Source organism: Mycobacterium sp. SMC-18 (assembly GCF_045310895.1).
Classification (GTDB): Bacteria; Actinomycetota; Actinomycetes; order Mycobacteriales; family Mycobacteriaceae; genus Mycobacterium.
The window spans coordinates 1-57,444 of record NZ_JBJIAL010000009.1 but is presented as its reverse complement, the minus strand read 5'-3'; the positions used below and the strand labels follow the sequence as shown (position 1 = coordinate 57,444).

General features: G+C 68.8%; 53 protein-coding genes (1 of these 53 only partly in view). 41 read left to right on the top strand and 12 right to left on the bottom strand.

The annotated features are described in order from the left end of the window. The 4 genes from ACJH6J_RS10380 to ACJH6J_RS10365 all read left to right on the top strand — a co-directional run. Positions 1-900 carry the final stretch of a diguanylate cyclase gene (locus ACJH6J_RS10380; protein ID WP_406775196.1) on the top strand. 1,584 nt of this gene lie to the left of the window's left edge, so the window shows 900 of its 2,484 coding nt (coding positions 1,585-2,484); its start codon lies off the left edge, out of view; it ends in the stop codon at positions 898-900. A 3-nt stretch (positions 901-903) separates the two neighbouring features. After that, positions 904-4,467 (top strand): cobaltochelatase subunit CobN, encoded by a 3,564-nt coding sequence (gene cobN / locus ACJH6J_RS10375; protein WP_406801773.1) that lies wholly within the window; start codon positions 904-906, stop codon positions 4,465-4,467. Between the two features lie 52 nt (positions 4,468-4,519). Further along, the gene (locus ACJH6J_RS10370; protein WP_406775198.1) at positions 4,520-5,437 is read left to right on the top strand and encodes a serine/threonine-protein kinase; all 918 of its coding nucleotides are present in this window, start codon (positions 4,520-4,522) and stop codon (positions 5,435-5,437) included. 177 nt (positions 5,438-5,614) lie between these two features. Further along, a complete protein-coding gene (locus ACJH6J_RS10365; protein WP_406775199.1) occupies positions 5,615-7,105 on the top strand; it encodes an amino acid permease in 1,491 nt (496 codons plus the stop codon). Between the two features lie 61 nt (positions 7,106-7,166). Here ACJH6J_RS10365 and ACJH6J_RS10360 read toward each other — a convergent pair whose 3' ends face one another. Further along, positions 7,167-7,337 carry a hypothetical protein gene (locus tag ACJH6J_RS10360; RefSeq protein ID WP_318986288.1) on the bottom strand — a complete coding sequence of 57 codons (171 nt, stop codon included), beginning with the start codon at positions 7,335-7,337 and terminating at the stop codon, positions 7,167-7,169. Between the two features lie 453 nt (positions 7,338-7,790). Between ACJH6J_RS10360 and ACJH6J_RS10355 the strand changes: the two genes are divergently transcribed. From ACJH6J_RS10355 to ACJH6J_RS10325, 7 genes are read left to right on the top strand one after another with little or no spacing between them, the layout of a single operon-like run. Then, positions 7,791-8,171: a PPOX class F420-dependent oxidoreductase gene (locus ACJH6J_RS10355; RefSeq protein ID WP_406775200.1), complete on the top strand. Its 381-nt coding sequence runs from the start codon at positions 7,791-7,793 to the stop codon at positions 8,169-8,171. Next, positions 8,171-9,061: a formyltetrahydrofolate deformylase gene (gene purU / locus ACJH6J_RS10350; protein WP_318986290.1), complete on the top strand. Its 891-nt coding sequence runs from the start codon at positions 8,171-8,173 to the stop codon at positions 9,059-9,061. The genes ACJH6J_RS10355 and purU overlap by 1 nt, the downstream gene beginning before the upstream one ends. A 4-nt stretch (positions 9,062-9,065) precedes the next feature. Beyond that, positions 9,066-9,458 (top strand): PPOX class F420-dependent oxidoreductase, encoded by a 393-nt coding sequence (locus tag ACJH6J_RS10345; RefSeq protein ID WP_064859104.1) that lies wholly within the window; start codon positions 9,066-9,068, stop codon positions 9,456-9,458. Positions 9,459-9,492: 34 nt separating this feature from the next. Further along, positions 9,493-9,981 carry an FxsA family protein gene (locus ACJH6J_RS10340; protein WP_318986291.1) on the top strand — a complete coding sequence of 163 codons (489 nt, stop codon included), beginning with the start codon at positions 9,493-9,495 and terminating at the stop codon, positions 9,979-9,981. Positions 9,982-10,002: 21 nt separating this feature from the next. Then, positions 10,003-11,619, top strand: a complete 1,617-nt coding sequence (locus tag ACJH6J_RS10335; RefSeq protein ID WP_406801772.1) for an amidohydrolase — start codon at positions 10,003-10,005, stop codon at positions 11,617-11,619. After that, a complete protein-coding gene (gene lnt, locus ACJH6J_RS10330; RefSeq protein WP_406801771.1) occupies positions 11,612-13,411 on the top strand; it encodes an apolipoprotein N-acyltransferase in 1,800 nt (599 codons plus the stop codon). Before ACJH6J_RS10335 ends, lnt begins: the two co-directional genes overlap by 8 nt. Continuing rightward, a complete protein-coding gene (locus tag ACJH6J_RS10325) occupies positions 13,411-14,172 on the top strand; it encodes a polyprenol monophosphomannose synthase (protein ID WP_020103190.1) in 762 nt (253 codons plus the stop codon). Before lnt ends, ACJH6J_RS10325 begins: the two co-directional genes overlap by 1 nt. Before the next feature lie 74 nt (positions 14,173-14,246). On the opposite strand, the gene rbpA is transcribed toward ACJH6J_RS10325, so the two are convergent. Then, complete coding sequence (gene rbpA / locus ACJH6J_RS10320) at positions 14,247-14,582, bottom strand: RNA polymerase-binding protein RbpA (RefSeq protein ID WP_155898818.1); 336 nt, start codon at positions 14,580-14,582, stop codon at positions 14,247-14,249. A gap of 128 nt (positions 14,583-14,710) precedes the next feature. On the opposite strand from rbpA, the gene ACJH6J_RS10315 reads away from it, so the two are divergent. The 4 genes from ACJH6J_RS10315 to ACJH6J_RS10300 all read left to right on the top strand — a co-directional run bounded on the left by ACJH6J_RS10315 (position 14,711) and on the right by ACJH6J_RS10300 (position 18,292). Continuing rightward, complete coding sequence (locus tag ACJH6J_RS10315; RefSeq protein ID WP_029119937.1) at positions 14,711-15,037, top strand: hypothetical protein; 327 nt, start codon at positions 14,711-14,713, stop codon at positions 15,035-15,037. Between the two features lie 32 nt (positions 15,038-15,069). After that, positions 15,070-15,708, top strand: a complete 639-nt coding sequence (locus tag ACJH6J_RS10310; protein WP_318986294.1) for a DNA-directed RNA polymerase subunit beta — start codon at positions 15,070-15,072, stop codon at positions 15,706-15,708. 275 nt (positions 15,709-15,983) lie between these two features. Further along, the gene (locus ACJH6J_RS10305; protein WP_406801770.1) at positions 15,984-17,444 is read left to right on the top strand and encodes an ATP-binding protein; all 1,461 of its coding nucleotides are present in this window, start codon (positions 15,984-15,986) and stop codon (positions 17,442-17,444) included. After that, entirely contained in the window at positions 17,441-18,292 is an 852-nt protein-coding gene (locus tag ACJH6J_RS10300; RefSeq protein ID WP_318986296.1) for a patatin-like phospholipase family protein, read from the top strand. The genes ACJH6J_RS10305 and ACJH6J_RS10300 overlap by 4 nt, the downstream gene beginning before the upstream one ends. Before the next feature lie 18 nt (positions 18,293-18,310). Here the strand turns inward: ACJH6J_RS10300 and ACJH6J_RS10295 are convergent, their stop codons facing one another. Further along, on the bottom strand, positions 18,311-19,054 hold the full coding sequence (locus tag ACJH6J_RS10295; protein ID WP_244872863.1) for a hypothetical protein: 744 nt from the start codon (positions 19,052-19,054) through the stop codon (positions 18,311-18,313). 36 nt (positions 19,055-19,090) lie between these two features. On the opposite strand from ACJH6J_RS10295, the gene ilvA reads away from it, so the two are divergent. Further along, entirely contained in the window at positions 19,091-20,374 is a 1,284-nt protein-coding gene (ilvA, locus tag ACJH6J_RS10290) for a threonine ammonia-lyase IlvA (RefSeq protein WP_212813916.1), read from the top strand. On the opposite strand, the gene treZ is transcribed toward ilvA, so the two are convergent. Genes treZ through ACJH6J_RS10270 form a run of 4 tightly spaced genes read right to left on the bottom strand, consistent with a single transcriptional unit; the run spans position 20,371 to position 28,641 of the window. Further along, the gene (gene treZ / locus ACJH6J_RS10285; RefSeq protein WP_212813918.1) at positions 20,371-22,089 is read right to left on the bottom strand and encodes a malto-oligosyltrehalose trehalohydrolase; all 1,719 of its coding nucleotides are present in this window, start codon (positions 22,087-22,089) and stop codon (positions 20,371-20,373) included. The genes ilvA and treZ overlap by 4 nt on opposite strands. Then, positions 22,082-24,355 (bottom strand): malto-oligosyltrehalose synthase, encoded by a 2,274-nt coding sequence (treY, locus tag ACJH6J_RS10280; protein WP_212813920.1) that lies wholly within the window; start codon positions 24,353-24,355, stop codon positions 22,082-22,084. The genes treZ and treY overlap by 8 nt, the downstream gene beginning before the upstream one ends. Continuing rightward, on the bottom strand, positions 24,355-26,478 hold the full coding sequence (gene glgX, locus ACJH6J_RS10275; RefSeq protein WP_212813922.1) for a glycogen debranching protein GlgX: 2,124 nt from the start codon (positions 26,476-26,478) through the stop codon (positions 24,355-24,357). Before glgX ends, treY begins: the two co-directional genes overlap by 1 nt. A 9-nt stretch (positions 26,479-26,487) precedes the next feature. Beyond that, complete coding sequence (locus ACJH6J_RS10270; RefSeq protein WP_212813924.1) at positions 26,488-28,641, bottom strand: acyltransferase family protein; 2,154 nt, start codon at positions 28,639-28,641, stop codon at positions 26,488-26,490. A 112-nt stretch (positions 28,642-28,753) separates the two neighbouring features. Between ACJH6J_RS10270 and ACJH6J_RS10265 the strand changes: the two genes are divergently transcribed. Genes ACJH6J_RS10265 through ACJH6J_RS10250 form a run of 4 tightly spaced genes read left to right on the top strand, consistent with a single transcriptional unit; the run spans position 28,754 to position 32,427 of the window. Continuing rightward, positions 28,754-30,046, top strand: coding sequence for an adenosylmethionine--8-amino-7-oxononanoate transaminase (locus ACJH6J_RS10265; RefSeq protein WP_212813926.1), 1,293 nt, complete (start codon positions 28,754-28,756; stop codon positions 30,044-30,046). Positions 30,047-30,084: 38 nt separating this feature from the next. Then, on the top strand, positions 30,085-31,227 hold the full coding sequence (locus ACJH6J_RS10260) for an 8-amino-7-oxononanoate synthase (RefSeq protein ID WP_212813928.1): 1,143 nt from the start codon (positions 30,085-30,087) through the stop codon (positions 31,225-31,227). Beyond that, positions 31,224-31,916, top strand: coding sequence for a dethiobiotin synthase (gene bioD / locus ACJH6J_RS10255; protein WP_212813930.1), 693 nt, complete (start codon positions 31,224-31,226; stop codon positions 31,914-31,916). The genes ACJH6J_RS10260 and bioD overlap by 4 nt, the downstream gene beginning before the upstream one ends. A 1-nt stretch (position 31,917) precedes the next feature. Further along, positions 31,918-32,427, top strand: coding sequence for a 2'-5' RNA ligase family protein (locus ACJH6J_RS10250; RefSeq protein WP_318986299.1), 510 nt, complete (start codon positions 31,918-31,920; stop codon positions 32,425-32,427). A 201-nt stretch (positions 32,428-32,628) separates the two neighbouring features. Here the strand turns inward: ACJH6J_RS10250 and ACJH6J_RS10245 are convergent, their stop codons facing one another. Beyond that, complete coding sequence (locus ACJH6J_RS10245; RefSeq protein ID WP_212813934.1) at positions 32,629-33,216, bottom strand: TetR family transcriptional regulator; 588 nt, start codon at positions 33,214-33,216, stop codon at positions 32,629-32,631. Between the two features lie 61 nt (positions 33,217-33,277). On the opposite strand from ACJH6J_RS10245, the gene bioB reads away from it, so the two are divergent. The 3 genes from bioB to ACJH6J_RS10230 are packed head-to-tail and all read left to right on the top strand — an operon-like array spanning position 33,278 to position 35,204. Beyond that, entirely contained in the window at positions 33,278-34,285 is a 1,008-nt protein-coding gene (gene bioB, locus ACJH6J_RS10240; RefSeq protein WP_020103207.1) for a biotin synthase BioB, read from the top strand. A gap of 11 nt (positions 34,286-34,296) precedes the next feature. Next, complete coding sequence (locus tag ACJH6J_RS10235) at positions 34,297-34,536, top strand: hypothetical protein (RefSeq protein WP_212813937.1); 240 nt, start codon at positions 34,297-34,299, stop codon at positions 34,534-34,536. Continuing rightward, entirely contained in the window at positions 34,533-35,204 is a 672-nt protein-coding gene (locus ACJH6J_RS10230) for a DUF2567 domain-containing protein (protein WP_212813938.1), read from the top strand. Before ACJH6J_RS10235 ends, ACJH6J_RS10230 begins: the two co-directional genes overlap by 4 nt. Here the strand turns inward: ACJH6J_RS10230 and ACJH6J_RS10225 are convergent. Beyond that, positions 35,161-36,489, bottom strand: coding sequence for a lipase family protein (locus tag ACJH6J_RS10225; protein WP_212813940.1), 1,329 nt, complete (start codon positions 36,487-36,489; stop codon positions 35,161-35,163). The genes ACJH6J_RS10230 and ACJH6J_RS10225 overlap by 44 nt on opposite strands. 91 nt (positions 36,490-36,580) lie before the next feature. Beyond that, positions 36,581-37,273, bottom strand: coding sequence for an NrtR DNA-binding winged helix domain-containing protein (locus ACJH6J_RS10220; protein ID WP_305798837.1), 693 nt, complete (start codon positions 37,271-37,273; stop codon positions 36,581-36,583). Positions 37,274-37,637: 364 nt separating this feature from the next. Between ACJH6J_RS10220 and ACJH6J_RS10215 the strand changes: the two genes are divergently transcribed. The 5 genes from ACJH6J_RS10215 (at position 37,638) to ACJH6J_RS10195 (ending at position 42,527) form a co-directional block, all read left to right on the top strand. Continuing rightward, entirely contained in the window at positions 37,638-38,321 is a 684-nt protein-coding gene (locus ACJH6J_RS10215) for a hypothetical protein (protein ID WP_244872864.1), read from the top strand. Between the two features lie 167 nt (positions 38,322-38,488). Next, positions 38,489-39,502, top strand: a complete 1,014-nt coding sequence (gene nadA, locus ACJH6J_RS10210; protein WP_212813944.1) for a quinolinate synthase NadA — start codon at positions 38,489-38,491, stop codon at positions 39,500-39,502. A gap of 1 nt (position 39,503) precedes the next feature. Next, positions 39,504-41,099, top strand: a complete 1,596-nt coding sequence (locus ACJH6J_RS10205; RefSeq protein WP_212813946.1) for an L-aspartate oxidase — start codon at positions 39,504-39,506, stop codon at positions 41,097-41,099. After that, the gene (gene nadC / locus ACJH6J_RS10200) at positions 41,099-41,956 is read left to right on the top strand and encodes a carboxylating nicotinate-nucleotide diphosphorylase (protein ID WP_406803934.1); all 858 of its coding nucleotides are present in this window, start codon (positions 41,099-41,101) and stop codon (positions 41,954-41,956) included. The genes ACJH6J_RS10205 and nadC overlap by 1 nt, the downstream gene beginning before the upstream one ends. 22 nt (positions 41,957-41,978) lie before the next feature. Beyond that, positions 41,979-42,527: a hypothetical protein gene (locus ACJH6J_RS10195; RefSeq protein WP_212813950.1), complete on the top strand. Its 549-nt coding sequence runs from the start codon at positions 41,979-41,981 to the stop codon at positions 42,525-42,527. A gap of 50 nt (positions 42,528-42,577) precedes the next feature. Here ACJH6J_RS10195 and ACJH6J_RS10190 read toward each other — a convergent pair whose 3' ends face one another. Continuing rightward, a complete protein-coding gene (locus ACJH6J_RS10190; RefSeq protein ID WP_212813952.1) occupies positions 42,578-42,994 on the bottom strand; it encodes a nitroreductase family deazaflavin-dependent oxidoreductase in 417 nt (138 codons plus the stop codon). Between the two features lie 56 nt (positions 42,995-43,050). Here ACJH6J_RS10190 and hisD point away from each other — a divergent pair, with 56 nt between their 5' ends. The 8 genes from hisD to hisI are packed head-to-tail and all read left to right on the top strand — an operon-like array spanning position 43,051 to position 49,364. Beyond that, on the top strand, positions 43,051-44,370 hold the full coding sequence (gene hisD, locus ACJH6J_RS10185; protein WP_406775221.1) for a histidinol dehydrogenase: 1,320 nt from the start codon (positions 43,051-43,053) through the stop codon (positions 44,368-44,370). Beyond that, the gene (locus ACJH6J_RS10180) at positions 44,370-45,491 is read left to right on the top strand and encodes a histidinol-phosphate transaminase (RefSeq protein WP_212813956.1); all 1,122 of its coding nucleotides are present in this window, start codon (positions 44,370-44,372) and stop codon (positions 45,489-45,491) included. The genes hisD and ACJH6J_RS10180 overlap by 1 nt, the downstream gene beginning before the upstream one ends. After that, positions 45,488-46,096, top strand: coding sequence for an imidazoleglycerol-phosphate dehydratase HisB (gene hisB / locus ACJH6J_RS10175; RefSeq protein WP_020103224.1), 609 nt, complete (start codon positions 45,488-45,490; stop codon positions 46,094-46,096). The genes ACJH6J_RS10180 and hisB overlap by 4 nt, the downstream gene beginning before the upstream one ends. Beyond that, on the top strand, positions 46,093-46,710 hold the full coding sequence (gene hisH, locus ACJH6J_RS10170) for an imidazole glycerol phosphate synthase subunit HisH (RefSeq protein ID WP_212813958.1): 618 nt from the start codon (positions 46,093-46,095) through the stop codon (positions 46,708-46,710). The genes hisB and hisH overlap by 4 nt, the downstream gene beginning before the upstream one ends. Next, positions 46,707-47,438, top strand: a complete 732-nt coding sequence (priA, locus tag ACJH6J_RS10165; RefSeq protein ID WP_212813960.1) for a bifunctional 1-(5-phosphoribosyl)-5-((5-phosphoribosylamino)methylideneamino)imidazole-4-carboxamide isomerase/phosphoribosylanthranilate isomerase PriA — start codon at positions 46,707-46,709, stop codon at positions 47,436-47,438. The genes hisH and priA overlap by 4 nt, the downstream gene beginning before the upstream one ends. Further along, positions 47,438-48,250, top strand: coding sequence for an inositol monophosphatase family protein (locus ACJH6J_RS10160; protein WP_212814754.1), 813 nt, complete (start codon positions 47,438-47,440; stop codon positions 48,248-48,250). The genes priA and ACJH6J_RS10160 overlap by 1 nt, the downstream gene beginning before the upstream one ends. Continuing rightward, positions 48,220-49,020, top strand: coding sequence for an imidazole glycerol phosphate synthase subunit HisF (gene hisF, locus ACJH6J_RS10155; protein ID WP_406775222.1), 801 nt, complete (start codon positions 48,220-48,222; stop codon positions 49,018-49,020). Before ACJH6J_RS10160 ends, hisF begins: the two co-directional genes overlap by 31 nt. Further along, entirely contained in the window at positions 49,017-49,364 is a 348-nt protein-coding gene (gene hisI, locus ACJH6J_RS10150) for a phosphoribosyl-AMP cyclohydrolase (protein ID WP_064981726.1), read from the top strand. The genes hisF and hisI overlap by 4 nt, the downstream gene beginning before the upstream one ends. Here hisI and ACJH6J_RS10145 read toward each other — a convergent pair. Beyond that, positions 49,361-50,011: a TetR/AcrR family transcriptional regulator gene (locus tag ACJH6J_RS10145; protein ID WP_212813964.1), complete on the bottom strand. Its 651-nt coding sequence runs from the start codon at positions 50,009-50,011 to the stop codon at positions 49,361-49,363. The two genes, hisI and ACJH6J_RS10145, sit on opposite strands and share 4 nt — an antisense overlap. 162 nt (positions 50,012-50,173) lie before the next feature. Between ACJH6J_RS10145 and ACJH6J_RS10140 the strand changes: the two genes are divergently transcribed. The 5 genes from ACJH6J_RS10140 to atzF are packed head-to-tail and all read left to right on the top strand — an operon-like array spanning position 50,174 to position 56,967. Continuing rightward, entirely contained in the window at positions 50,174-51,682 is a 1,509-nt protein-coding gene (locus ACJH6J_RS10140; protein ID WP_212813966.1) for an amino acid permease, read from the top strand. A gap of 34 nt (positions 51,683-51,716) precedes the next feature. Next, positions 51,717-52,580, top strand: a complete 864-nt coding sequence (locus tag ACJH6J_RS10135; RefSeq protein ID WP_212813968.1) for an urea amidolyase associated protein UAAP1 — start codon at positions 51,717-51,719, stop codon at positions 52,578-52,580. Further along, positions 52,577-53,224 (top strand): urea amidolyase associated protein UAAP2, encoded by a 648-nt coding sequence (locus ACJH6J_RS10130; RefSeq protein ID WP_029119966.1) that lies wholly within the window; start codon positions 52,577-52,579, stop codon positions 53,222-53,224. Before ACJH6J_RS10135 ends, ACJH6J_RS10130 begins: the two co-directional genes overlap by 4 nt. 45 nt (positions 53,225-53,269) lie before the next feature. Then, a complete protein-coding gene (locus tag ACJH6J_RS10125) occupies positions 53,270-55,291 on the top strand; it encodes a 5-oxoprolinase/urea amidolyase family protein (RefSeq protein WP_212813970.1) in 2,022 nt (673 codons plus the stop codon). Next, positions 55,288-56,967 (top strand): allophanate hydrolase, encoded by a 1,680-nt coding sequence (atzF, locus tag ACJH6J_RS10120; protein ID WP_406775216.1) that lies wholly within the window; start codon positions 55,288-55,290, stop codon positions 56,965-56,967. Before ACJH6J_RS10125 ends, atzF begins: the two co-directional genes overlap by 4 nt. Positions 56,968-57,444 lie beyond the last annotated feature (477 nt).

Sequence of the window (57,444 nt, the reverse complement as noted above, 5' to 3'; positions counted from 1 at the left end):
TTCTCCGCTCCCACGTACATCGCGGCCGTCGGCGTCATCACCAGTGCCCAGATGTACGAGCGGGTGGTCCAGCTGCCGCAGGGCTACGACGTCGTCCCGTACCTGATGCCCACGGCGGTGCTGCTGAGCCTGTGCGTGGTGAAGATCCGGTTCCGGCTGCTGGCCCCTTCGGTGCTGGCGATCCTGCTGTTCGTGTCGGCGCTGGAGCTGTGGGTGTTCCCGTGGACCAGCAACAGGTTGCTCACCGTGGGCACGTCGATCTTCATGGTCGCCGTGACCATGCGGTTCTCCTACAAGCTCGAGCGATCGGTGCGGCTGGCGTGGCTCGATGAGCGCAAGCTCGACGAACTCACCAGAACCGACCCGCTGACCGGATTGGCGAACCGGCGGTCCTTCGACGAGGCGCTTGACGGACTCGACGCGGCCGTGGAGACCCGGTACGCGGCGGTGATGGTGCTCGACGTCGACGACTTCAAGGGCTTCAACGACCGGTACGGCCACCCGGCGGGCGACGATGCGTTGCGGGCAATCGGCACGTACCTGCGGCTCGCGACCGCAGGTGAGGACGTCGTCGTGGCTCGCGTCGGCGGCGAGGAGTTCGCGGCGCTGTGGCGCGGTCCCGACAACAGCGACGGCGCCGGCAGGCGGCGCGCCGAAGAACTGCGCAGCGGCATCGCCGGGCTGGGCCCGGTAGCGGGTACGCCCACGACGCTGACCGCCTCGGCCGGATTCGCCGGGATGTCCCGGTCGGATTGGGCCGCGGCGGGCGGTTTCGCCCGCGAACTGCTGGCCCGCGCGGACCGGGCCGTCTACGACGCCAAAGCCGGGGGCCGAAACCAGCTGGTCGCGGCGCCGTCCGACACCGCGGAGCAGCCGGCATCGCCGGTGGGGTACGAATAGTCGGTGCCGACCGTACTGCTGCTCTCGACGTCCGACACCGATCTGATCACGGCCCGCGCCAGCGGCGCCGAGTACCGGTGGGCCAACCCGTCCCGGTTGATCGACGGGGAACTGGCGGACCTCCTCGCGGGTTCGGATCTGGCGATCGTCCGGGTGCTGGGCGGCTATCGGACCTGGCAGGACGACATCGATGCCGTCGTCGCCAGCGGTATCCCGACCGTGGTGCTGTCGGGGGAGCAGACGCCCGACGCCGACCTGATGAGCCACTCGACTGTCCCGGCCGGTGTCGCGCTGCAGGCGCACATCTACCTGGCGCACGGCGGCGTCAGCAACCTGGTGAATCTCCATTCGTTCCTGTCGGACACGGCGCTGATGACCGGGTTCGGCTTCGGTGAGCCCGAATCCACGCCGAGCTGGGGGCTGCTGGACCGCCAGACGGATGCGGCGGGACCGACCATTGCGGTGCTCTACTACCGCGCCCAGCAGCTGGCCGGCAACACTGCCTACATCGACGCGCTGTGCGGCGCCATCGAGCAGGCCGGCGGCCGTCCGCTGCCGATCTTCTGCGCTTCGCTGCGCACCGCCGAGCCCGAGCTCATCGAGCTGCTGGGCACCGCCGACGCGCTCATCACGACGGTGCTGGCGGCCGGCGGCGCGACGCCGGCCCTCGCGAGCGCCGGCGGCGATGACGACAACTGGAACGTCGCGCACCTGGCGGCGCTCGACATCCCGATCCTGCAGGGTCTGTGCCTGACCAGCTCGCGTGCCCAGTGGGACGAGAACGACGACGGCCTGACGCCGCTCGACGTGGCGTCACAGGTGGCGGTGCCGGAGTTCGACGGCCGGATCATCACCGTGCCGTTCTCGTTCAAGGAGATCGACAGCGAAGGCCTGATCTCGTATGTCGCTGACCCCGAGCGCTGCGAGCGCGTCGCGCGGCTGGCCGTCCGGCATGCCCGGCTGAAGCACATCGCCCCGGCCGACAAGCGCGTCGCGCTGGTGTTCTCGGCGTACCCGACCAAGCACGCCCGCATCGGCAACGCCGTCGGCCTCGACACGCCGGCCAGCGCCGTCGCGCTGCTGCGGGCCATGCGCGACGCCGGCTACCGCATCGGTGACATCCCCGGCGTCGACGCCGAAGATGGTGACGCCCTCATCCACGCGATGATCGAGCGCGGCGGCCAGGACCCCGACTGGCTCAGCACCGAAGCGCTCGAAGCCAACCCGGTGCGCGTCTCTGCCAAGGACTACCGGGCCTGGTTCGCCACGCTGCCCGCCGAACTCACCGATGCCGTCACCGAACACTGGGGCGAGGCGCCGGGCGACCTGTTCGTCGACCGCTCACAGGACCCCGACGGTGAGATCGTCATCGCCGCAATGGTTTCCGACAACATCGTGCTCATCGTCCAGCCGCCCCGCGGCTTCGGTGAGAACCCCGTCGCGATCTACCACGACCCCGACCTGCCGCCGAGCCACCACTACCTGGCCGCCTACCACTGGATCAACAAGCACTTCGGTGCCGACGTGATGATCCACCTGGGCAAGCACGGCAACCTGGAATGGCTGCCCGGCAAGACCCTCGGCATGTCCGCCGCATGTGGCACCGACGCCGCGCTCGGCGACCTGCCGCTGGTCTATCCCTTCCTGGTCAACGATCCGGGTGAGGGCACGCAGGCCAAGCGCCGCGCGCATGCCGTCCTGGTCGACCATCTGATCCCGCCGATGGCCCGCGCCGAGACCTACGGCGATATCGCCCGCCTGGAACAACTGCTCGACGAGCACTCGACCATCTCGGCGCTCGATCCCGGCAAGCTGCCGGCCATCCGTCAGCAGATCTGGACCCTGATGCGCGCCGCCAAGATGGACCACGACCTCGGGCTCGAGGACCGGCCGGACGAGGACGTGTTCGACGACATGCTGCTGCACGTCGACGGCTGGCTGTGCGAGATCAAGGACGTCCAGATCCGCGACGGCCTGCACATCCTGGGCCAGGCGCCCGACGGCGAGGCCGAACTGGACCTGGTGCTGGCCATCCTGCGGGCCCGCCAGCTGTTCGGCGGCGAGCAGTCCGTGCCGGGGCTGCGTGAAGCCCTGGGGCTCGCTGAAGACGGCTCTGCCGAGCGGGATGCCGTCGACGCCGCCGAAGGCCGGGCCCGCGAACTGGTTGCGGCACTGCAGAAGTCGGGCTGGGACGCTGCCACCGTCGACGGCATCACCGACAACGCCGAGGTCGCCAAGGTGCTGCGGTTCGCCGCCACCGAGGTGGTGCCGCGGCTGCGCGCGACCAGCCGCGAGATCGACCAGATCCTGCACGCCCTCGGCGGCGGCTTCATCGCGGCCGGGCCGTCAGGATCGCCGCTGCGCGGCCTGGTGAACGTGCTGCCCACGGGACGCAACTTCTACTCGGTCGACCCCAAGGCCGTCCCGTCGAAGCTGGCGTGGGAAACCGGTGTGGCGATGGCGGATTCGCTGCTGGAGCGGTACCGCACCGACCACGGGCGCTGGCCCGAGTCCGTCGGGCTCTCGGTGTGGGGCACCTCGGCCATGCGCACCGCGGGTGACGACATCGCCGAAGTGCTTGCGCTGCTGGGTGTTCGGCCCATCTGGGACGACGCGTCACGGCGCGTGGTCGGACTGGAGCCGATCGCGTTGGCCGAACTGGGCCGCCCGCGCATCGACGTCACGGTCCGCATCTCCGGCTTCTTCCGGGATGCCTTCCCGCACGTGGTGACCATGCTCGACGACGCCGTCCAGCTGGTCGCCGGGCTCGACGAGCCGGCCGAGGACAACTACGTCCGCGCCCACTCGCAGGTCGACATCGCCGACCACGGCGACCAGAGGCGCGCCACCACAAGGATTTTCGGTTCGAAGCCGGGCACCTACGGTGCCGGCCTGCTGCAGCTCATCGACAGCCGCAACTGGCGCGACGACGCCGATCTGGCCCAGGTGTACACCGCGTGGGGTGGCTTCGCGTACGGTCGCGGCCTCGACGGCGCCCCGGCCACCGACGACATGAACCGGGCCTACCGGCGAATCTCGGTGGCGGCCAAGAACACCGACACCCGCGAGCACGACATCGCCGACTCCGACGACTACTTCCAGTACCACGGCGGCATGGTCGCGACCGTCCGCGCGCTGACCGGCAAGGACCCCGCCGCCTACATCGGCGACAACACCCGGCCCGACGCCGTCCGCACCCGCACGCTCTCGGAAGAGACCACGCGCGTGTTCCGGGCCCGCGTCGTCAACCCGCGCTGGATGACGGCCATGCGCCGGCACGGCTACAAGGGCGCCTTCGAGATGGCGGCCACCGTCGACTACCTCTTCGGGTACGACGCCACCGCGGGCGTCATGGCCGACTGGATGTACGAGCAGCTGACGCAGAGCTACGTGCTGGACCCCGAGAACCGCAAGTTCATGAGCGAGTCCAATCCGTGGGCGCTGCACGGCATGGCTGAGCGGCTCCTGGAGGCGGCGGGCCGCGGCATGTGGGCCGAGCCGGAGTCCGAGACCCTCGACGGGCTCAAGCAGGTACTGCTGGAGACCGAGGGGGAGTTGGAGGGCTAGCTGGGAGCTCCTTGGCCGGGAGAAATCCGGCGCTCGCAGTTATCCTGGCCCGGTGTTCGAGATCGGTGCGGTGGTCGCCGGTTACGTCATCGAAAGCCGCGTCGGCACCGGCAGCAGCGCTGACGTGTATCGGGCTCGCCGGCCCGCCGAGTCGGTTCCGGTGGCGCTGAAGATATTTCACAACCGGGATGCCGATGACCGGGTGGCCTGGCGGCTCGAGCGGGAGTTCAGCATCGCCTCCCGGCTGCGGCACCCGCATATCGTGGCGATGTACGAGCACGGAGAGCTGCGGGCCGGCGGCGGTGGGGCAGACGAAGATGGTGCGCAACCCTCCCGGCTGTGGCTGTCCATGCAGTACGTCGATGGCCCCGAGTCGACGGTGTTGATTCCCGGACCGGACGAGGAGCCGGATGTGGATGCGGTCGTTCGGGTATCGGCGCAGATCGGCTCGGCCCTGGACTATGCGCATCAAATGGACGTGATACATCGGGATGTCAAGCCCGCCAACATATTACTGAGCTCCGATCGGCGCTCGGCGTTCCTGACCGACTTCGGCATCGCACAGTTGTTGGACGAGGCAAAACCGCTGGCCCGCAATGGCCGGGTCCGTGGGTCGATTGCCTACGCGGCGCCGGAACTCCTCACCGCTCAACAGTTGTTGCCGCAAACGGATGTATATGCGTTGGCGTGCACCATGTTCGAGTGGTTGACCGGTCTGCCGCCGTATCCACGCCCCACCACGTTCGCCATCACGTACGCCCACCTGCACGACGAGGTGCCGACGCTCACCTCACGCCGCTCCTGGTTGCCCACCGCGTTGAATTCGGTGTTCGCAAAAGCACTCGCGAAAGATCCGTCTGCGCGCTATGGCTCGTGCGCCGAGTTTGTCGCCATCGTCGCGAAGATAATGCGAGACGTTGCGCCGCCGCGGCCCCGCCGCCGACGGTGGCCGGCACGGTCGCGTCGCTGAAATTCATGGTTCACACAGTGTTTACCGTCTGAGCCGACGCGTGCGGAGCATCCGACTTAGGGTTTTTGTGTGGGGCTGAGCGCAGGAGTCTGAGGGCGGTATCGGGCCGACCTCTCGTGCGGACGACATCGATGTAACCCCGCGCAACTGGGTCCATCCGACGCCGACGGGAACCGAATGACCACTGAATCAACGAGTTACGACAATTCGGCGCTGGCGCACGAAGAAGAGGGATATCACAAGGCCCTCAAGCCGCGTCAGATCCAGATGATCGCCATCGGTGGCGCCATCGGCACTGGTTTGTTCATGGGCGCGGGCAGCCGACTGCACTCGGCCGGCCCGGGCCTGTTCCTGGTGTATGCCTTCTGTGGCGTCTTCGTCTTCTTCATCCTGCGGGCCCTCGGTGAACTTGTGCTGCACCGGCCCTCCTCCGGCTCATTCGTGTCATACGCGCGCGAATTCTTCGGTGAGAAAACAGCTTTCGTCACCGGATGGCTCTACTTCTTCAACTGGGCGGCCACCGCGATCGTCGATGTCACCGCGGTTGCGCTGTACATGCACTACTGGGGCATGTTCAAGGCGATACCGCAATGGTTGATCGCACTCATCGCGCTGGGGATCGTGGTGACCCTCAACATGATCTCGGTGAAGCTGTTCGGTGAAATGGAATTCTGGGCCTCGATCATCAAGGTCGCCGCGCTGGTCACGTTCCTGGTGGTCGGTGTCGTATTCCTCGGCGGCCGCTTCGAAATAGCGGGCCAGACAACCGGATTCGGTGTGATCGCCGACAACGGCGGACTCTTCCCGACCGGCCTGTTCTCGTTGGTGATCGTCACCTCCGGCGTCATCTTCGCTTACGCCGCAGTCGAACTCGTCGGCATCGCCGCAGGGGAGACCGCAGAGCCCGCCAAGGTGATGCCGCGGGCGATCAACTCCGTGGTCGCGCGTATCGGAATCTTCTATGTCGGTTCGTTGGTGGTGCTGGCGCTGCTGCTGCCCTACACGGCCTACCACAAGGGCGAAAGTCCCTTCGTGACATTCTTTTCCAAGATCGGCGTTCCCGCCGCCGGTGGCATCATGAACATGGTGGTGCTCACCGCCGCGATGTCCAGCCTCAACGCCGGCTTGTACTCGACCGGCCGCGTGCTGCGCTCGATGGCGATGAACGGCAGCGGCCCCGGGTTCACCGCGAAGATGAACCGCAACGGCGTGCCGTTCGGCGGGATCGCGCTGACCGCCGCGCTCACGCTGCTGGGCGTCATCCTCAACCTGTTCGTACCCGAGGATGCGTTCAACATCGCCCTCGACCTGTCGGCGCTGGGCATCATCTTCACGTGGGGCATGATCGTCGCCTGCCAGATTCAGCTGTACCGCTGGGCAGCCAAGGGCATCCTGCAGCGACCCAGCTTCCGGTTGCCCGGTACGCCGTACACCAGCTACGCGACGCTGCTGTTCCTCGTCGCCGTCACCGCGCTGATGTGCTACGAGAACTACTGGAATCTGATCGCCATCATCTTGCTGTTCCCGTTGCTGATCGGTGGCTGGTATGCGGTGCGGGGCAAGGTCCTGGCGATCGCGGCGCAGCGTGTCGGATACACCGGTGACTACCCGGTGATTCCACAGCCGCCGATCCCGACCGCGCCGCACCTGCCGCACGACGAGACGTAGCGCTTGCGCGGGTTGTGTGTCAGCGGTCACGTATTCCTCGGTGTGGGGGAAGGCCGGGTGATCACGCAGTCCGCGGCCAGAACTCCTCGAGTCGACGTTCGATGACTGTCCCGGTCGCAAATGCTGCAGCCATGGCGAGGTTCTCGTCGGCGATCTCTTCAGCCCAGTGGGGCGGCCATCCGCCGTCCGTGAGGCTGGTCCGCATTGCGAGGACCAGTTCTTCTCGGGTCATGTCCGCATCCACGACCTGAGCAGTGGTGGTGGCGCGATGTGATGCAAGACCGGCAAAACCCCGGCCGCATCCGCATCCGCCTTCAGGGTCGAGACGGTCACGGTCGCATGGGTCCTGAACCCACACGAGTTCCCCTGGGACGCAGTAGTTGTAATCGTTTCCGCGAACACCTTGAGTAAGGGCTGTCGCTACGAGGATTTTCATTCGGCCGGCCTCCTGATCGGTTTGTACCGGACGCTACGACTGGCCACCGACAAGAGCGGCGATCGACATTGACGCAGTGATCGAACGCAACTGGGTGGCGGAAAATCGGCCGTGGAATCGCCGTGTGGTTGCATTCGGGACTGGCCTAACCCGTGGCCGCGTGTGACAGCTGTGGCCCGCCACGCGTTTCGCAGCCGGCGAGACCATCTCAGAGCGCTGGGCGCACCACGCCGGACTAACCTGATCGCCATGGCCCTCACCTTCGCCGATGTCGCCACCGCGAATTACATCCTGCTGACCACCTTCACCAAGGACGGCCGGCCCAAGCCCACCGCGGTCTGGGCGGTACCGGACGGTGACCGGCTGCTGGTCATCTCCGAGGCCAAGGCCTGGAAGGTGAAGCGCATCCGGAACACCCCGCGCGTGACGGTCGCCAAGTGCGACATGCGCGGCAACCCGAAGAGCGAGGCCGTCGAGGCCACGGCGGCCATCTTGGACAAGTCGCAGCTGGGCGCCGTCTACGACGGCATCGGCAAGCGCTACGGGTTGATCGGCAAGGCCTTCAACTTCTTCTCCAAGCTGCGCGGCGGCATGGAGAACAATGTCGCGCTGGAGCTCCGGGCCGCGTAGTGACTCAATTCCCCGCCGGCGCGCCAAAGCTGCCGCGCCACAAGGACATCGGCCGGCTGCTGCTGAACTGCCCGGACCGTCGCGGCGTCATCGCCGCGGTGTCGACGTTCCTGACCCGCTCGGGCGCCAACATCATCTCGCTGGACCAGCACTCGACGGCTCCGGAAGACGGCGTCTTCCTGCAGCGCACCGTCTTCCATCTGCCTGGGCTGGCCGCCGCCCAGCCCGATCTGGAGCGCGAATTCCAGGCAGTGGCAGACGAATTCGACATGGACTACCGGTTCACCGACGCCTCCAGACCCAAGCGCGTGGCGATCATGGCGTCGACCGCCGACCACTGCCTGCTCGATCTGCTGTGGCGCAACCGCCGCGGCGAACTCGACATGACCGTGGTGATGGTGATCTCCAATCACGCCGACCTCGCCGAGCAGGTCCGGGCGTTCGGGGTGCCGTTCGTGCACATCCCGGCCAGTCGCGATATCCGGGAGCAGGCCGAACAGCGTCAGCTGGAGCTGCTCAAGGGCAACGTCGACCTGGTGGTGCTGGCCCGCTACATGCAGATCATCACGCCCGAGTTCCTCGAGGCCATCGGCTGTCCGCTGATCAACATCCACCATTCCTTCCTGCCGGCGTTCGTCGGCGCCACGCCGTACCGGCGGGCCAAGGAGCGTGGCGTGAAGCTCGTCGGCGCCACCGCGCACTACGTGACCGAGGACCTGGACGAGGGCCCGATCATCGAGCAGGACGTCGTACGCGTCGACCACACGCACAGCGTCGAGGAGTTGGTGCGCCTCGGCGCCGATGTGGAGCGGGCGGTGCTGTCCCGGGCGGTTCTGTGGCACTGCCAGGACCGGATCCTGCGCCACGGCAACGAAACCGTGGTCTTCTAGAGACATGGCTCCGACGTTCGAAGACGTGTACCGCGAGAAGTACCTGCTGCTGACCACCTTCACGAAGGACGGCCGGCCCAAGCCGACACCGGTCTGGGGCGTGCCCCACGAGGGCAAGCTGCTGATCAGCACCGACGACGGCTCGTGGAAGACCAAGCGGATCAAGAACACGCCGCGCGTGACCATCCAGAAGTGCGGCGCGCTGGGGAAGGTCAAGGGCGAACCGGTCGAGGCCATCGCCCGCAACCTGCCGAAGTCCGAGACCAAGCGCGTCTTCGACATGGTGACCAGGCGCTACTGGTGGCACGCCTGGTGGTGGATTCCGCAGGCCATCATCCGCGGCGGTGTGGAAAAGGTGCACGCGGCCATCGAGGTCGAGCCGCTTCCCGGCGGCTAGGAACCAATTCCGGCGTTCCGGCGTTGTCCAGGGCATGGCGATGCGACTATTTCTGGTTTATGCCTTGGTCGAGGTCGCGGTGCTGGCAGCCCTGGCCTCGACCATCGGTGTGGCTTGGACGTTGCTGGCGCTGTTGGCCACTTTTGCTGCCGGCCTGGCCATCGCCGGTACGCAGATCACCCGGCATTTCAGCAGGCTGTCCGAGGCGCTGAGCGCGCGATCGGCCGACCCGACGCTGGCCACCGACAGCCTGCTGGTCGCTCTCGGCACGGTTCTGGTCGTCGTCCCCGGGCTCGCCAGCTCGGTGCTCGGGGCACTCATGCTGGTGCCGTTCACCCGGCGCGCCGTGCGGCCGGTCGCGAACGCCGTGTTCGGCCGTCGGCTCACGCCGATGGACTTCCCGACCCAGGTGATCTACATCAACCACGATGAGCGCTACCGCGGCCGCGGCGAGTACATCGACGGCGAAGTGATCGAGGTCATCGACAGCTCACCGGTCGCTGTGCACCGGCACGCCGGCTGAACGGACTAACCTGTCACCTTCGTGACCACCTTTGCGACGACGCTGCTGCTGGGCGGTCGTATTCACAGCCCCGCGGCGCCCGACGCCACCGCCATCGCGATCCGTGACGGCGTGGTGGCCTGGCTCGGTTCCGACGACGTCGGCCGGGCGCTGCATCCGGACGCCACCGTCGTCGATCTCGAGGGCGCGTTCGTGGCGCCCGCGTTCGTCGACAGCCACGTGCACCTGACCGCCACGGGACTCACCGTGGTCGGGCTCGACCTGCGGACCGCGACGTCGCTGCCGCATCTGCTGACCTTGCTGGCAGAACACGCCGCGGACCACCCGGACGGCGTCATCTGGGGCCACGGCTGGGACGAATCCGGGTGGCCCGAGCGCGTCACCCCGACCACCGCGGACCTCGACGGCGTGCTCGGCGCGCGACCCGCCTACCTGGCCCGGGTCGACGTGCACTCGGCCGTCGCGACCACCGGCCTGCGGCAGCTGGTGCCCGGCCTCGCCGACACCGCGGGCTTCTCCGCGCAGGGACCGCTGACGGCCGACGCCCACCACCGCGTCCGGGCCGCGGCCCGTGACCTGCTCAGCGCGGCACAACGCCGCGACGCCCAGCGCGCCGCGCTCGACCTCGCCGCCCGCAACGGCATCGTCGCGGTGCACGAGTGCGCGGGCCCCGAGATCGGCGGTCTCGACGACTGGGCCGACCTGCGCGCCACCGAACACGGCGTCGACATCGTCGGCTACTGGGGCGAGGCCGTCGCCGACGCGGCCGCGGCCCGCGACCTGATGGCCGCCACCGGTGCCCACGGTCTGGCCGGTGACCTCTTCATCGACGGTGCGCTGGGCTCGCGCACCGCCTGGCTGCAGCAGCCCTACACCGATGCACCCGGCTGCTGCGGCAACACCTACCTGGACACCGACGCCGTCACCGCACATCTGCTGGCCTGCACCGAGGCCGGCATCACCGCGGGCTTCCACGTCATCGGTGACGCCGCGGTCGCAACCGTCGTCGAGGCCCTCGACCGGACCGTGGCGGCGTTCGGGGCGCCTGCGGTCGCGCGCTGTGGACACCGGCTGGAGCACCTCGAGATGGTGGACGCCGAACAAGCGCGCAAGCTCGGTTCCTGGGGCGTCGTCGCCAGCATGCAGCCCAATTTCGACGCGCTGTGGGGCGGCGCCGACGGCATGTACGCCCAGCGTCTCGGTGTCGATCGAGCACAGGGTTTGAACCCGTTTGCGCTGTTAGCATCGCAAGGCGTGCCCCTCGCCTTCGGTTCGGACAGTCCTGTCACCAGCATCAATCCGTGGGAATCGGTGCGCGCGGCCATCAGCCACCGCACGGCGGGCAGTGCCATCTCGGCACGGTCGGCGTTCCTGGCGGCCAGCCGCGGCGCCTGGCGGGCCGCCGGCGTCCGCGACGGGCTGACGGGGACGCTGGTGCCCGGTGCCGTCGCGTCGTACGCCGTGTGGCAGGTGCCCGGCGGCGCCGACGCCCTCGACGTCACCGCACCGGCCGACGCCGTGCAGCGCTGGTCCACCGATCCACGGTCGCGGGTACCGGCGCTACCGCCGCTCGGACCCGACGACGAGCTGCCGACCTGCCTGCAGACCGTCCACCGCGGTGAGCTGATCCATGGCTGAGAGCATGGAAGGCACAGCAGAGAGCGAAGGCGCCGAAGACACCGAGGCGCCCCGGGAAACCGCGGCGGAGCCCGAGACCCCCGCAGAACCGGAGCCGGCGCACGGCCCGGGACGCGGCGCGCGCATCGTCACCGGCGTGAGGCGGTTCTTCGAGCCCCGATTGATCCGGCTCGCCGCGGCCGTCGTGGCCGGTCTGTTGCTGTGCGCGAGCTTCCCGCCGTTCGATCTCTGGTACCTGTCGTTCGTCGCACTGGCATTGCTGGCCTGGGTTCTGATCGACGAACGCACCACGCCCGCAGGCGGTTTCGGCTACGCCATGCTGGCCGGCCTGGTGTTCTACGTGCTGCTGCTGCCGTGGATCAGCAACTTCGTCGGCCCGGTGCCATGGCTGATGCTGTCGGCGCTGGAGGCGTTCTTCACCGGGGTGTTCGGCCTGACCGCGGTCATCGTGCGGCGCCTGCCGGCCTGGCCGCTGTGGTTCGCCGCGCTGTGGGTGGCGGCCGAATGGCTCAAGTCGACGGTGCCGTTCGGCGGCTTCCCGTGGGGCGTCGTGGCCTTCGGCCAGACCGACAGCCCGCTGCTGCCGCTCGCGCAGCTGGGCGGTGCGCCGCTCGTGTCGTTCGCGGTGGCGCTCATCGGTTTCAGTGCGACGGCCATCGTGCTCGAGGCGGTCAGGCACTGGCGTCACGATCACCGCACGGGTGCCGCGGCGCCGCCGGAGGTCTTCATCCCGGGCATTTGCATCGCCGTGGTCCTGCTGCTCACCGTGCTGGCCTGGCCGCACGTCCGCAAGGCCGGCGCCGGCGCGGGTGATGATCCGGCGATCAACGTCGCCGCCGTCCAGGGCAACGTGCCGCGTCTCGGCCTGGACTTCAACGCCCAGCGCCGCGCGGTGCTCGACAACCACGTGCGCGAAACCAAGCAGCTGGCCGAGGACGTCCGCGCCGGCCGCGCGCCGCAACCGACGGCGGTGATCTGGCCGGAGAACTCGTCGGACATCGACCCGCTGGTCAACGCCGACGCCGCGGAACTGATCTCGGCGGCGTCCGCGGCCATCCACGCCCCGATCCTGGTGGGCACCGTGCTGGCGGCGCCGGAGTACACCCCGGAGCACCCGGTGACCACCAACTCGGTGATCGTGTGGAACGGGACCGACGGGCCGGGGGAGCGCCACGACAAGGCCATCGTCCAGCCGTTCGGCGAGTATCTGCCGTGGCGCAGCTTCTTCCGGCTGCTGTCGCCGTACGCCGATCGGGCCGGCTACTTCGTACCGGGCCACGGCACCGGCGTCGTCACCGCCGCGGGCGTGCCGATCGGGGTGACGACGTGCTGGGAGGTCATCTTCGACCGTGCCGCCCGGCAGTCGGTCCTGGGCGGCGCGCAGTTGCTGGCAGTGCCCGCCAACAACGCGACGTTCGACGAACCGATGAGCGTGCAGCAGCTGGCGTTCGCCCGGCTGCGGGCCGTCGAACACGACCGCTACGTCGTCGTCGCGGGCACCACGGGCATCAGTGCGGTCGTCGCGCCCAACGGCCGGGTCCTCGAGCGCACGGAGTTCTTCCAGCCCGGTTACCTGGACCGGCAGGTGCGGTTGAAGACCGATCTCACGCTCGCCACGAGATGGGGACCGGTCATCAACAGTGTGCTCATCGGGGTCGGCGTTTCGGCTCTTGTGGCAGCCATGTTGCACAATAGGAAGCTCGTGCGCCGCCGCCAGGCGGCTGCGGAACGTCAGGACGGCAGTGCGGCCGGGTCTGATGCCGACACCGACACCGAGAGCGAACAGGGGTAATGACCATGGGCGACGACCGTCCGAGTCAGCGCACGCTGGTCATCATTCCGACCTACAACGAGCGCGAGAACCTGCCGTTGATCGTCGGCCGGGTGCATGCCGCCCGTCCGGACGTCCACGTGCTCGTCGTCGACGACGACAGCCCCGACGGCACCGGTCAGCTGGCCGACGAGCTGGCGCTGGCCGATCCCGACCGCGTGCATGTCATGCACCGCGCGGGCAAGGGCGGGCTGGGCGCCGCGTACCTCGCCGGATTCGCGTGGGGTCTGGGCCGCGGCTACAGCGTGCTGGTCGAGATGGACGCCGACGGCAGCCATGCGCCCGAGGAGCTGTACCGCCTGCTGGACGCCGTCGATGCCGGCGCCGATCTGGCCATCGGCTCGCGCTACGTCCCGGGCGGCGCCATCCGCAACTGGCCGCATCGCCGGCTCGTCCTGTCGCGCACCGCGAACACCTACGCCCGGGTGCTGCTGGGCGTCAAGATCCACGACATCACGGCCGGTTACCGTGCCTACCGGCACGACGTGCTTGAGAAGATCGGCCTCGACGACGTCGATTCGAAGGGCTACTGCTTCCAGATCGACCTGACGTGGCGCGCCATCAACGCGGGCTTCACTGTCGTCGAGGTGCCCATCACGTTCACCGAGCGCGAACTGGGTGTGTCGAAGATGAGCGGGTCGAACATCCGCGAGGCCATGTCGCAGGTGGCGAAGTGGGGTATCCGCGGCCGGCTGGACCGGGCCCGCGGCGTCGTCCGCTAGTCACGCAGACAAAGCCGCTAGTCACACAGACAAAGAAAGCCCCGCCTCACGGCGGGGCTTTTCTGTTGGCGCGATCAGCCGCGGCGGCGGGTCTTGATCAGCTCCAGGCGCTCCTTGAGCAGCTCTTCGAGCTCCTCGATGGAACGACGCTCGAGCAGCATGTCCCAGTGGGTACGCGGCGGCTTGACCTTCTTGGGCTCAGGAACGTCACCCTCGATCAGGGTGCCTTCCATGCCGTTCTTGCACGCCCAGGTGCCGGGGATCTCCGCGTCGTCGGCGAACGGAACTTCGAATTCCTCGCCGTTGTCGGTGCGGTAGCGGGCCACCTGCCGCGGTGCCAGGTCATGGTTGCGGTCGGTCTCGTAGCTCACAGCTCCGAGGCGACTGCCTCGCAGGACACGATCAGCCATCGAAAATCACTCCCTTGGTATAGCGACAGGGAATCAACGCAGGCCAGCGCCGTGAAGTTCCCGACTCGATTGTCCATGATACCGGGGTTCGGCCGCCCGCCGGATACAGTCACGATCGTGAGGCGGACATGAAGCGCTCGAAGGCCCAGCCGTGCCGGTGGTGTGGCCGGGAGGTGGCCGACGCGGGCATGGGCCGTCGTCGCCAGTACTGCCGTCAGTCGTGCCGGCAGCGGGCCTACGAGCAGCGGGCGATGGTCAAGGGCACCAACCTGGCCGAGGACTCGGTGGTGCTCAGTGCAGAGGAAGCGGCGGCGCTCTCCGACCGCGTTTATCAGGTACGGTGTGCGGCCGAGGACGTTGCGACCGCAGTTGCCGAAGGCGCCGGACCCACGGAATTGAAAGAGCTGTGTGAGGTGCTGCTGCAGGCCGCCAAAGACGCCGACGGATGGCGCTGACGGCGCGCACCGCGGCGGGAAAGAAATAGTGCATGACTGACGACCGTCGGCGGGTACACAAGCCGACCAAGTTCCTGGGCCGCGGCTTCGAGGCGTTCCACGACGTCGAGGATCCCGTCCAGGACAGTCGCGTCGCCCACGAGACCGCGGCGGCGCTGCTGGAACGTGTGCGCAGCTATCCGGACCCTGACGTGGTCTCCCGGCTCGTGGCGTACACCGATGAGCACGGCATCGAGACCATCGCCGAGTTGTGGGCGGGTGCCGGGGCACGCAGCCTGCCCGGTGCGCTGTGGCGCGTCTATCTGCTGCGGCTGTCGATCCGCACCGACCCCTACTCGGCCAGCCTGATGTTCGGCCGCGGCACGGAGGTGCTGCATTCGATCGACCCCGTGGTCGCGGGTGCGGAGACGCCCGTCGGGCCGACCGAGATCCGTGAGCTCGCCGACCGGATCCTGCGCGGCGTCTTCGAGGGTGATTTCGCCGTGGCGCTGGAGCGCGCGGCAGCCTATTGCCGCGTCAGTGCGGCCGGCTGCACGAGCCTGGCCGAGGACGCGACGACGACGGCGCCGGAGCGCGCCGCAGAGCTGACCGACCGCGCGGTGACGTTCACCCGGATCGCCAACGAGCTGCATGCCGCAGCCGGTTTGTGGCGCACCGATTCGCTGGATTGACGCTGTCGCCGACACTGTCGGCCGAAGGCGCTGGAGAAGTTAAAGCCAGACCGCAGAACGCCTCTCGGCGGTAGGCCGCTCGTGGCGGCGAAATTTGGGGCCCGGGGTTACTGCGGCCTGGCGCTGTTCACTCTAGCGGATGTTCCGGTGGGGTGAGCAATTCCGTGACGGGCGCCACGGGGCGTCGACGCCTCCGGTGCGGGACCGCGAATGACGCAGATGGGATTGACCCGAATGACCGCGGCACATCGGCCCGGCGGGCTTAGTGTGTCGGCGTGACAGACGTCGGTGATGACCTGCAGCAGTGCCTACCCGAGGAGCTGAAGGCACTGTTCCTTTTCGAGTCGTTGTCGGACGAGCAGTTGGCGCAGCTCTGTCGCGCCGGTCATGTCGAGGTCTTCGGCCCGGGCCCGGTCATCACCGAAGGTGACCCCGTCACGCCGCTGCGGGTCCTGATCGACGGCGAGTTGGTGCTCTCGAAGCGCGCCGGCGACCGGGAACTGGAGATCGACCGAACGTCGCAGCCCGGCGTCTACTTCGGTGCCCGGTCGGCGTTCAGCCCCGTCGGGCACGGCCGGAACCGGTTCTCGGTGCGGGCCACCCGGCGGACGCGCTTCTTCGTCATGCCCGCCGACGAATTCGGCGATTTCGTCAAGACCCAGTTTCCGATGGCTGTTCATCTCATCGATGGACTGGCGGAGACCGCGGAGAAGCAGCACCGCGTCGCCGACGAACGGGACCGGATGCTGGCGCTCGGACAGCTGTCGGCCGGACTGACGCACGAACTCAACAACCCGGTGGCGGCCGTCGTCCGCGCCGCAACCGACCTGCGCAGCCGGCTGGATGCTCTCCTGGTGCCCCTGATGAACGGCGAATTCGGCAGCGCGGCAACGGCTTTCCTGGTCGGTGCGCAGACCGACGTGATCGCGAAGGTCGCTGCTGTGTCGGCCCGGCCGCTGTCGGCGATGCAGGCCAGCGACCTCGAGGACGAGGTCGGGGACTGGTTGTCCAGCCAGGGCATAACGGACGCCTGGGACATGGCGCCGACGTTCGTCGAGGCCGGACTGGATTGCGACTGGCTCGAACAGCTGGTGCCGGCCGGCCAACGACCGGACTGGTTGCCGCGTGCGGTGGCGTGGCTGCGGCACCGGGTCGAAACCGAACTGTTGACGCATCAGATTCATGAGGCGGCCCAACGGATTTCCGGCCTGGTCGCCGACGTCAAGCAGTACACCCAGCTGAACAGCGCGCCGTTCCAGTTCGCCGACGTCGACGCGCTTCTGACCAGTACCCTGCGGATGTTCGCCGGGCGGATCGGCGCGGGCACAGCGGTCGAGGTGATCACGGACTTCGGCCCGTCGATACCCGAATTGCTCTGCTATCCAGCCGAACTCAATCAGGTGTGGACGCACCTCATCGAGAACGCCATCGCCGCCATGCGGCCGGCCGGCTCGGGCAGACTCACGGTGCGCAGCCGATTCGAGGACGATGCGGTCCGGATTGAGATCAGTGACACCGGCAGCGGGATTCCGGCCGACATCCGCGGGCGCATTTTCGACCCGTTCTTCACCACGAAACCGCTCGGCGAAGGGACCGGCCTGGGCCTGCACCTGGCCCGGCAGATCGTCGTCGACCGGCACCGCGGGGAGCTGTTCGTGGCCTCACAACCGGGCGACACCACGTTCGTCGTGCGGCTTCCGTTACGACCCGCGCCGGAGGACGGAGAGGGACCATGACGACGGCGTTCGTGCTGTCCGGCGGTGGCAGCCTGGGGTCCATCCAGGTCGGCATGCTGCTGGGGCTCGCCGAGGCCGGCATCAAGCCGGATCTGATCGTCGGCACCTCCGTCGGTGCCCTCAACGGCGGCTGGATCGCCGGGCGGTCCGACCACGACGGTGCCCTGGCGCTGGCCGACCTCTGGCGGACGCTGTCGCGCCGCAAAGTGTTCCCGACCAGCCCGAGTATGGGACTGCTGGGGTTCCTCGGGCGCCGGCCGCATCTGGTCTCCGACATCGGGATCCGCACCCTGCTGCGGCAGAATCTGCGGTTCCGCCGGCTGCAGGACGCGCCGACGCCGCTGCACGTGGTGGCCACCGACGTGCTCTCCGGGCAGGACGTCCTCCTGTCGTCGGGCGACGCCGTAGACGCGATCGTCGCCAGCGCCGCCATCCCGGCGGTCCTGCCGCCGGTGCGGATCGGCGGACGCGATCTGGTCGACGGTGGCGTGGTGAACAACACACCGCTGTCCTATGCGGTGGAACTGGGCGCGACCGAGGTGTGGGTGCTGCCGACGGGTTACTCGTGCGCCATGCCACAACCGCCCCGGGCGGCGCTGGCGATGGCGATGCACGCGTTCACGCTGGCGATCAACCGGCGGCTGGCGACGGACGTCGAGCGGTTCGAGGCATTGGTCGAACTGCATGTGGTGCCGCCGTTGTGTCCGGTGCGGGTGTCGCCGATCGACTTCTCCCGCTCGGGTGAACTCATCGAACGGTCGCTCGAGTCGACGCGACGCTGGTTGCCGACCACCCGCCCCGAGGTGGGGCAGGCCGAGCTGCTGGAACCGCACCGCGACTGCGGCTGAATCCGGCGTACCGGGGCCCTACTTCAGCACGTTGACCGCACGCGCGATGACGAGCGCGGTCGTCGAGATCGAGACCAGCGACTGCAGCGTCATCATCATCTTGGCCCACCGGGACAGCGGCATGGTGTCTGTGGGCGAGAACGCCACGACGTTGGTGTAGCTGACGTACAGGTAGTCGACAAATGTTGGGCGCCAACCGGGTTCGGCGTTCTGCGGATCGCTCATCTGGGGGAACTGGAAGTCCGGGTACGGGTCGTCGCCGGACCGCCGGGCGAACGGCCCACCGCGGTCCAGCTCCCAGAACCAGATGCCGAACACGATGACGTTGGTGATGAAGATCGCCGCGCCGCTGCCCAGCAACAGCCCGGCATTGTTGGAGACCTGACCGGACAGGATGTGGACGTCGAGGACGATCGCCGACGTCGTGTTGTCGGCGGTGATGGCCGCCGTCAGCAGCCACATCGCCCACTTGCCGACGGTGGTCTCCCGGGACATCCGCACCGGGTTGATGATCAGCAGCACGACCACGAGCAGGAGTTCCAGGCCGATCAGCGGCCAGCGGGGCACCACGGTGTACTGCTCGGGGACGGACCATTGCAGCAGGACCGCGCCGAGGATGGCGGCGATCACCGGTAGCCGGTTCTCGGGCGCGCCGGGCCGCAGCCAGGACGGCACGTGGTGTTCCGCGCTGCTCGTCAGGCGGTGGGTGCGCTCGACGAATGTCCTGACCGCCGGCGGCAAGGGTTCTGGAGTGGGGTCCATGCGCTCAGTTTTGCACCGAGATGACACCATTAGACGGTGTCTGCCGAGCTGAGCCAGGGAACCCACAGGACGTCGCCGCTTGCCGCGGCCGACATCGATGCGGCTGCCCGGCGAATTTCCTCGGTGGTCACCCGCACCCCGCTGCAGTACAGCGATCGGCTGTCGGCGCTGACCGGCGCCCAGGTGTACCTCAAGCGTGAGGACCTGCAGGCGGTGCGCTCGTACAAACTGCGGGGTGCCTACAACCTGCTGATGCAGCTCTCCGACGAGGAGAAGGCCGCCGGCGTGGTGTGCTCGTCGGCGGGCAACCACGCCCAGGGTTTCGCGCTGGCCTGCCGCTCGATGGGTGTGCACGGCCGCGTCTACGTCCCGGCCAAGACCCCCAAACAGAAGCGGGACCGCATCCGCTACCACGGCGGTGACTTCATCGAGCTGATCGTCGGCGGCGCCACCTACGACCTGGCCGCCGAGGCCGCGCTCGAGGACGTCGCCCGGACGGGGGCCACGCTGGTCCCGCCGTACGACGACCTGCGCACCATGGCCGGGCAGGGCACCATCGCCGTCGAGATCCTCGAGCAGCTGGACGGCGAGCCCGACCTGGTGATCGTGCCGGTCGGCGGCGGCGGCTGCATCAGCGGCATCACCACCTACCTGACCGCGCACACCAAGGCGACCGCCGTGCTCGGCGCCGAGCCCGCCGGTGCGGCGTCGATGATCGCGGCGCTGGCCAAGGGCGAGCCGGTCACGCTGGAGCACGTCGACCAGTTCGTCGACGGCGCGGCGGTGGCGCGGGCCGGGGAGCTGACCTACGCGGCGCTCGCCGCGGCCGGCGACATGGTGTCGGTGACGACCGTCGACGAAGGCGCGGTGTGCACCGCGATGCTCGACCTGTACCAGAACGAGGGCATCATCGCCGAGCCCGCGGGCGCGCTGTCCGTGGCGGCGTTGATGGAGAACGGTGTCGAGGCCGGCTCGACGGTCGTGTGCCTGATCTCCGGTGGCAACAACGACGTCTCGCGCTACGGCGAGGTGCTCGAGCGGTCACTGGTGCACCTGGGTCTCAAGCATTACTTCCTGGTGGACTTCCCGCAGGAGCCCGGCGCGCTGCGGCGGTTCCTGGACGAGGTGCTCGGGCCCAACGACGACATCACCCTGTTCGAATACGTCAAGCGCAACAACCGGGAGACCGGCGCGGCGCTCGTCGGCATCGAACTCGGGTCGGCCGCCAACTTCGACGGACTGCTCGAGCGGATGCACAATTCGGGCATCCACGTGGAGCCGTTGGAGCCGGGGTCACCGGCGTACCGTTACCTGACCTAGGGGCGTCGACGGAGGACCGCGAAGCTGTGGCCGGGCAGTGTCGTGGCGGTTGTCCCGATCTGAGGCTCGGCCGAGGACAGGACCGACTCACCGGTGACGGGTACGGCAACGGGCTGTTCGCCGAGGTTGCACGCCACGGCGAACGCACCACGATGCATCACGATCCAGCGGTCGGCCTCGTCGAACTCGACGCGCAGGTGGTCCAGCCACGGGTCGGCGAAGTCGGGTTCGGTGCGCCGCAACGTGATCAGGTCGCGGTAGAGCTGCAGCAGGCGGGCGTGCTCGCCGGTGCCGACCTCGTCCCAGTCGAGTTTGGAACGCTGAAACGTCGCCGGATCCTGCGGATCGGGGATGTCGTCGGCGGCCCAGCCGTGATCGGCGAACTCGGCCTTGCGGCCCTCGGCCGTCGCGCGCGCGAGTTCGGGTTCGGGATGTGAACTGAAGAACTGGAACGGTGTCGACGCGCCCCACTCCTCGCCCATGAAAAGCATTGCCGTATAGGGCGATCCGAGGACCAGCGCGGCCTTGATCGCCAGCTGCCCGAAGTCGAGGTTCTGCGACGGGCGGTCACCGATCGCCCGGTTGCCCACCTGGTCGTGCGTGCAGGTGTAGGCCAGCAGCCGGGTGGCCGGAATGCTCGTGGTGTCCAGCGCCCGGCCGTGGCGCCGGCGGCGGAACGACGAGTAGGTGCCGGCGTGGAAGAAGCCGCGGGCCAGGGTGGTGGCGAGCGTCTGCATCGACCCGAAATCGGCGTAGTAGCCCTGTCGTTCTCCGGACACCGCGGTGTGGATGGCGTGGTGGATGTCGTCGTCCCACTGGGCGGCGAGTCCGTAGCCGCCCTGGTCCCGCGGGGTGATCAGCCGCGGGTCGTTGAGGTCGCTTTCGGCGATCAGTGCCAGTGGGCGGCCGAGTTCGGTTGCCAGCGCATCGGTTTCGGCGGCCAGCTCTTCCAGCAGGTGAACGGCTGTGGTGTCGACCAGCGCGTGTACCGCATCCAGCCGCAGGCCGTCGATGCCGAAGTCCCGCATCCAGCGCAGGGCGCAGTCGATGATGTACCGGCGCACCGGATCGGAGTCGGCGGCGGCGATGTTGATCGCCTCGCCCCACGGCGTCCGGCCCACGGTCAGGTACGGCCCGAACTTGGGTAGGTAATTCCCCGATGGGCCGAGGTGATTGAACACCGCGTCGAGCAGCACGCCCAGGCCCCGCTGGTGGCAGGCGTCGACGAAGCGCACGAGACCCGAAGGGCCGCCATAGGGTTCGTGCACGGCGTACCACAGCACGCCGTCGTAGCCCCAGCCGTGACTGCCGCTGAAGGCGTTGACCGGCATGAGTTCGACGAAGTCCACGCCGAGGCCGACGAGGTGGTCCAGCCGTTCAATGGCGGCGTCGAACGTGCCGGCCGGGGTGAACGTGCCGACGTGCAGTTCGTAGATCACCGTGCCGTCGATGGTGCGGCCGGGCCAGGGGGCCGGCGGCGCGGGCGTCCACAGCTGTGAAAGTCCGTGTACGCCATCAGGTTGCCGCGGCGAGCGGGGGTCGGGCAGCGGTTCGGAGTCGTCGACGACGAAGCCGTAGCGGGCGTCGGCCGGCACGTCGACGGTGACGCGCCACCACCCGTCGTCGGAGCGGGTCATGGGGTAGCGGGCCCCGTCGGCGTCGAGAGTCACGTTGTCGGGTGTGGGCGCCCAGACCGAGAATTCGTGGTCAGCCACGGGCTTTCTCCAGAAGTACGCCCGGCAGTTCGGCGAACAGTGCGTCGGCGGTGACGGTGCCCGACCAGGTGCGGCCGGTCAGCCGGTCGGTCCAGTCGCCGGCGGGCAGTGCGAGAGTGGTTTCGGCGCAGTCGGATTCGTCGAGCTTGAGTGTCCAGCGGGGGACGACAACCAGGACATCGGTACCCCGCTGGAACGCGATCACGTGGTCGGCGGCGGGACCGTCGGCGGTGACGGGCGTGTACTCGCCCGACAGGTACGTCGCCGGCCGCTCCCGGCGTGACCGCAACGCTGCCGCGACGACCCGAATCTTGGGGTGGTGCAAGGTGTCGAGCTCACTCTGTCGGAGAGCGAAATCCACCGGACGGCGATTGTCGGGGTCCACCAGGCTGTCGTCGAAGAGTTCGGTGCCCTGGTAGATGTCGGGGATGCCCGGCACCGTCAGCGCGAGCAGCTTTTGCGCGACGGCGTCGCAACGTGCGGCCTCGTCGAGCTGACCGACGAACGTGGTGACCTCGCCCGCTATCGGCCCGTCGATCAGCGCATCGATCCAGTCGTGGACAGCATCTTCGAACTCGCGGTCCGGCTGTTCCCAATTGGTGTGCAGCTCGGCTTCGCGGATCGCCTTCTCCGCATAGGAGTGCAGCCGCGCGCGGACGGTGTCTCCGACTTCGCCGGCGGCCGGCCACACGCCGATGATGTTCTGCCACAGGAACAATCCGGTGCCCTCGTCGGGCGGCACGCACACCGTGTTCCAGCGGTTCACGCGCTGGGCCCATGGCTCCGCGCACTGGGACAGCACCGTGATGCGGGCCCGCACATCCTCGCCGCGTTTGGTGTCGTGGGTGGACAGCGTCACCATGGTCGTCGGCCAGTCGCGGGCGCGCGCGGCGGCGCGCTGGTGAAACTCGGCCGTGCTCATCCCGAATCGTTCCGGTGTGCCACCGACCTCGTTCAGCGACACCAGCCGAGCGTCACGGTAGAACAGGGTGTCCTCGATCGCCTTGGCCGTCGTCGCACCGCACAACTGCTGCAACCGGGCCGCCGGTTCGGGCTGCTCGAGTGCGGTGACGACCAGTTGCAGAGCCGATGCCAGTTCTGGTGCCGCTTCGATGGTTTCGTTGATGGCCTCGGGCAGCACCGCGGACAGCACCCGATAGTCGGTGCGATACACGCCGACGCGGCTGACCAGTTGGGCGATGGCAGTCGGTAGGGCCGGATCGTCGGCCCCGGCTGCCCGCACGATCGCGCGATGCAGCCGGGCCAGTTCGCTCGCCAGCGTCTCGGTGGCGACCCTGATCTTGAGTTCCGCGGCATCGGAACGGGTTTCGCGGGCCAGCTCGGTGAGCGTGGCGGCCCCGTCCGGGTCGACGAAGAGTCCGCCGATTTCCCGTAGCGCGTCATAGCCGGTGGTGCCCGCGATGGGCAGGCCGGGGTCCAGCGGCTCGTCGGCGGCCAGGATCTTCTCGGCGACGATCCAGGCGTCGTCTCCGGCCAGTTCGCGCAGCCGGGCGAGATAGCCTGCGGGATCGGTCAACCCGTCGATGTGGTCGACCCGCAGCCCGTCCACCAGGTGCTCGCGGAACCAGCGCCCGATCTCGGCGTGGCTGGCGTCGAACACGTCGAGGTCCTCTTGGCGCACCGCCGCCAGCGAGGTGATGGAGAAGAACCGTCGGTAGCCACAGGAGCCGGACTGCCAGCCCGTCAGCCGGTACGCCTGCCTGGCGTAGACCTCGGCGGCTGTGCCCGTGCCGGTGCCGGGACGGATCGGCCAGGTCCGGTCACCCAGTCGCAGCACGTCACCGTCGACGGCGAGATCGTCGACGTCAGAGTCGGAACCCAGCACCGGCAACACGATTCGGCCGTCGGGGTCCAGGTCCCAGTCGATGTCGAAGTACCGGGCGAAGCGCGATGCCTGGCCGTGGGTCAAGACGTCCCACCACCATGGATTCTGCTCGGGCTGTTCGACGCCGACGTGGTTCGGCACGATGTCGATGACGAGCCCCATGCCGCGCGCCCGCGCCGCGGCGGACAGCCGGGAAAAGCCCTCTGGCCCGCCGAGTTCCGCCGACACCGCGGTGGGGTCGGTGACGTCGTAGCCGTGCGTCGAGCCGGTCACGGCGGTCAGGACCGGCGAGAGATACAGGTGCGAGACGCCGAGATCGTCGAGGTAGGGCAGTAGCGCCACCGCCTCGTCGAAAGTCATTCCGTCGCTGCGCATCTGCAGCCGGTACGTGGCGACTACGGGCGAGACCGGCACTGTCATCACGCCGTCTTACGCAACACCAGTAGTGAACGGGCCTGCAGGGAGATCGTCTCACCGGCGGCGGCCACCAGTTCGGTGTGGCCGTGTGGGTCCGCGGTGTCCAGCGCCGCCGCCCAGCTCGCTCCGTAGTCCGCGCCGGGAATCACGAAATCGAGTGCCTCGTCGTGGGCGTTGAAGCACAGCAGGAACGAGTCGTCGGTGACCCGTTCACCGCGGGCGTTGGGTTCGGGTATCGCGTCGCCGTTGAGGAACACCGTGATGCTCTTGCCGAAGCCGGAATCCCAGTCCTCGAGCGTCATCTCGTCGCCGGCGGGGGTCAGCCAGGCGATGTCGCGCACCTGCCCGGTGCTGCGCACCGGCTGCCCGGCCAGGAACCGGCGGCGCCGGAACACCGGGTGCTTGCGCCGGAACGCCACCACGGTGCGGGTGAATTCCAGCAGCGCCGCGTTGGTCTCGCACATGGTCCAGTCCATCCACGACAGTGGGTTGTCCTGGCAGTAGACGTTGTTGTTGCCCTGCTGGGTGCGCCCGATCTCGTCACCGTGACTGATCATCGGGGTGCCCTGCGACAGCATCAGCGTCGCGAAGATGTTGCGGCGCTGCCGCTCCCGCAGCTCGAGGATCTCGGGGTCGTCGGTCGGGCCCTCGACACCGCAGTTCCAGGAGCGGTTGTGGCTCTCGCCGTCCCGGTTGTCCTCGCCGTTGGCCTCGTTGTGCTTCTCGTTGTAGGACACCAGGTCGGTCAGCGTGAAGCCGTCGTGGCAGGTGACGAAGTTGATGCTCGCACTCGGCCGCCGGCCGGTCGCCTCGTACAGGTCCGAGGAACCGGTCAGCCGCGAGGCGAACTCGCCCAGGGTCGCGGGCTCGCCCCGCCAATAGTCGCGCACAGTGTCGCGGTATTTCCCGTTCCACTCGGTCCACAAACCTGGGAAGTTGCCGACCTGGTAGCCGCCCTCGCCGACATCCCACGGCTCGGCGATCAGTTTCACCTGGCTGATCACCGGATCCTGTTGCACCAGATCGAAAAACGCCGAGAGGCGGTCCACGTCGTAGAACTCCCGGGCCAGCGTGGAGGCGAGGTCGAACCGGAAGCCGTCGACGTGCATCTCCAGTACCCAGTACCGCAGCGAATCCATGATCAGCTGCAGGGTGTGGGGGTGGCGGGCGTTGAGGCTGTTGCCGGTGCCGGTGAAGTCCTTGTAGAGCGAGAGGTCGTCGTCATCGAGCCGGTAGTAGGCGGCGTTGTCGATGCCGCGGAAGTTCAGCGTCGGGCCGAGGTGGTTGCCTTCGGCGGTGTGGTTGTAGACCACGTCGAGAATGACTTCGATGCCGGCTTCGTGGAACGACTTCACCATGGTCTTGAACTCGGCGACGGCGCTGCCGGCGTGCTGGTTCCACGAGTACTGGTAGTGCGGCGCGAAGAAGCCGAACGTGTTGTAGCCCCAGTAGTTTCGCAGCCCCAGGTCCAGTAGCCGGTGGTCGTGCAGGAACTGGTGCACCGGCATCAGCTCGATGGCGGTGACGCCGAGCGACCGCAGATGCTCGATGATCGCCGGGTGGGCGAGTCCGGCGTAGGTGCCGCGCAGTTCCTCGGGGATCGCCGGGTGCGTCTGCGTCATGCCCTTGACGTGGGCCTCGTAGATCACCGTCTCGTGGTACGGCGTTCGGGGCAGCCGGTCGTTGTCCCAGTTGAAGAACGGGTTGATCACCACGCTGGTCATGGTGTGCCCCAGCGAATCAACGCCTGCGGGTTCGCCGGTGGCCGACGGCTCGGCCAGATCGTACGAGTACAGCGCCTGGCCGAAGTCGAAGTCGCCGTGGAAGGACTTGCCGTAGGGGTCGAGCAGCAGCTTGCTCGGATCGCAGCGGTGTCCGTTCGCGGGGTCCCACGGCCCGTACACCCGGAATCCGTAGCGCTGCCCGGGCGTCACGGCCGGCAGGTAGCAGTGCCACACGTAGCTGTCGACCTCGTCGAGGTTGACGCGTTCCTCGGTGCCGTCCTTCGCGATCAGGCACAGCTCGACGCGCTCGGCGACTTCCGAGAACACCGAGAAATTGGTGCCGGAACCGTCGTAGGTCGCACCGAGGGGATAGGCGCTACCCGGCCAGACGCCAACAACCATGAAGGCAGCTCACCACCAGCCGGTGGCAGCCCCGACCTGGCGGCCGAGTTCGGCGGTCATGGTGCGCATGTAGGTGGCGGACAGGTGATGAGAGTCGTGGTACAGCAACACATTTCCCTCCACAGCGCGGCAGATGTCAGGGCGGCACACCGCGTCACTCATGTCGAGCGGTTTCAACAGTGGGAACTGCGCGACGAAATCGAGGGTCGGGTTGTGGTCGGACAGTACCTCGGAGCGGGCGATGCCGCAGGACGTCGAATTGCCGCCGCTGGCAAGGCAGTCGGCCGGGAAGAACGGCTTACCGTCCCGGACCAGCCACGGAGTGTCACGCATGGCCAGAATCGGGATGTTCGCATCGGACAGGCGCTGCCAGATACCGATGTACGTGCCGGGCATCACGTCACCGGACTTGATGTTCCAGGGGCGTGTCGAGGTGGTGAAGACGAAGCTCGGGTGGTCGGCCACCAGCTTCGGCATGACGAGTTCGTTCCACTCGTAGCACTTCGGGTATGGCCGGTTGTCGCCCATCACCAGTGGGTTCTGCTCGGTCGACAGTGGGCAGCCCATCTTCAGATAGGTGACGACCTTGAAGTGATACCGCTTGCCGAGCAGGTCCAGCGCCGTGATCCAGTGTTCGGCGTGCGAGCCGCCGGCCAGCGCCACGGTGCGCGTGGCCGCGGTGTCGCCGTACGAGCAGTTGCGGATCGACAGGTCGTCGAAGTCGGCGATACAGCTGTCGGCCGTCGTGGCCGGCACGTCGTCCTTGGCCTCGAGCACCGTCGGGCGGAAGGGCAGTTTGGGCACCTTCAGATGGCGCAGCAGTGAGCGCGCTCCCGGGTAGTCGACGGGGTTGAGCGTGGCGAGTTCCTTGCCGTTGGCCCGCTCGATGTTCATGTGCTCGCGCCAGGTGAAGGCCGTCGCGGTGAGCGTCACGCCCATCACCGCGACAAGCGTCCCCAGCACCGCGGTGGGCCGCCGCAGCCCGGCGAATCCGGGTGAACCCGCCGTCGACGGCCGGCGCAGCGGGTTCTCCACGTAGCGGGTGGTGAGCCACGCCAGCACCCCGGAGACGAGTAGCACGGCGGTGCCGTCGACGAAGTGGGCCCGGCTGTGGCCGCTGTAGGCCAGCCAGAAGATCAGCAGCGGCCAGTGCCAGAGATACAGCGAGTACGCCATGGTGCCCAGCGACAGGAACGGGCCGGTGGCCAGGAGCCGGTTCGGCGCCGGCAGCCGCTCGGTGTGATTTGCGGCACTGAGGATGAAAAGCATGGTCGCGCCGACCGGAACCAGCGCCCACGGGCCGGGGAATTCCCGCACGCCGTCGATCAGGGCGCCGCACGACAGGATCGCCGCCAGCGCGACGGCCGACACCACGTTGCGCAGCCACATCGGCCACCGGACGGACGGCACCAGCGCGCCGACGAGAGCGCCGAGCAGCAGCTCCCAGGCCCGGGCGAAGCTGTCGTAGTAGGCGCTGACCTGGTCGGCCTGGTGCGCGAAGATCGCGTAGACGAACGACGCGACGGTCAGCACGCTGAGCAGCGCGATGAAGGCCGGCCGGAGCCGGTCGCCGAGCCTGCGCCGGAACAGGTAGGCGAAGCCGAAGATCAGCGCCAGGAACGCGACGTAGAACTGGCCCTGCACCGACATCGACCAGAGGTGCTGCAGCGGGCTGACGGATTCGCCGGCGCGCAGGTAGTTCGACGCGGTCTCGGCGAGTTCCCAGTTCTGGTAGTAGCCCAGGCTGGCCAGGCTCTGGTCGGCGAACGTCTCCCAGCGGGTCTGGGGCTGGATCACGATGGTCAGCACGGCGCCGGCGGCGAGCACGACGATGAGCGCCGGCAGCAGGCGACGGACCAGGCGGCGCAGCTGCGGACCGGGGGACAAGGGCGCATCCGGCGTCAGCGCGATCCGCAGGAGTTTGCCGCCGAAGAAGAAGCCGGACAGCGCAAGGAAGACGTCGACACCGCCGGAGACGCGGCCGAACCACACGTGAAAGGCCGCGACCATGGCGATGGCGATGCCGCGCAGGCCGTCCAGGTCGTGGCGGTAGAACGCGCTCGGCGCATTGCCCGCCGTGGCGTCCGCACCGCTGTCGGTGACGCGCGCGGCGTTGCCCGACCCGGGCTGCGACGCCGGCCGCGGTGCTGCAAGAGTCGTCATGGTCGGATGTCAATCTACCCAAGATCCAGGCCACGTTCATGTAACGGCGAGTCGCCCGCGTGCTGAGCACGCCCGTTTCGACGTGCTCGGCGGGCGATTAGGCTCGGTCCTCGTGCCAGCGCTGAACCCTGCCGAAATCTCGGCGATCGACACCGCCCACATCTGGCATCCGTACAGCACCATCGGCGCCGAGGCTTTGCCGGCGGTGGTTGCCACCGAGGCGCACGGCATCATGCTGACCCTCATCCACGAGGGCCGGCCGGTGCAGGTCATCGACGCGATGAGCTCGTGGTGGACGGCGGTGCACGGGCACGGGCATCCGGTGCTCGACGCCGCGATCACCCGGCAGCTGAGCCGCATGAACCACGTCATGTTCGGCGGCCTCACCCATGAGCCCGCGGCGCGCCTGGCGCAGCTGCTCGTCGAGATCACCCCGGCCGGTCTCGACACGGTGTTCTTCTCGGACTCCGGTTCGGTCTCCGTCGAGGTCGCCGCCAAGATGGCGCTGCAGTACCAGCGCAGCCGCGGCCTTCCCGGCCGGCACAAGCTGATGACGTGGCGCGGCGGCTACCACGGCGACACCTTCACCCCGATGAGCGTGTGCGACCCCGATGGCGGCATGCATTCGATCTGGACCGATGTCCTGATGCCCCAGATCTTCGCGCCGCGGGTGCCCACGGAGTTCGACCCGGCCTACGTCGCGGCCTTCGAGACCCAGCTGGCCGCCCATGTGGATGAGCTCGCAGCCGTCATCGTCGAGCCCGTTGTCCAGGGCGCCGGCGGCATGCGGTTCCACGACCCGCGGTACCTGACGGCGTTGCGCGACATCTGCACCCGGCACGACGTGCTGTTGATCTTCGATGAGATCGCGACCGGTTTCGGGCGGACGGGTGAGCTGTTCGCCGCGGACCACGCCGGCGTCAGCCCCGACATCATGTGCGTCGGCAAGGCGCTGACCGGTGGCTATGTGACGCTGGCGGCGACGCTGTGCACCGCCGAGATCGCGCGGGTGATCAGCTCGGGGGAGCCGGGAGCCCTCATGCACGGGCCGACGTTCATGGCCAACGCGTTGGCGTGCGCGGTGTCGGTGGCGGCCGTCGAGCTGCTGTTGAGCGAGGACTGGAAGACGCGCGTGGCGACCATCGCGGACGGGCTGCGGCGCGGCCTGGCACCGGCCGCCGACCTGCCGTCTGTCGCCGACGTGCGCGTGTTGGGCGCCATCGGCGTCGTCGAGATGCGCGAGCCCGTGGACATGCCGCTGGCCACCGTCACCGCGATCGAGCACGGGGTGTGGCTGCGGCCCTTCGGGAAGCTGCTGTACGTGATGCCGCCGTTCATCTGCACGCCCGACGAGATCGACCAGGTCACCTCTGCTGTGGTCGCCGTTGCCCGTGCGTTAACCTGAACACCGTTCAATTGCACTGGAGTCAGGAGAGCGCGCCGATGACCGATCACTCGCCGCTGGCCTGGCTCGCCGATGTCGAACGCCAGCGCCGGGCCGCGGGGCTGCGCCGGTCGCTGCGGGTCCGGCCCGCGGTGGCCACCGAACTGGACCTGGCGTCCAACGACTATCTCGGTCTGACGCAGCATCCCGACGTCATCGCGGGCGGCGTGACGGCGCTGCACACCTGGGGCGCGGGTTCCGGCGGATCGCGCCTGGTCACCGGCAACACCGAACTGCACGAGGAGTTCGAGGCCGAGCTGGCCGGCTTCATGGGCGCCGAGTCGGCGCTGGTGTTCTCGTCCGGCTACACCGCCAACATCGCGGCGGTGGCGGCGCTGTCGGGGCCGGGCTCACTGGTGGTGTCCGACGCCTACAGCCACGCCTCACTCGTGGACGCCTGTCGGCTGTCCCGAGCCCGTGTGGTGGTGTCCCCGCACAACGACGTCGGCGCCGTCGAGACCGCGCTGGTGAGCCGGTCCGAGGAGCGGGCCGTCGTGATCACCGATTCGGTGTTCTCCACCGACGGTGCCCTCGCGCCCTTGCGTGCCCTGCATGAGGTCTGCCGGCGGCACGGCGCGCTGCTGATCGTCGACGAGGCCCACGGTCTCGGCGTGCGCGGCACGGGCGGCCGCGGCCTGGTGCACGAGGTCGGCCTGGCCGGCGAGCCCGACATCGTGGTGACGACGACGCTGTCCAAGTCGCTGGGCAGCCAGGGTGGCGCGGTGCTCGGGCCCGCCGCGGTGCGGGCGCACCTCATCGATGCCGCGCGCACGTTCATCTTCGACACCGGTCTGGCTCCGGCCGCCGTCGGCGCCGCCCAGGCTGCGCTGCACGTCCTCATCGCCGAGCCCTGGCGGGCGCAGGCCGTGCTGACGCACGCCGCGACGCTGGCCCGGTTCGGCGGCGCCGTCCACACGCCCGATTCGGCCGTCGTCTCGGTGATCCTGGGCGACCCCGAGGTCGCGCTGGCCGCGGCGTCGGCATGCCTGGACCGCGGGGTCCGGGTCGGCTGCTTCCGGCCCCCGTCGGTGCCGGTCGGCACCTCGCGCCTGCGTCTGACGGCGCGCGCGTCGCTCGACGACACCGAACTGGATTTGGCCGGGCGGGTGCTCGGCGAGGTGCTCGCGCTGGTGCAGTCGTGACGCTGCTGCTGGTCGCCGGGACCGACACCGGCGTCGGCAAGACCATCGCCACCGCGGCGCTGGCCAGTGCCGCCCGCCAGGCCGGTCTGGACGTCGCGGTGTGCAAGGCGGTACAGACCGGCATCTCGCCGGCCGCCGGCCACGGCGATGACGATCTGGCCGAGGTGGGTCGTCTGGCGGACGTCACGTCGCTCGTGCCGGGCTGGCGCTATCCCGAACCGCTCGCGCCCGTCGCGGCCGCCGAATTGGCCGGCATGGAGCTGCCGACGCGCGACGAGCTGGTCGCTCTGGTCCGCAACGTCGACCGGCCCCGTCAGCTGACCCTCGTCGAGGGCGCCGGGGGACTGCTCGTCCAACTCGGTGCCGACGGCACGACGTTGCGCGACCTGGCCGTCGAACTCGGGGCCGCGGTCCTGGTCGTCGTCGCACCGGGCCTGGGCACCCTCAACCACACCGGTCTGACCGTCGAGTCGCTTGCCGCACACGGCATCGCGTGCGCCGGACTGGTGATCGGCAGTTGGCCGCAGGAGCCGGGGCTCGCGGAGTCGTCCAACCGGGGTGCGCTCGAGGACATCGCGCCGGTGCGCGCCGTGCTGCCCGCCGGCGCAGGCCGGTTGTCGACCCGGGACTTCGCTGCCGTGAGCGCGAAAGCGTTTGATCCGCAATGGGTTTCGAGTCTGGTCGGCTGACATGGTGCACTCGGTCGAGCTACTGTTCGACCTCGACACCGAGGCCGTGATCAGGCGCGCCTGGGACGACCTGCACGCGGCGGGGATCGCCGCTCAGCCGCCCGGCGCCCGCCCGCACGCCACCTTGTGTGTCGCCCAGCGGATCGACGAGGCGGTGGTGCCGGCGTTGGCCGGTGTCGCCGGGAGGTTCCCGTTCCGGGCCCGTCTCGGCGCCACGCTGGTGTTCGGCCGCTCCGCCGGAGTTCTGGCCCGTCTCGTGGTGCCCAGCGCTGACCTGCTCGACCTGCACGCCGAGGTCTGCGCGCTCGCCGCGCCGTATCTACGGCCGGGTCCCATGCCGCACGCCGAGCCGGGTGACTGGACGCCGCACGTCACCCTCGCGCGTCGCATCCCGCCGGACCGGCTTGCCCGGGCGCTCGGTGTCGCCGGCCGGCCGGCGGAGATCAGCGCCACCGCGACCCGACTGCGGCTGTGGAACGGTGACACCCGCACGGAGATTCTGCTCGGCTGACGTGCCCGTGCCGGCCGGAAATGTGCGTGACGTCTAGCACGAGGCGGTTGCCGCCACTTCGGCTGAAGCCAGGGACTCTTTCAGGCGGCCAGGCGTCCCTGGGTGCAGTGACTCCCGGTGGATGGCCCGCCGATTGAAATCACGTACTTTCCAACGGGATTCGTTTGCGGTCGGGAGTGGGAGTGACCCCGACAGCCCGCCTCAGCCGCGGCGGCTGATGGCGTGGGCCGCGAGCCCGTCGACGAGCAGGCCGAGGCCGAAAGTGAAACGGCCACCGGCATTTTCGGACCACACCGTGTCGCTGTCGGCCACCGTCGCGCCCGCCGCGTCCCACTGGATGCGGGACTGCTCGTCGGCGGTGAAGCCCAGCACGTAGTAGACGATGGTGCGCGCGGCGAGGTCGGCGTCGTGCGCCGTGAGCCCCGATTCGATACAGGCGTCGGTGAGGGCCGCCACGATGCGGCTCAGTTCGGCCGATCGCCCGGCGGAGAAACTGGCCGAGACCAGCTCGGCGCCGTCGGTCGCCGACAGGAGCGCGTCGCGCAGCGCCGAACACAGGCCGACGATGCGGTCCGGCCATTCGCCGCCGGCCGGAACGGTCGCCGCGGTGGCCAGCAGGCGGTCGGCGACGGCGCCCAGCAGCTCCTGCTTGTCGGCGAAATGCCAGTACAGAGCGCCAGGGCTGACGCTCAGTTCACGTGCCAGCCTGCGCATGGTCAGGTCGGCGATCCCGTAGTTGTCCAGGATTTCGGCGGCCTTGGCCACCACGTCGCTTCGGTGCAGTTGCACGTCTGTATCCTAAACACCGTTCAAGTTGTAGGCCGCAGTCGGCCTGAAGTAAGGAGTGCCGATGACTCAGGCCGCGACCGATGTTTTGGGTGTAGCCCGCGAGCAGGTGCTCGAGCGTGGCGAAGGCCTGAGCCAGGAGCAGGTGCTCGAGGTTCTGCAGCTGCCCGACGACCGACTGGAGGACCTGCTGGCCCTCGCGCACGAGGTGCGCATGAAGTGGTGTGGCCCCGAGGTCGAGGTCGAGGGCATCATCAGCCTCAAGACCGGCGGTTGCCCTGAGGACTGCCACTTCTGCTCGCAGTCGGGTCTGTTCGCCTCCCCGGTGCGCAGCGCCTGGCTGGATGTCCCGAGCCTCGTCGAAGCCGCGAAGCAGACCGCCAAGACCGGTGCCACCGAGTTCTGCATCGTCGCCGCGGTGCGCGGGCCCGACGAGCGGCTGCTGGCCCAGGTGGCCGCCGGCATCGAGGCGATCCGCAACGAGGTCGACATCCAGATCGCGTGCTCGCTGGGCATGCTCGATCAGGAGCAGGTCGACCGCCTCAAGGCCATGGGTGTGCACCGCTACAACCACAACCTGGAGACCTCGAAGTCGTACTTCCCCAACGTCGTCACGACCCACACCTGGGAAGAGCGCTGGAAGACGCTGGAGATGGTCCGCGAAGCCGGCATGGAGGTCTGCTGCGGCGGCATCCTCGGCATGGGCGAGACGCTGGAGCAGCGTGCCGAGTTCGCCGCGAACCTCGCGGAGCTGAACCCGCACGAGGTCCCGCTGAACTTCCTGAACCCGCGCCCGGGCACCCCGTTCGGTGACCTCGAGGTGCTGCCGGCGGCCGACGCGCTGCGCGCCGTCGCCGCGTTCCGTCTGGCCATGCCGCGCACCATGCTGCGCTTCGCCGGCGGCCGCGAGATCACGCTCGGCGACCTGGGCGCCAAGCAGGGCATCCTGGGCGGCATCAACGCCGTCATCGTCGGCAACTACCTGACGACGCTGGGTCGCCCGGCCGAGTCGGACCTGGAACTGCTGGACGATCTGCAGATGCCGATCAAGGCACTGAACGCCACCCTGTAGAGCTGGACGTGATGACCAGAGAATTGCCCGCACCCGTCAGTGCCGGCAAGTTCAACGTGTACACCGGTGTCGCGGCGGATGCCGTCGACGGCGACGTCATGCCGACCACGGCTCAGCTCGGTCTGGAGGCGCCCCGCTGGTGCGCCGAATGCGGCCGACGCATGGTGGTGCAGGTACGCCCCGACGGTTGGTGGGCCAAGTGCTCGCGGCACGGGGTGGTGGACTCGAAGGACCTGGAAACTCAACGGTGACTCAGCCCGCTGAAACAGCCTCGGCGCCAACGCTTTCGCATCGCGCCGCGGCGCTGCGGGTCGTCATCGGCCTGGCGCTGACCGGTGCGCTCGGCGGCGTGGTGTGGGCCTTTCTCGCGCCGCCGGTCGACGCCGTCGTTGCGCTGACCAAGAAAGGTCAGCGCATTCACGGCTACTTCGGTGACGAATCGGACCGGGTGTTCCTGGGCGGTGCGTTGGCGGTCGGTCTGCTGACGGTGATCGCCGTCGTGGCCGCGACATTGGTGTGGCAGTGGCGCGCGCATCGCGGGCCGCTGCTGGCCGGCGCGCTGGCGCTCGGCAATGTGGCTGCCGCGGGCGCGCTCACGGGCGTGGGCGCTGTCGTCGCGCATTGGCGTTACGGGACACCGGATCTCGCGGGCGCGCCGTTGTCTCCCGAGCATCGGGTGGGTTACCTCGTCGAGGCGCCGCCGGTGTTCTTCGGCCACTCGCCGTGGGTCATCGCCACGACGCTGATCTTCCCGGCCGGCATCGCCGCGCTGGTCTACCTGTTCTGCACGCTGGCGACCAAGCGCGACGATCTGGGCGCCTGGCCGCCGGTGGAGCCGGCGCCGGTCCGGCTACCGGCCGCCGCCGCTCCGGTGGCTACCGACGCCCAATCGGAAGTCCCAGCAGAACCTTCGTGCTGACGACGCCCAGCTTGAGCAGGCCGAGGTAGGTCGCCGGGTTCAGCAGGGCCGGCCACGAGGTACGCACCGTCGGGCCCAGCGGCTTGCCGTCGAACCGTTCGGCGAGCCAGTTCAGCGTCATCGGCGCGGCCAGCGGGTGCAGCGCGATGTGCTCGCTGAGGATGTCGCGGTGGTAGGTCACGTGCGAGCCGCCCATGACGTAGGTGTCGGTCAGCTCGTCGATGTTGCCGACGGAGATGATCTGGTCGTACACGGCCTGCATGATCAGCAGCGGCGGGGTGGGCGCGGTCTTGCCGAGCTTGATGCTCTCGAAGACGTGCTGCACCTCCGGAGTGTCGAGCACCTCCTGCAGCGGCGACTTCAGCAAGGTGTCGAAGTCGAGTCCGGCGTGCCGCAGCACCGCCTCGCCGGTGGTCATGCCCTCGATGTTGCGCAGCATGGCCTTGCCGGCCTCGGTCGCGTGCTCATGGATGACGCGCTGGAGGCCGGGGTAGATGTGCATGAGGGCGGCGATCACCGTGGCGGGCAGGCCGGCTTTGGAAGTGCCGTTGAGCTGGCGGAACACCTCGGCCAGGTCACCGACCGGCGAGCCGAGGGCAGCGCCGACGACGTTGAGCTCGGGCGCGTAGTTGGCGTATTCCTCCGCGGCCCAGGCGCTGGCGAGGCCACCGCCCGAGTAGCCCCACAGGCCGATCGGCGCGTCGGCGTGCAGGCCGAGTGATTCGGTGTTGATGGCGGCGCGCAGGCCGTCGAGGATGTGGTACCCGGGCTCGTGCGGCGCGCCCCAGATGCCGTCGGTGCCTTCGTGGTCCGGGATGGACACCGCCCAGCCCTGCGCCAGGACCGCGGCGACGAGCATGTACTCGAGCTGCGCGACCGAGCCGAGGGCGCGGGCGCGGCGGCGGAGGGCGTAGGACGGGAAGCAGGCGTCGGAGACGGCGTCGATGGCGCACTGGTACGACACGATGGGGCAGCGCATGTCGGCGTTGTGGCCGACGGGCAGCAGGACGGTGGTCACGGCGGCCTGCGCGCTGCCGCTCAGGTCGGTGCTGCGGTACAGCAGCTGTGTGGCGGTGACGCCCTGGGGGATGACGCCCATGAATCCGAGCTCGACGTCGCGGGACCGCAGGACGGTGCCGGGTGCGGTGAGTTCGAAGCCGACGGGCGGCACGTAGAACGCGTCGTCGCTGGGCCGCAGCGGGCGGATGCCGGACTGGAGTTCCTCGTGGTACGGCTGGCCGATCCACTCGGCGTCGAACGCCCTGGCTGCATTGCCCATGGTCATCGGGAAATCATGTCTTAAGGAACCCTTAAAAACCAATTCCGGCTCGCGAAATGTGGCCGGAAAGTGACCTACGTCACGGTGCGTAGAGTGACTAACTAGGTGGGCGTAGCGCGGCGAACTCGTCGGTGACGCGGTATGTCGAGTCGGTGAACCGGTACAGCGCGGCCGGTCGGCCGCCGCTGCGGCCGGAACGTGCCGTCGTGCCGGTCGGGGTGATGACGCCGCGCCGGGCCAGCACGCGCTGCAGATTGGTCGGATCGACTTGGTGGCCCAGCGTGGCGGCGTAGATGTCCCGCAGGGTGGTGAGGGTGAATTCCTTTGGCGCCAAGGCGAATCCGATGTTGGTGTACGACATCTTGGCGACCAGCCGGGCGTGCGCGTGCGTGATCATCGGGCCGTGGTCGAAGGCCATGGGTGGCAGCGCTGACACTGGATGCCAGCGCGTGTCGCCCGGCAGTTCCGGTGTGGCGGGGGAGGGCACCAGGCCCAGGAAGGTCGACGCGATGGTGCGCGGCCCGGGCACGCGCTTGGGCTCGGAGAAGACCGCGAGCTGCTCGAGGTGCGTCAGTTCGCGCAGGTCGACCTTCTCGGCGAGCTGACGCCGGACGGAACTGACCATGTCTTCGTCGTGCCGCAGCTGACCGCCGGGCAGGGACCACGCGCCGCGTTGCGGCTCCATGGCGCGCTCCCAGAGCAGCACGCTGAGCTGCGGCCTCTTGCTGTCCAGGTCGCGCACCTGGAAGACGACGGCGAGCACTTCATGCGCAGTACCCACATCCGTCACGTTTTCGATTTTAAGTCGAAAACGTGGGAGATCAAAAGTGGCGCACGGGGAGAGGCGGCCGGGCGAAACGGCAATCCCGGCGAGCCAAGGCGCGTGATCTTCGAAAAGAAGAATCTCCACCCAGCCAGTAGACTCACGCTCGATTGCAGCAAAGCTTCGTGTTCGTCGTGCGGGGGAAGGCCGGTGGGCCATGCGCAATGTCGGCATTCGGCCAAGAGACCCGCTGGGGTGGATTTGCACCCTCGCCGAGCTGGGCACACTCGGTCCGCGCCTGCTCGCCAGAAACCACAGGTCCGTTGAGCCGGTCGTCGGCACCGGTGCCGCCAATGTGTCATTGACGAGTTATGGCAAGCGGATTGCCACGGTGTGGCAAACGATCGAGACCATCGGCGCCGGCGCCGTCAAGCCGCGTCGGCTGATTCTGTGGCTCGATGACCGCGACGCGTGCGTCGATCCGCCGGCGACATTGAAGCGGTTGCAGGCACGTGGGCTGGAAATTCGTCATTGCCGCGACTATGGGCCGCACAAGAAGTACTTCCCGTATACCAACGAGGTACTGCCGGACGAACCCGGCCGCACCCTTGTCGCGGCGGACGACGACGTTTACTACCCGCCCACCTGGCTCGCGGAGCTGCTCGCAGCGCACCGGCCCGGCGAGGTCACCGCGTTCCGTGCGCGCATGCGCAGCGACGGTCCGTACCGAACCTGGCCGATGTGCACCACGACCGAAGCCTCCGAGACGGTGTTCGCGACAGGTGTGTCCGGTGTGGCCTATCCGCCGGAACTGCTTGGGGCGCTGCGGGATCGGGGTGAAGCGTTCGCTCACGTGTGCCCCCGGGCGGACGACTACTGGCTGCACTACGCCGCCGTGGCCACGGGCATCCCGATCCGCCAGGTGCGCGATGTCGCGGCGTACTTCTGGCCCATCGTGCTGGTTTCCGCCCGGGGACTGTGGGACGGCAGCGGAGCTGCGAACGACGCCATCGCGGCCCAGACTCGGCAGACCTGGCAGGACTATCGGAATCGTCCCGAGATCGACGCCGAGTGAGGATCGGCCCGGTCATCCGGCGCCGTCTTTGCTGGTAGGGCGGGTGACCGTCAGGCCGGCTGCTGTCGCACGCGGTACACGAAGGTGAACATTCCATGTGCAGTGCTAGTATGTGGCATGTTTTCGATCATAAGTCGAAAACCTGGCCAGGTTCAAAGGAGACGGCCATGACGGTTCTGGACCGTGCGGCGGAGTTCGAAGGTTTCGGCGACGTGGTCGCCGACGGGCAGTGGGCAGACGAAGTGCGTCGCCTTGCCAAGGAGCGCAACGCCACAATCCTCGCGCACAACTACCAGCTGCCCGAGATTCAGGACATCGCCGACCACGTGGGCGACTCGCTGGCACTGTCGCGCATCGCCGCGGACGCCGCCGAGGACACCATCGTGTTCTGCGGTGTGCACTTCATGGCCGAGACCGCGAAAATCCTCTCGCCCTCCAAGACCGTGCTGATCCCGGACCAGCGGGCGGGCTGCTCGCTGGCCGACTCGATCACCGCCGACGACCTGCGGGCCTGGAAGGCCGACTACCCGGACGCCGTCGTGGTGTCCTACGTGAACACCACCGCGGCCGTCAAAGCCCTCACCGACATTTGCTGCACCTCGTCCAACGCGGTCGAGGTCGTCGCCTCGATCCCCGCGGACAAGACCGTGCTGTTCTGCCCGGACCAGTTCCTCGGCGCGCACGTGCGCCGCATGACGGGCCGGGACAACCTGCACATCTGGGCCGGCGAATGCCACGTACACGCCGGCATCAACGGTGACGAACTCGCCGACCAGGCCCGCTCGCATCCCGACGCCGAACTCTTCGTGCACCCCGAATGCGGTTGCGCCACTTCGGCTCTCTATCTGGCCGGCGAGGGTGCCGTACCCGACGACCGCGTGAAGATCCTGTCGACCGGCGGCATGCTCGACGCCGCCCGCGAGACCCACGCCAAGCAGGTCCTGGTCGCCACCGAGATCGGCATGCTGCACCAGTTGCGCCGTGCCGCACCGGAAACCGAGTTCCTCGCCGTCAACGATCGGGCCTCCTGCCCGTACATGAAGATGATCACGCCGGCCGCGCTGCTGCGCTGCCTGCGGGACGGTGCTGACGAAGTTCACGTCGACGAAGATGTCGCGGCCGCAGCTCGGTTGAGCGTGCAGCGCATGATCGGGATCGGGCAGCCCGGCGGCGGGGAATAGCGTGAGCGCCCACGCGGGCCGTTCGGTCGCCTGCGGCGGCCGTGGCTACTGGCGCCAGCGCGCCGACGTCATCGTCGTCGGTACGGGGGTCGCGGGCCTGGCGGCGGCGCGTGCCGCCCAACTGGCCGGCAGCCGCGTCGTGGTCGTCGGCAAGTCCGGCGAGACGGCCACCGCTTACGCCCAGGGGGGCATCGCGGTCGTCATCCCCGACACCGATGACTCGGTGCAGGCGCACGTCGCGGACACCGTCGCGGCCGGAGCCGGCTTGTGCGATGTCGACGCGGTCACCTCGATCGTCGCCGACGGCTATGCCGCCGTGCGTGAATTGGTCGGTGCCGGTGCGGCTTTCGACGAAGTCGGGCCGGGGGCCTGGTCCCTGACCCGCGAGGGTGGACACAGCCGCCGCCGCATCATCCACGCCGGTGGCGATGCCACCGGCGCCGAGGTGCAGCGTGCCCTGGCCGCCGCCACCCAGACGCTCGACATCCGGCCCAATCATGTTGCGCTGCAGGTGTTGCACCACGACGGAGCGGTCAGCGGCCTGCTGGTGCTGAGCCCGGACGGACCTGGCGTGCTGACGGCGCCGTCGGTGATCCTGGCGACCGGTGGCCTGGGGCAGCTGTACACCGCGACGACCAACCCGGACGGTTCGACGGGCGACGGCATCGCCCTGGCGCTGCGCGCCGGATTGCCGGTCCGCGACATCGAATTCGTCCAGTTTCACCCGACCATGCTGTACACCGGCGCGGCCGGCGGCCGGTGCCCGCTGATCACCGAGGCCTTGCGCGGCGAAGGGGCCATCCTGCGTGACCTTCGCGGCGACTCGGTGACCGACGGCGTGCACCCGATGGGCGACCTGGCCCCGCGCGACGTCGTGGCCGCCGCCATCGATGCCCGCCTCGCGGCCACCGGCGACGACTACGTCTTCCTCGATGCCCGTGGCGTCCCCGACGTCGCCGCCCGATTCCCGACGGTCACGGCCGCATGCCTGGCGGCCGGCATCGACCCTGCGCGCCAACCGATTCCGGTGGTGCCGGGCGCCCATTACAGCTGCGGGGGTGTGGTCACCGACGTGTACGGCCGCACCGAGATGGCCGGCCTGTACGCCGCCGGTGAGGTCGGACGCACCGGTATGCACGGCGGTAATCGCCTGGCCTCCAACAGCCTGCTGGAAGGACTGGTGGTTGGCGGCCGCGCCGGTCGTGCGGCGGCCGAGCAGGCCCGCGATGCCGGTGGAAACCGCGTGCCGGAGCCGGATCTGGGCAAGCGGCCCGCGTTGGATCGGCATGCCCTGCAACGCGACATGACCAGGTACGCCTCGGTGGTGCGCGACGCCGCTGGACTGGACCGGCTGAGCGAGTTGCTCGCCGGCGCCCGCGGTATGGCCATGTCGGACCGGGCGGCCGTCGAGGATGCGGCCCTGACCGTGACGGCGTCGGCGGTTGCTGCCGCGGCAGCCGTCCGTGCGGAATCCCGTGGCTGCCACCACCGCAGTGACCGACCGGACCGCGATCCGGCGTTCGGGGTATCGATCGATGTGCGGCTGGACGCCGCCGGGCGCGCCGTGGCCGCCCTGCCGATAGGAGCGTGTAACTGATGGCATTGACCGCAGCCGAATTGGCCGACGCGCACGCGATCATCGATCGCGCGCTCGACGAGGATCTGCGCTACGGGCCGGACGTCACCTCGGTGGCGACCGTGCCGGCCGACGCCACCACGGTCGCGTCGATGGTGTCGCGACAGCCGGGCGTCATCGCGGGTCTGGACATCGCGGTTCTGGTGCTGGACAAGGTGATCGGGGAGGGCGCCTACAAGATCCGCGACCGAGCCGAGGACGGCACCGAGGTCAAGCCCGGCGATGCGGTGCTGACCGTCGAAGCGCCGACACGGGCCCTGCTGACGGCCGAACGCACGATGCTGAACATCGTCTGCCACCTTTCGGGCATCGCCACCGAGACGGCGCGCTGGGTGCAGGAGGTGGCCGGGACCGAGGCCGCCATCCGTGACACCCGAAAGACGTTGCCCGGATTGCGGTTGTTGCAGAAGTACGCGGTGCGCGTCGGCGGCGGTGTCAACCATCGGCTGGGTCTGGGCGATGCCGCCCTGATCAAGGACAACCACGTCGCGGCTGCCGGATCGGTGCTCGCGGCCCTGCAGGCGGTCCGTGCGGTGGCGCCGGATCTGCCGTGCGAGGTCGAGGTGGATTCGCTCGAGCAACTCGACGAAATCCTCGGTGAGAACGTCGAATTGGTGTTGCTGGACAACTTCCCGGTCTGGCAGACGCAGATCGCGGTGCAGCGCCGTGACGCCCGCGCACCCGGCACCAAGCTGGAATCGTCGGGCGGGCTCAGCCTGGAGTCGGCCGCGGCCTACGCCTCGACCGGTGTCGACTTCCTCGCCATCGGTGCGCTGACGCATTCGGTGCGGGTGCTCGACGTCGGCCTCGATACGTAACTCGGCCGCTACTATCACGAGCATGGCGGAAGACGAGAAGACCGAAGACAAGACCACCACACTGAGCAAAGCCGCAAAGGACACCGACGAGACGTCGGGTTCGATGTCCGTCACGCAGATCATCGCGATTGCGGCCGTGGTCATCGGCCTGATCGCCGCCGGCATCGGCGGCTACGCGCTGTACGCGGTGAAGAACCAGGACAAGAAGTACACCGAGGCCGAGCAGGACACGGCCAAGATCGCGCTCTGTGACGCCATGAAGACCGTCAGCAAGGGCATCGCGATCAACACCAACCTGGCGGTCCCCGGCGGGCCGGACGACACCACGGGTGCCCTGGCCGTGGCCGCCAACGCGCGTCTGGCGCTGATCACCGGTGGCCAGTACCTGCTGAACCGGATCGACCCGGCCGCCCCGGCCGACCTCGCGACGGCGGCGCGCAAGTACGCCAACACCCTCTTGGACATCGGGGCCGCGGCGACGGCCGGCGCTCAGACCGACGATCCGCAGCAGAAGGTGCGCCTGGATGACGCCGGCGCCGACAGCAAGCAGATCAACGACATCTGCAAGTAGCCGTCGACGGACCGGGGGCCACGCTGACGATCAGCGTGGCCCCCGGTTTGTCAGTGGGCGATGTCGGCGACGAACACGCCGCTGCGCTTGGCCACGATCCGCGCGATCCGCGGCAACGACGGGTCATCGGTGCCCGCGGGCAGGATGCGCGGATTCACCAGGTGCAGATCCTTGCGCGCGACGTGGATGTCGGCCTCGCCGGCGGCGAGCACGTTCTTGACCCAGTTGGTCTTGCCGTGGGCCAGCCCGATCGCCAGCACATCGCCCTTGCGGTACGAGGTGACGATGGTCTCGAATTCCTTACCCGACTTGCGGCCGCGATGCTTGATGACTGAGAACCCGGGCAGCTTCTTCGAAAGCGGGCGCAACGCCGGGTTGATGTACTTGATCTGGAAGTTCTCCAACCACACCGGGAAGATCATCGGCACGCCGGCGGCGTTGTTGGGGTGGTCCTGACGGCTTGACATGACGCCTCCGTATTCGATTTGGCCTGCTCTGGGAGAATAGTGGGGTGAACACTGCAGTGAAGCTCTCGCGTATCGATTTGCGAGGTCAGCAGCTGTCCGCGGCGCAGTTGCGAGCGGTGCTGCCCCGAGGCGGTGTCGACGTGGATTCGGTGCTGCCCAAGGTACGCCCGATCGTCGACGCGGTGGTCGAACGCGGTGCGGTGGCGGCCCTCGAATACGGCGAGTCCTTCGACGGCGTGCGGCCGGCCGCCGTACGCGTCCCCAAGGCGGAGCTGGACGCCGCGCTGACCCGCCTGCCCGCCGACGTGCGGGTGGCGCTCGAGGTCGCGATCGAGCGGACCCGTGCCGTGCACGCCGACCAGCGGCGCACCGACACCACCACGACGCTGGCCCCGGGCGCGACCGTCACCGAACGGTGGGTCCCGGTCGAACGCGTCGGGCTGTACGTCCCCGGCGGCAACGCCGTCTACCCGTCGAGCGTCGTGATGAACGTCGTCCCGGCCCAGACCGCCGGCGTCGACTCCCTGGTGATCGCCAGCCCGCCACAGAAGGACCACGGCGGACTACCGCACCCGACCATCCTCGCCGCGGCAGCTCTGCTCGGGGTCGACGAGGTGTGGGCTGTCGGCGGTGCCCAGGGCATCGCGCTGCTGGCTTACGGCGGCGTGGACACGACCGGCGAAGAGCTCGCGCCGGTCGACATGATCACCGGCCCGGGCAACATCTTCGTCACGGCCGCCAAGCGCATCTGCCGTTCCCAGGTGGGCATCGACGCCGAGGCCGGCCCGACGGAGATCGCGATCCTGGCCGATCACTCGGCCGACGCGGTGCACATCGCCGCCGATCTGATCAGCCAGGCCGAGCACGACGAGATGGCGGCCAGCGTGCTGGTCACCACCAGTGAGAAGCTGGCCGACGCCACCGATGTGGAGGTGGCCGCGCAGGTCGCCACGACGCTGCACCGTGAGCGGGTGACGGTCGCGCTGAACGGCAAACAGTCGGCCATCGTGCTGGTGGACGACCTCGACACCGGGGTCCGTGTCGTGAACGCCTACGCCGCCGAGCACCTGGAGATCCAGACCGTCGACGCCGCTGAGGTCGCCGGCCGAATCCGTTCGGCGGGCGCCATTTTCGTCGGCGCCTGGTCGCCGGTGAGCCTCGGCGACTACTGCGCCGGGTCCAACCACGTGCTGCCGACCGCCGGTTGCGCGCGGCACTCCAGTGGCCTGTCGGTGCAGACGTTCCTGCGTGGCATCCACGTCGTCGACTACACCGAGGCGGCCCTGAAAGACGTTGCGGGTCACGTGATCACGCTGGCCACGGCAGAGAACCTGCCGGCGCACGGTGAGGCTGTGCGCCGGAGGTTCGAACGCTGATGGGTAAGAAGATCTCCCTGGCCGACCTGCCGCTGCGGGAGAACCTGCGCGGCAAATCGCCGTACGGCGCACCGCAACTCGTGGTGCCGGTGCGGCTCAACACCAACGAGAACCCGCACCCGCCGACACCGGCGCTGGTCGACGACGTCGCCGCATCGGTCGCCGCGGCCGCCGCCGAGTTGCACCGCTACCCGGACCGCGACGCCATGGCGCTGCGTACCGATCTGGCCGCGTACATGCAGGCGCAGACGGGTGTCGCGCTGACGGCGGAAAACCTGTGGGCGGCAAACGGTTCCAATGAAATCCTGCAGCAGCTGCTGCAGGCGTTCGGCGGGCCGGGCCGCAGCGCCATCGGTTTCGTGCCGTCGTACTCGATGCACCCCATCATCTCGGACGGCACCCAGACCGAATGGCTGTCGGCAACCCGGGCGACCGATTTCGGCCTCGACGTCGACGTGGCGGTGGCCGCCATCGAGGCGCAGCGACCCGACGTCGTCTTCGTGACCAGCCCCAACAACCCGACCGGGCAGAGCGTTCCGCTCGACGACCTGCGCCGCCTGCTGGACGTCACGCCCGGTGTGCTGATCCTCGACGAGGCGTACGGCGAATTCTCGTCGCAGCCCAGCGGTGTCGCGCTGCTCGCCGAGTACCCGGCCAAGCTGATCATCAGCCGCACCATGAGCAAGGCGTTCGCCTTCGCCGGCGGGCGGCTGGGCTACCTCGTGGCCGACCCTGCCGTGATCGATGCGATGCTGCTGGTGCGGTTGCCGTATCACCTGTCGGTGCTGACGCAGGCGGCCGCGCGTGCCGCGCTGCGGCATGCTGATGAGACGCTGAGCAGCGTCGCCACTTTGGCTTCGGAGCGGGACCGGGTGGCAGCGGCGTTGTCCGGCATGGGTTTCCGGGTGATCCCCAGTGACGCCAACTTCATCCTGTTCGGCGAGTTCGCCGATGCCGCGGCGACCTGGCAGCGCTACCTCGACGCCGGCGTGCTGATCCGCGACGTCGGAATCCCCGGATTCCTGCGCACCACCGTCGGTTTGGCCGCGGAGAACGACGCCCTGCTGGAAGTCAGCGCCAAGCTCGCCGCAACGGAACTAGCCCCACAAGGAGTTTCATGACCCGCCGCGCCCGCGTGGAACGCACCACCAAAGAGTCGAGCATCGTCGTCGAGATCGATCTCGACGGCACCGGCCAGGTCGACATCAGCACCGGGGTGCCGTTCTTCGACCACATGCTGACCTCCCTGGGCACGCACGCCAGCTTCGATCTGACGGTGCACGCCAAGGGTGATGTCGAGATCGAGGGCCACCACACCGTCGAGGACACCGCGATCGTCCTGGGCCAGGCACTCGGCCAGGCCCTGGGCGACAAGAAGGGCATCCGCCGGTTCGGCGACGCGTTCATCCCGATGGACGAGACCCTGGCCCATGCGGCCGTTGACGTTTCGGGCCGTCCGTACTTCGTGCACACCGGTGAACCGGAGTCGATGGTGTCCTTCACCATCGCCGGGTCCTCGGTGCCGTACCACACCGTGATCAACCGGCACGTGTTCGAATCGCTGGCCTTCAACGCCAAGATCGCGCTGCACGTGCGCACGCTGTACGGCCGCGACCCGCACCACATCACCGAGGCGCAGTACAAGGCCGTGGCGCGCGCGCTGCGTCAGGCCGTCGAACCCGACCCTCGGGTGGCCGGCGTGCCGTCGACCAAGGGCACTCTGTGACAAAGAAACTCGTCGTTCTGGACTACGGCTCGGGCAATCTCCGGTCCGCGCAGCGCGCCCTCGAGCGGGTCGGCGCTGACGTCGAGGTCACCGCCGACGCCGCTGCCGCGGCTGCCGCCGACGGTCTGGTTGTGCCCGGTGTCGGCGCCTACGAGGCCTGCATGACCGGTCTGCGGTCGATCGGCGGCGAGAAGATCATCGCCGACCGGCTGGCCGCGGGCCACCCGGTGCTGGGTGTGTGCGTCGGCATGCAGATTCTGTTCTCGAAGGGCGTCGAGTTCGGGGTGCAGACCGAAGGCTGCGGGCAGTGGCCCGGTGAGGTCACCCGGCTGGATGCGCCGGTGATTCCGCACATGGGCTGGAACACCGTCGATGCCGCCGCCGACAGCACCCTGTTCAAGGGGCTCGACGCCGACACCCGGTTCTACTTCGTGCATTCCTACGCCGCCCAGCAGTGGGGCGGCCATGCCGACGCGAAGGTCACCTGGGCCACGCATCACGTGCCGTTCATCGCGGCCGTCGAAGACGGCGCGTTGTCGGCGACACAGTTTCATCCGGAGAAGAGCGGCGACGCAGGTGCGACGCTGTTGGCGAATTGGGTTGAGGGGCTATGAGTTTGATTCTGTTGCCGGCCGTTGACGTGGTCGACGGCAAGGCGGTGCGGCTGGTGCAGGGCAAGGCCGGCAGCGAGACCGATTACGGTTCGGCGCTGGAGGCGGCGCAGACCTGGCAGCGCGACGGTGCCGAGTGGGTGCACCTGGTGGACCTGGACGCCGCGTTCGGCCGGGGCAGCAACCGGGAACTGCTGGCCGAGGTCGTCGGCAAACTCGATGTGGCCGTGGAACTTTCCGGTGGCATCCGTGACGATGAGTCGCTCAAAGCGGCCATGGACACCGGCTGCGCCCGCGTGAACATCGGCACCGCGGCGCTGGAGAGCCCGGAATGGTGCAAGCGGGCCATCGGCGAGTACGGCGACCGCGTGGCGGTCGGCCTGGACGTGCAGTTCGAGAACGGCAGTTGGCGCCTGCGCGGCCGCGGCTGGGAGACCGACGGCGGCGACCTGTGGGACGTGCTGGAACGCCTCGACAGCGAAGGCTGTTCGCGTTACGTCGTCACCGACGTCACCAAGGACGGCACGCTGACCGGTCCGAACCTGGACCTGCTGAGCACCGTCGCCGGCCGCACCAACGCGCCGATCATCGCGTCGGGTGGCGTGTCGAGCCTGGACGACCTGCGCGCCATCGCCACGCTGACCGGGCAGGGCGTCGAGGGCGCCATCGTCGGAAAGGCCTTGTACGCAGAGCGGTTCACGCTGCCTGAGGCGCTGGCTGCGGTTAAGTGATCGAACCGGCGAGGTTGGCAGAGCTGGTCGCGGCCGCGACCAGCATCCTCGACGATGCCGTCGCCCCGTTCATCGCCGGCCACCAGGCCGACGCGGCAGTTCGCAAGAAGGGCAACGACTTCGCCACCGAGATCGACCTCGCCATCGAGCGCCAGGTCGTCGCGGCCCTGACGTCGGCCACCGGAATCGGTGTGCACGGTGAGGAATTCGGTGGCGAGCCCATCGACTCCGAGCTGGTGTGGGTGCTCGATCCGATCGACGGCACATTCAACTACGCGGCCGGTTCGCCCATGGCGGCGATCCTGCTCGGCCTGCTGTGGCGGGGCACCCCGGTCGCCGGGCTGACGTGGCTGCCGTTCATGGGCCAGCGCTACGTCGCAACCGTGGACGGTCCCGTCCGCGACGGGGAGACGGCCTTGCCGCCGCTGGCCCCGACCACGCTGGCCGAATCCATCGTCGGTATCCAGACCTTCAACATCGATTCGAAGGGCCGTTTCCCGGGGCGGTGGCGCAATGCGGTCCTGTCGAGCCTGACGCGGGAATGCTCGCGGGTGCGGATGCACGGCGCGACGGGCCTCGACCTGGCGTACGTCGGCGCCGGCATTCTCGGCGGCGCGATCAGCTTCGGTCACCACATCTGGGACCACGCCGCGGGTGTCGCCTTGGTCCGGGCCGCCGGCGGTATCGTCACCGACCTCGCCGGCGAGCCGTGGACGGCCGATTCGAAATCTGCGTTGGCCGCCGCACCCGGTGTGCACGAGAGGATGCTGGAGATCGTGAAATCCGTTGGTATTCCGGAGGATTACCTGTGAGTCTCGCAACGCGCGTCATCCCGTGCCTGGACGTCGACGGCGGCCGGGTGGTCAAGGGCGTCAACTTCGAGAACCTGCGGGACGCCGGTGATCCCGTCGAGCTGGCCGCCGCGTATGACGCGGAAGGCGCCGACGAGCTGACGTTCCTGGACGTCACCGCGTCGTCGTCGGGCCGCTCGACCATGCTCGAGGTGGTGCGCCGCACCGCCGAGCAGGTGTTCATCCCGCTGACCGTGGGTGGCGGCGTGCGCTCGGTCGAGGACGTCGACACGCTGCTGCGCGCCGGCGCCGACAAGGTTTCGGTCAACACCGCCGCGATCGCCCGGCCCGAGCTGCTGTCGGAGCTGTCGCGGCAGTTCGGTTCGCAGTGCATCGTGCTGTCGGTGGATGCCCGCACCGTGCCCGAAGGATCCGAGCCGACGCCGTCCGGCTGGGAGGTGACGACCCACGGCGGCCGCCGCGGCACCGGCATCGACGCCGTCGAATGGGCCACGCGCGGAGCCGAACTCGGGGTCGGGGAGATCCTGCTGAATTCCATGGACGCCGACGGCACCAAGGCCGGTTTCGACCTCGCGATGCTGCGGGCGGTGCGCGCCGCGGTGAGCGTGCCGGTGATCGCCAGCGGGGGAGCCGGCGCCGTCGGCGACTTCGCGCCCGCGGTGCAGGCCGGTGCGGATGCGGTCCTGGCGGCCACCGTCTTCCACTTCCGGGAGCTGACGATCGGTCAGGTGAAGGAAGCGATGGCGGCCGAAGGGATCACGGTGCGATGAGCCTGGATCCCGGGATCGCCGCCCGCATCAAGCGCAACGAGGCCGGGCTGTTCACCGCCGTGGTGCAGCAGCGGGGTACCGGCGATGTGCTGATGGTCGCCTGGATGGACGACGACGCGCTGGCCCGCACTCTGGAAACCCGTGAGGCGACGTACTTTTCCCGCTCGCGCGGTGAGCAGTGGGTCAAGGGTCTGACATCGGGCCACACGCAGTACGTGCACTCGGTGCGGCTGGACTGTGACGGCGACGCCGTGCTGCTCGAAGTCGACCAGGTCGGTGGGGCCTGCCACACCGGCGACCACAGCTGCTTCGACGCCGACCAGTTGCTCGCCCCCGAGGCCTAATCCGGCTCGGCCAGGTGCTGCTCGACCAGCGCCCGTCCCTCGGCCCGCAGGGCGTCGTCGACCTCGATCTCGAGCACCCGTAGGGCGGCATCGGCGATGGCCTCGGCCACTTCGTCGCCGGTGATCTCGGGATCGTCGACGCGCTGCGCGATGACCGTCTCGGTCAGGCGCACCGGCAGGCCGCAGCGGAACTCGTCGCGGCCGCCGACGGCGTCGACCGCCAGTTCGCGGTAGACGGCGTGCAACTCGCGGCGCCGGCGGTGGAAGCCCTCGATGCCGTCGACCTCCGGCAGCAGATAGAGCCGGCCCAGGTTCCACGGCACGGACAGCAGGTTGGCCGCGTCACCGGCCGTCACCGCCCAGAGGGCCGCCTTCGGGTCGTCCACCGAGCGCGTCACGCGCCGCGCGAAGTCCAGCGACGGCACCACCGTCGCGTCGAGCAGTGCCTCGAGGATGGCTTCCTTGTTGGGGAAGTGGTGATACAGCGAGGCCTGACGGATGCCGACGGCTTCGGCGATCGACCGCGTCGAGGTGACCGTGAAGCCCTGTGTCACAAACAGTTCTCCGGCGGCATCGAGGATCTGTTCGACGGCGGTGCTGCCGGGGCGTAGGGCATCGCGATGACGGGGACGGCCGGGGCGGCTCATGCCACTACTGTGCCACCTGCGGTCATTCGCGCAGCGTCGGCTCGCGTGAAACGCAACTGTTACATCGCGACCCACGTCGGAAACGTCGGTGACCCCTCTGCGTCACGCTTCCCATTAATTCTGTCAGTTGACAGGTATTAGGCCTCGCAGAATCGGAATCGGATGACATTGACCAACACGTCGCCGGCAGATCACGACGATCTCGCCGAGTTCGGCTACGACCAACAGCTGCACCGCTCGCTGGGCAAGTTCGCCTCGTTCGCGGCCGGTTTCTCGTTCGTGTCGATCCTCACCACGATCTTCCAATTGTTCGGCCTCGGATACAGTTTCGGCGGGCCGGCGTTCTTCTGGACCTGGCCGGTGGTGTTCATCGGACAGTTCGCGGTGGCCTTGTGCTTCGCCGAACTCGCGGCCCGCTACCCGATCTCGGGGGCCATCTACCAGTGGGCCCGCCGCCTCGGCGGTGAGGTGGTCGGCTGGTTCGGTGGCTGGTTCATGATCGTCGCCCAGATCATCACCGCATCCGCCGCGGCCATCGCGCTGCAGGTGGTGCTGCCGGCGGTGTGGCCGGGCTTCCAGATCATCGGCACCGATACCGCACTCACGTCGGCCGATGGCGCCGCCAACGCCGTGCTGTTGGGTACCGCGCTGCTGATCATCACCACCACGATCAACTGCATCGGCGTGCGCTGGATGTCGCGCGTCGCGACGATCGGTGTCTGCTGCGAGATCGTCGGCGTCATCGCGGTCGTCGGAGTCTTCTTCACGCACGCACAGCGCGGTCCGCAGGTCGTCTTCGACACCGGTGGCGCGGGTTCGGGCTACGGCTGGGCCTGGATCGCCTCGGGTCTGATGGCCGCCTACGTCATGGTCGGCTTCGGCTCGGCCGGTGAACTCGCCGAGGAGACGCGCGACGCGCGCCGCGTCGCCCCGCGCACCATCCGGTCGGCGCTCACCGTCTCGGCACTCGGTGGCGGTCTCATGATCGTCGGCGCACTGATGGCGGCGCCGAGCCTGACCGACGGCCGTCTGGCGACCGAAGGCCTGCCCTACGTGCTGGGTGCGGTGCTGTCCTCGCCCTGGGGCACGCTGCTCCTCATCGATGTGGCCATCGCGATCTTCATCTGCACCTTGGCAATTCAGACCGCTGCCACCCGCCTGATGTTCTCCATGGCACGCGACCAGCGGCTGCCGTTCTCGGCGCTGCTGTCGCGCGTCAATCCGGCTACCGGGACGCCGATTCCGCCCGCGATCGTGGTCGGTGTCGCGTGCGTCGGTGTGCTCCTGGTGAACGTCGGCAACTCCGCGATCTTCGCGACCCTGGCCAGCGTCTGCATCATCGCGATCTACATCGCGTACCTGCTGGTGACGGCGCCGCTCCTGGCGCACCGGCTGCGCGGAATGCGCTGGGACGCTTCGGTTACCGACGCCGGTGGCCGGCCGCTGTTCTCGCTGGGTCGCTGGGGCCTGCCGGTCAACATCTTCGCCGTGGTGTACGGCGTGGCCATGGTGATCAACCTGGCCTGGCCGCGGCCGGAAATCTACGACCCGACGGGCACCATGCCGCTGCTGGTGTGGGCCGGGCCGTTCACCATCGTCGCCATCGTCGCGCTCGGCGCCCTGTGCTTCCCGTACCGCCGGACCCACCCGCGCCCCGTCGGGTCGCTCTGACCCCGTCCAATCCACAACTGCCGAAAGGATTCTCGTGAGTTCTTCGTCCACCACCTCGACGACCGCCGCCGCCCGCGCACACGCCCGTGCGCAGGCCGGCACCCACACCGCGGCCATGCCCGTCGTTCCGGCATCGCAGTGGCCGACACCGCCGGCCGGTGTCGATGCCCACCGCCTGACCTGGGCCGAGACGGTGCCCGGCGGCCGCTACACCAGCAAGGTGCTGGACCGCGGAACGCGGTTGCGGCTCACCGACATCGAGGGCCGCGCGTGCGCGCACCTGCTGCTGTGGCGCGCCGACGCCCCCTGGGAGCGCCTGAACACCGCCGACACCGTCAAGGTGCCGTGGCAGGCGTATCTCGGCACCGGGCACCCGCTGCTCGATGACCAGGGCCGGGTCCTGGCGACCATCGTCGCCGACACCTCGGGCCACCACGATGCCCTGTGCGGCACCACAACCCGGTCCCAGAACGAAGCCCGCTACGGTGCCGGCAGCGCGCACTCGGACAGCCCGGCCGGCCGCGAGTTGCTGGTGCTCGCCGCACTCAAGCACGGCCTGGGGCCGCGCGACGTAGGCCCCGGCGTGTCGTTCTTCCACGGCGTCCGGGCCGACGATGCGGGGCAACTGGTGTCGACGGGCTCGGCCGGAGCCGGCACCGCGGTCGAACTGCTCGTGCACCTGCCGGTGATCGTGGCGATCGCCAACACCGCACACCCGCTCGACCCGGAGCCGAGCTTCAACACCTCGGACCTGGAGGTGCTGGCCTGGTCGGCTCCCGCCGACCTCGCCGATCTGGCCGCGCGCGCCGAAACCATCGGACCCGAATACGAACGCGCCCACCGCAACACCGAAGACGTCTGGACCGCACTGCATCTCACCGAAGGAGTTCCCGCATGAGCACCGTCATCGACTCGGTCCCCGCGCTGGTGTCCGGCACGACCATCCTCGACGAGATCGTCGAGGCCCGCGGCCCCTGGTCGGCGATCGTCGCGGCAGGCGACGTGCTGACCATCGTCGACCTGCACGGCAATCAGGCCGTGGACACGCTGATCTACGGGGCGCACGACACGTCCCGCCGGTACAGCGCCCAGACCACCATCACGGCGCAGAAGTCGCTGTTCGTCAGCACCGGAACCGTGTTGCGCGACAGCGACGGTGGGGCACTGATGACCGTGGTGGCCGACGAGGTCGGCAATCACGACACCGTCGGCGGCGCCTGCTCGCAGGAGTCCAACACCCTGCGCTACGGCCACCACACCCGCCATCAGCATGCGTGCGTCGAGAACTTTCTCATCGAAGGCGCCCGCTACGGCCTCGGAAAGCGTGACCTGGCACCGAATCTCAACTTCTTCATGAACGTGCCGGTGGAGGCCGACGGCACGCTCGGCATCGTCGACGGGCTGTCGGCGCCGGGACTGCGGGTGGCGCTGCGCGCCGACACCGACGTCCTCGTGCTGGTGTCCAATTGCCCGCAGATCAACAACCCGTGCAACGGCTTCGATCCGACACCGGTGCGGATGATCGTCACCCGCCCGTCCTGATCCACGTTCTCTCGCACCGCGTTCTGCATTCGAAGGAGTACCGGAATGGCGCCATCCGCCCTCACCGTGCTGCGGCCCGGGCCGAGCACCACCGTCCAGGACTGGCCGGGCCGCATCGGCTACTGGCAGGTGGGCGTACCGCCGTCAGGTCCGATGGACGACCTGTCGCTGCGGTTGGCCAACCTCGCGGTCGGTAACGCCGAAGGCGCACCCGGCCTCGAGGCCACGATGGCCGGTCCGACACTGGGATTCGACGAGGCGACGGTCGTCTGCGTCACCGGCGCACCGGTATCGGTCACGCTCGACGGCGTCCCGGCGCGGCAGTGGGCACCCATCGCGGTCCCGGAGGGCGGTGTGCTCGAGATCGGCGCCGTACAGGGCGTCGGCATGCGCATCTACATCGCGGTGGCCGGCGGTATCGAGGCCGAGGCGTACCTCGGCTCGCGCTCGACGTTCACGCTCGGGAAGTTCGGCGCCGGCGGGCGGGCCCTCGCGGCCGGCGACCGTCTCGATCTGGGCACCCCGGGCGGACGACCGCGCCGGCTGACCGATGAGGAAATCCCGTCGATCGGCCACGAATGGCGCCTGGCGGTCACCGAGGGACCGCACGGCGCGCCGGAGTTCTTCACCCGAGCCGACATCGAAAGCCTCTACGAGGCCACGTATCTGGTGGACCACAACCTCGACCGCACCGGTGTGCGCCTCGTCGGGCCGAAGCCGCAGTGGGCCCGGCCCGACGGCGGCGAGGCCGGCCTGCACCCGTCGAACATCCATGACACGCCGTATTCGGTTGGCGCCCTTGACTTCACCGGCGACACCCCGATCCTGCTCGGTCCGGACGGACCCAGCCTCGGCGGTTTCGTCTGCCCCGTGACGGTGACGTCGGCGGACCGCTGGAAGCTCGGGCAGCTCACGCCCGGCGACCGGGTGCGCTTCGTTCCGGTGCGGGCCAGTGCCGCGGCACCGCTGGCGGCCCTGGGCACCTCGCGGCGCGCGGCGTCCCCGGTGGTGCGCAGCCCGCGCGGCGACGGCGACGATGGGGTGCTGCACCGCGGCGTCACCGGTGACGGGACGACGTCGATGACCCTGCGCCGCAGCGGCGATGACAATCTGCTGGTCGAATACGGCACGATGACACTGGATCTGGTGCTGCGGGCGCGGGTGCACGCGCTGCACACCGCGATCGACGCACACCGGCCCCGCGGCATCATCGACCTGACACCCGGAATCCGTTCGCTGCAGGTCAAATTCGACGCCGCGCTCACCGATCACCAGGCGATGACGGCCTTCGTGCTCGACCTCGAGTCCGCGCTCGGGCCCGTCGACCAACTGGTGCTGCCGAGCCGCTCGGTGCGGCTGCCATTGAGTTGGGATGACCCGACCATCCGGCTCGCCATCGACCGGTACCGCAACGGTGTGCGCGACGACGCGCCGTGGTGCCCGAGCAACATCGAGTTCATCCGGCGGATGAACGGCCTCGAGTCGCAGCAGGAGGTGTTCGACATCGTCCATGCGGCAAGTTATCTCGTGCTCGGTCTGGGGGACGTCTACCTCGGTGCGCCCGTCGCCACCCCGGTCGATCCCCGCCACCGGGTGGTCACCACCAAGTACAACCCGGCCCGCACCTGGACGCCGGAGAACGCGGTCGGGATCGGCGGTGCCTACCTCTGCATCTACGGTATGGAAGGCCCGGGCGGCTACCAGTTGATGGGCCGCACCACCCAGGTGTGGAACCACCGGTTCCCGTTGTCCGCACCGGGTTTCGAGCCGGAACAGCCGTGGCTGCTGCGATTCTTCGACCAGGTGTCGTGGTACCCGGTGTCGTCGGAGGAACTGACCGATCTGCGGGCCGACGTCGCCGCCGGACGCGGGACGGTCGACATCACCGACGGCGAGTTCCGCATCGCGGACTACCTGAACTTCCTCTCGAGCGAAGCCGACGACATCGCCGCGGTACGACAGCGTATGACGGCCGCCCGCAACGAGGAGCGGGCCCGCTGGGAGGCCAGCGGTGAGATCGGCGCACGCAAGAAGCCCTGCGCCACAACAGGACAGGAAGTCGCATGACGGACCGGATCAGCGCCGCCTACGCGGCCATCGCACAGCGACCGGAGGCCTTCATCACCGTCCGGGACGAGGACACCGTGCGCCGCGAGGTCGCACAGGCGCAGGGACCGCTGGCCGGTCAGCTGCTGGCGGTCAAGGACAACGTCGACGTCGCGGGTCTGCCGACCACGGCGGCGTGCCCGGGCTACGCCTACACCCCGGATGCCGACGCGCCGGTGGTGGCCGCGCTGCGGGCGGCCGGCGCGGTCGTGATCGGCAAGACCAATCTGGATCAGTTCGCCACCGGGCTCGTCGGCACCCGTAGTCCCTACGGCGCGGTGCGTGACGCGCGGCGCCCGGACCGGATATCGGGCGGCTCGTCGTCGGGCTCGGCCGTCGCGGTGGCCATCGGTGCGGCCGACATCGGAATCGCCACGGACACTGCCGGATCCGGCCGGGTACCGGCGGCGTACCAGGGCCTCGTCGGGATCAAGGGCACCATCGGGCTGGTGTCGACGGCAGGCGTCGTCCCGGCCTGCCCGAGCTATGACTGCGTGACGATCCTGGCGCGTGACCTGGCCACGGCGGAGAGCGCCATGGCCGTGATGGCGACCACGACGCAGCGGCCGTGGCCCGCGTCGACGCGCTTGGCCGCCCCGGCCGAGCCGGTGCTGGCGGTGCCCGCCGAATTGCCCGCGATGGCGCCCGGCTGGGATGCCGCGTTCCAGCGCGCCGTCGATGCCGCCCGGGATGCCGGGATGCGCATCGTCCCCATCGATCTGACGGACTTCCTGGCTGCCGCACGGCTGCTGTACGACGGGGCGCTGGTCGCCGAGCGCACGGAAGCGGTGGGGGACTTCATCAGTGATGCCGGTGCCGACGCCGGTCTGGACCCGACGGTCGCCGCGATCATCACCGCCGGCGGCTCCCACACCGCGACCGGGCTGTTGCGTGACCGTCGTGAGCTGGACCGCCTGCGGGAGCGGGCATTCCGGGCATTGGGGGAGTGCGACGCGCTGCTCGTCCCGACCGCTCCGCTGCAGCCGACGCTCGCGGAGGTGGCGGCCGACCCCGTCGCGGTCAACGCCCGGATCGGCACGTACACCAATTTCTGCAATCTCTTCGACATGTGCGGCGTCGCGGTTCCGGCGGGCGAGGTTGTTGAATCCGACGGCACCACAGCGCAATTCGGTGTCACAGTATTGGGGCGGGCCTTCGATGACGCCGTGGTGGCGGACATCGCGGCCCGGCTGGGCGGTGGTGACCGGGGCACCGTGGCGTCGTGGCCGGAGCGGGCGGGCGCCGGGGTGATGACGCTGGTGGTGGCCGGTGCGCATCTGCGTGATCAGCCGCTGGCCGGTCAGCTCCACGATCTCGGGGCACGGTGGGACGGCCCGGCCCGCACGGCCGAGCGCTATCGCATGACGGCGCTGCCGTCGGGCAAGCCCGCGCTGGTGCGGCTGCCGCATGGCGGGCGGGCCTTCGAAGTGGAGCGCTGGTCGCTCTCGCCGGCGGCACTCGGGACGTTCCTGGCCGCCCTCCCGACGCCGATGGGACTGGCGGCGGTGGAACTCGACGACGGGTCCTGGGAGACCGGGTTCGTGTGCGCCGACGAAGAGGCCATCGCCGCGCCCGACATCTCGGAGTTCGGTGGCTGGCGCGCCTACCTGCGGGCCCGGGAGTTCGCGGTGCAGTGACATTAGCGTCGCGATGAGATCCAGCCGTGCGTACCAATTGGTATAGCCACACACCGATGACGGTGGCACTAGGCGGGTCGATGGTGGCATTCGAAACCGAAATATACGTCCGCTAGATCGCTTGCACAGGAGATTGTCAGGTTTGTGTTCTCACACGTGTTTCACGCGGTCGACGAGCGGGGCACCTGCGAGGACACCCGGCACAAACGAGCCAACCGCTAGAACTATTGCCGTCGTGCTTGTCACTGTCGGAGAACTGTTTTGCTGCGTCATGTCGACTCGGTCGGGTCAATAGCTGCCACCTAGTTGACGGTAGTAATGCAACTGTCTGGCAAGAGTTTTCGTCAAGAGAGTGATATCGATATTTGGGTCTATGAGTGAGACTGCAGGTTTGTTCAACGAGCAATGATCAGAACCTGTGGATGAGCCTCGGCGAGGCGGCGTAGGAAAGGGCGCACCTTCCCGAGGATGATCTGA

Bases quoted from the DNA above. Each gene is read 5' to 3' on its own strand.
- ACJH6J_RS10340 (WP_318986291.1), top strand. From the start codon at position 9,493: ATGGCGATGCGACTATTTCTGGTTTATGCCTTGGTCGAGGTCGCGGTG.
- ACJH6J_RS10125 (WP_212813970.1), top strand. From the start codon at position 53,270: ATGGCGCCATCCGCCCTCACCGTGCTGCGGCCCGGGCCGAGCACCACC.
- ACJH6J_RS10365 (WP_406775199.1), top strand. From the start codon at position 5,615: ATGACCACTGAATCAACGAGTTACGACAATTCGGCGCTGGCGCACGAA.
- ACJH6J_RS10310 (WP_318986294.1), top strand. From the start codon at position 15,070: ATGACTGACGACCGTCGGCGGGTACACAAGCCGACCAAGTTCCTGGGC.
- nadC (WP_406803934.1), top strand. From the start codon at position 41,099: ATGGCATTGACCGCAGCCGAATTGGCCGACGCGCACGCGATCATCGAT.
- atzF (WP_406775216.1), top strand. From the start codon at position 55,288: ATGACGGACCGGATCAGCGCCGCCTACGCGGCCATCGCACAGCGACCG.
- ACJH6J_RS10315 (WP_029119937.1), top strand. From the start codon at position 14,711: ATGAAGCGCTCGAAGGCCCAGCCGTGCCGGTGGTGTGGCCGGGAGGTG.
- rbpA (WP_155898818.1), bottom strand. From the start codon at position 14,582: ATGGCTGATCGTGTCCTGCGAGGCAGTCGCCTCGGAGCTGTGAGCTAC.
- ACJH6J_RS10250 (WP_318986299.1), top strand. From the start codon at position 31,918: ATGGTGCACTCGGTCGAGCTACTGTTCGACCTCGACACCGAGGCCGTG.
- ACJH6J_RS10140 (WP_212813966.1), top strand. From the start codon at position 50,174: ATGACATTGACCAACACGTCGCCGGCAGATCACGACGATCTCGCCGAG.
- bioB (WP_020103207.1), top strand. From the start codon at position 33,278: ATGACTCAGGCCGCGACCGATGTTTTGGGTGTAGCCCGCGAGCAGGTG.
- ACJH6J_RS10130 (WP_029119966.1), top strand. From the start codon at position 52,577: ATGAGCACCGTCATCGACTCGGTCCCCGCGCTGGTGTCCGGCACGACC.
- glgX (WP_212813922.1), bottom strand. From the start codon at position 26,478: ATGGTTGTTGGCGTCTGGCCGGGTAGCGCCTATCCCCTCGGTGCGACC.
- ACJH6J_RS10180 (WP_212813956.1), top strand. From the start codon at position 44,370: ATGGGTAAGAAGATCTCCCTGGCCGACCTGCCGCTGCGGGAGAACCTG.
- priA (WP_212813960.1), top strand. From the start codon at position 46,707: ATGAGTTTGATTCTGTTGCCGGCCGTTGACGTGGTCGACGGCAAGGCG.
- hisB (WP_020103224.1), top strand. From the start codon at position 45,488: ATGACCCGCCGCGCCCGCGTGGAACGCACCACCAAAGAGTCGAGCATC.
- ACJH6J_RS10270 (WP_212813924.1), bottom strand. From the start codon at position 28,641: ATGACGACTCTTGCAGCACCGCGGCCGGCGTCGCAGCCCGGGTCGGGC.
- ACJH6J_RS10325 (WP_020103190.1), top strand. From the start codon at position 13,411: ATGACCATGGGCGACGACCGTCCGAGTCAGCGCACGCTGGTCATCATT.
- ACJH6J_RS10225 (WP_212813940.1), bottom strand. From the start codon at position 36,489: ATGACCATGGGCAATGCAGCCAGGGCGTTCGACGCCGAGTGGATCGGC.
- ACJH6J_RS10145 (WP_212813964.1), bottom strand. From the start codon at position 50,011: ATGAGCCGCCCCGGCCGTCCCCGTCATCGCGATGCCCTACGCCCCGGC.
- ACJH6J_RS10345 (WP_064859104.1), top strand. From the start codon at position 9,066: ATGGCTCCGACGTTCGAAGACGTGTACCGCGAGAAGTACCTGCTGCTG.
- ACJH6J_RS10260 (WP_212813928.1), top strand. From the start codon at position 30,085: ATGACCGATCACTCGCCGCTGGCCTGGCTCGCCGATGTCGAACGCCAG.
- ACJH6J_RS10300 (WP_318986296.1), top strand. From the start codon at position 17,441: ATGACGACGGCGTTCGTGCTGTCCGGCGGTGGCAGCCTGGGGTCCATC.
- ACJH6J_RS10190 (WP_212813952.1), bottom strand. From the start codon at position 42,994: ATGTCAAGCCGTCAGGACCACCCCAACAACGCCGCCGGCGTGCCGATG.
- treY (WP_212813920.1), bottom strand. From the start codon at position 24,355: ATGACAGTGCCGGTCTCGCCCGTAGTCGCCACGTACCGGCTGCAGATG.
- ACJH6J_RS10360 (WP_318986288.1), bottom strand. From the start codon at position 7,337: ATGACCCGAGAAGAACTGGTCCTCGCAATGCGGACCAGCCTCACGGAC.
- nadA (WP_212813944.1), top strand. From the start codon at position 38,489: ATGACGGTTCTGGACCGTGCGGCGGAGTTCGAAGGTTTCGGCGACGTG.
- ACJH6J_RS10195 (WP_212813950.1), top strand. From the start codon at position 41,979: ATGGCGGAAGACGAGAAGACCGAAGACAAGACCACCACACTGAGCAAA.
- ACJH6J_RS10235 (WP_212813937.1), top strand. From the start codon at position 34,297: ATGACCAGAGAATTGCCCGCACCCGTCAGTGCCGGCAAGTTCAACGTG.
- ACJH6J_RS10355 (WP_406775200.1), top strand. From the start codon at position 7,791: ATGGCCCTCACCTTCGCCGATGTCGCCACCGCGAATTACATCCTGCTG.
- hisI (WP_064981726.1), top strand. From the start codon at position 49,017: ATGAGCCTGGATCCCGGGATCGCCGCCCGCATCAAGCGCAACGAGGCC.
- lnt (WP_406801771.1), top strand. From the start codon at position 11,612: ATGGCTGAGAGCATGGAAGGCACAGCAGAGAGCGAAGGCGCCGAAGAC.
- ACJH6J_RS10295 (WP_244872863.1), bottom strand. From the start codon at position 19,054: ATGGACCCCACTCCAGAACCCTTGCCGCCGGCGGTCAGGACATTCGTC.